This window comes from Kribbella sp. NPDC020701, assembly GCF_055562215.1.
Map to the genome: position 1 here is coordinate 163,058 of NZ_JBVHFT010000008.1, position 56,859 is coordinate 219,916.

Genomic DNA, 56,859 nt, shown 5'->3' on the forward strand with positions numbered 1-56,859 from the left:
CGAAGATCGGGCTGCACCAGTTCGAGAACTACGCGTGGCTCGGTGATGCGCGGACCGCCATGCCGGCGTCGATGTTCGTGATGATCTGGGGATTCGTCGGCTTCTACATGGTGCTGTTCATCGCCGCCATCCGGGGGATCGACCCCGAGGTGTTCGAGGCGGCCCGGATCGACGGCGCCGGCCGGTTCCGGACCGCGGTGTCCCTGACCGTGCCGCTGATCCGGGACAACGTGCAGACGGCGTACATCTATCTCGGCATCGCCGCCCTCGACGCCTTCGTCTACATGCAGGCGCTGAACCCCGGCGGCGGGCCGCAGAACTCGACCCTCGTCATGCCCCAGCAACTGTTCACCACGGCCTTCACCAAGGGGCAGTTCGGTTACTCGACGGCGATGGGCGTGGTCCTGGCCACAGTGACGCTGCTGTTCGCGTTCGTGGTCTTCCTGGTGAACGCCCTGACCGGCGGACGTGAGCGGAAGGTGAAGGTACGCCGATGACAACCACCGCCGACCGGGCCGAATTCGTCGCCGGGTCCCGCGCGCCCGACAAGCGGGCCCAAGAGGGCAAGCGCGTTGCCACGACCGCCCACATCGCGCTGATCCTGTGGTCGCTGTTGGTGATCCTGCCGCTGCTGTGGACGCTGCTGTCCTCGTTCAAGACGACGCAGGAGATCCTGGGCAACCCACTGTCGCTGCCGGGCAAACTGCAATTCAGCAACTACGCCAGCGCCTGGACGACGGCCGGCATCGGTCGCTACTTCGCGAACACGGTGGTCGTCGTGGGCTCCGCGCTGGTGCTGGTGATGATCCTGGGTGCCATGTGCGCGTACGTGCTGGCCAGGTTCTCGTTCCGCGGCAACCGGCTGATCTACTACTCCATGCTGGCCGGGCTGACGTTCCCGGTGTTCCTGGCGATCGTGCCGCTGTTCTTCGTGCTGAAGAACCTTTCGCTGCTGAACACCCTGCCTGGGTTGATCATCACCTACGTCGCGTTCGCGCTGCCGTTCACCGTCTTCTTCCTGCACAGCTTCTTCAAGGCGCTGCCGGGCGAGGTCTACGAGGCGGCGCAGATCGACGGGGCAGGTGAGTGGCGCTCGTTCTTCTCGGTGATGTTGCCGATGGCGCGGCCGGGGATGGCGTCGGTCGCCATCTTCAACTTCCTGGGGTTGTGGAACCAGTTCCTGCTCCCCGTCGCCCTGAATACCGACTCGAAGAACTACGTGCTCTCGCAGGGCATGGCCTCGTTCGCATCGCAAGCCGGTTATGCGGTGGACTTCGGCGCTCTGTTCGCGGCCGTGGTGATCACTGTGGCGCCGGTTCTGGTGGTCTACATCATCTTCCAGCGTCAGCTGCAGGTCTCCGTCACCGCCGGAGGCGTGAAGTAATAGCCTGCCGTGATGCTGACACGGCGGACGTTGTTGCAGAGCGCGCTGGCCGGAGCGGTCCTGAGCGGATGCTCGTCGGACCCGACGAGCACCCGCCCGACCGCGTCGCCCGGCAACCCGTTCATGGTCGACGGATCCGCGCCCGTCGACGTCGCGATCGGCGAGGAGTACGGCGGCTTCGCGGCGGCGGCGTACCGGAAGAAGTACTCGGGGGCCGCGCTCACGCCCAAGGTCACGGCCAAGCTGTCGGACGCGGTGCAGCCGCGGTTCGCGAGCAGCACGCCGCCGGATGTCCTGCTGAACAGCGGCAGTCAGCCGCTCGAACTGCGCCCGCTGGTACGCGACGACCAGTTGGCGGATCTGAAACCGTTGCTGGACGCGCCGTCCTGGGACGACCCGGGCATGACGGTCGAGGACGCGCTGCTGCCCGGGATGCTCGACTTCGGCCGGTACGACGGGACGCAGCGGACCCTCAACTACGTGGCGACCGTCTACGGGCTCTGGTACTCGGCGAGCCTGTTCCAGCGCAATGACTGGGACGTGCCCCGTACCTGGCCGCAACTGCTTGCCCTAGGCACCGAAATGAAGGCGGCCGGCCTCGGCCCGTTCATCTACGCCGGCGCGCATCCGTACTACGTCCTCGAACTGGTACTCACCCTCGCCGCCAAGACCGGCGGCCACGATGTGGTGAAGCGGATCGACAACCTCGACGACGGCGCTTGGAAGGACGAGAGCGTCACCCGGGCGATCACCGCGGTCGGCGAACTGGCCAAGCGCGGCCTGATCGCGCCCGGCGCCACCGACTACGACCACATCGGCTCGCAGCGGCGGTTCCTCGCCTCGAAGGCCGGCCTGCTGCCCTGCGGCAACTGGCTCGAGAACGAGATGAAGGCGCTCATCCCGCCGAACTTCGGGCTGACCATGATCGGCGTACCGCCGCTGGACGGCTCGTCGGCCCTGGCTCGGGGACTGCATGTCGCGGCGACCGCGCCGTACCTGGTGCCGGAGAAGGCGAAGAACAAGGCCGGCGGCCTGGAGTACCTGCGGGCCACCCTGTCGAAGGACGTCGCGGCCCAGGTCACCTCGGAGTCCAACCAGCTGACGATCGTCCGCGGCGCTGCCGACGGCCTGGAGATCGGTACGGCGCTCCGCTCGGCACGGGACCTGCTCTCGGTCGCCGGTGATCAGGTCGTCACGTGGTACTTCGACAGCTGGTACCCCACCTTCGCCACCGCCGCGGCCGAGGCGACCGGCCAGTTCCTGGCGGGCGGCCTGCAACTGCCGGAATGGACCGCCCGCATCCAGGCGGCCGCCGACAAGCTCAAACAGGACAGTGCGGTCACCAAGTACCACCGGGACTGACGGAAACCCGGAAATCGGCGCCTGACCAGGGAAAAGATCTCGCCGTCGGCGGCAAGCCGACATACCCTCGAAGCAGGTAGGTGAGGTCGATGGAGTGGGTAGCGGTGCTGCTCGTGTTCCTGGGGTTGTGCGTGCTGCTCAACTTCCTGCTGCCGCAGCCTCCGCCGGCCCGCTGGCGCCGGCGCGTGCAGCGGTCGGGTTCGCGGCTGACCGGCCGCCTACGCCGGCGCACCGTCCCCGAGCCCGACCCCTTCGACACCCTGCGCCTGCAGACCCGCTTGGGCCACCTGGCCGAGGAGATCCGCCGGGTCGAGTCCGCCCGGATCTATGCCAAAGCTCACCGCCTGATGGCCCTCGAAGCGGCGTACGACGACCTGCTCGACGAGGCCTGCCGCCTGGCCGGCGTCCGCGAAGAGCCCGACCTCGAACGCGGCGAAGAAAAACGCTGGCTGGAGGAGCAGGAGCTAGCTTCTCGCGGCTGGTCCTGGTGACCACACCACCTGGTCCAGAAAGTCCTCGACCGCCGTCGCGACCTGACCCAGTACGTCGGCCGACGCCGCGAGCCGTCCCGGCACATACATCCCGTGGTCGGCCTCCGGCACTTCGAGCACGTACGGCGTGAGCTCCCGGGCGAGAGCCGAGTCCCACAGGGCATCCGCCGTACCGCCGACCAGCAGGAACGGCGCGGTCGAGCGGCGCAGACCGTCGACCACCCAGGGGCTGGTCAGCACGGGGGTGAGCCAGATCGCCGGAAAACCGCGCTCAGCTGCCAGCGCGGAGCCATAACTGCCGAGTGACTTTCCGATCAGCAATACGTCGCCAGTGGCAGCGGCGACGGCCTTGGCGGCCTGTGAAACGACCCAGTGGCCGCGCTCGTCCTCGGTCAGGGTGAACGGGCGGTCGGGCTCGTCCCACCACACCGGATGGACGCGCGCGCCGCGCTGCTCGGCCGCGTCGGAGGCGAACATCGGTAACGGAGCAGTCGGCCCGTTCTGTCCACCAGGCAGAACGACCACTGTGCGCGAAGTCATAGGACGGAGTGTATGGGGAGCGGGACCCGCCCCGGTGTGGCGTGGACTGGGGGCGCTGGCAGAATCGGGGGCATGTCCCTAGCTGCGCCTGACCCCTCCGCAGCCGGTTCCCAGCGTCGCCCTCGGGTGCTGTCCGGGATCCAGCCGACGGCGGACTCCTTCCACTTCGGCAACTACCTCGGCGCGTTGCGGCAGTGGGTGGCCCTGCAGGACGACCACGATGCGTTCTACTGCGTCGTCGATCTGCACGCGATCACGGTGGAGTACGAGCCGAAGGCGCTGCGGGATCGGACCCGCCGGTCGGTGGCGCAGCTGCTCGCGGCAGGCATCGACCCGGAGCGGTCCACGCTGTTCGTCCAGTCGCACGTACCCGAGCACGCCCAGCTGGCCTGGGTGCTCGGCTGCCTGACCGGGTTCGGCGAGGCCAGCCGGATGACGCAGTTCAAGGACAAGTCCGCCAAGGGCGGCTCCGACCGCGCCACGGTCGGCCTGTTCACGTACCCGATCCTGCAGGCCGCGGACATCCTGATCTACCAGGCCGACCGGGTCCCGGTCGGCGAGGACCAGCGTCAGCACCTGGAGCTGACTCGCGACCTGGCCCAGCGGTTCAACCACCGCTTCGGCAAGACGTTCCGGCTGCCCGAGCCGTACATCGTCAAGGAGACCGCGAAGATCTCCGACCTGCAGGACCCGGCCGCGAAGATGAGCAAGTCCAGCTCGTCCCCGGCCGGCATCATCGACCTGCTCGACGACCCGAAGGCGAGCGCGAAGAAGATCCGCTCCGCCGTCACCGACTCCGGTCGCGACGTCGTCTTCGACCCGGAGAACAAGGCCGGCGTGGCCAACCTGCTCACGATCTACTCGGCCCTGACCGGCAAGAAGATCAGCGAGCTCGAGGACGAGTACGCCGGCCGCGGGTACGGCGACTTCAAGAAGGACCTGGCCGAGGTCGTGGTCGAGTTCGTCACCCCGTTCCGGGAGAAGACGCTGGGCTACCTCGACGACAAGGCGCAGCTGGACGCGATCCTGGCCGCCGGTGCCGAGCGCGCCCGCGCGGTGACCGAGCCGACGCTGCAACGGGTCTACGACCGGCTGGGCTTCGTGCCCGGTCCGGCAGTGGGCCGGTAGGGGCCCGGATGGCCATGATCGGTGTCGCGATCCCGATCGCGGAACCCTACGGCTCGGAGCTGCAGAAGTACCGGGCCGAGTTCGGCGATCCGATGGCCGCGTCGATCCCCACCCACGTGACCCTGCTGCCACCGACGGAGATCGACGACGCCGACCTGGCCCTGGTCGACGACCACCTGCTCGAGGTGGCGGCCCGGTTCCCGAGCTTCCGGATCCGCCTGCGCGGTACGGCGACCTTCCGGCCGATCTCGCCGGTCGTGTTCGTCCCGCTGGCCGAGGGCATCTCGTCCTGCGAGGTGCTGCAGTCCCAGGTCCGGTCCGGTCCGCTGCAGGTCGACCTGCGGTTCCCGTACCACCCGCATGTCACGGTCGCCCACGACCTGGACAAGGACGCCCTCGACCGCGCGTACGACGCCCTGGCCGAGTACGACTGTGCCTTCGACGTGGACGCCTTCAGCCGTTACGAACACGGCGCCGACGGCGTGTGGCGGCCGCAACGGTCGTTCCCGCTGGCAGGCTGAGTCTCCGCGCGAGGGGTACAGGAGACACATGGGCATCATCCAGCGGGGCAAGGCGATCTGGGCGCGGTTCAGCCGCACACAGGTCTGGCGGGCGTGGCAGCGGTTCGGCAACCGCCGGGGCAACCGGTTGGCCGGGGCAACGACCTTTTACGCGTTCCTGTCGCTGTTTCCGCTGATCGTGCTGGCCGCGGCGATCGTCGGGCCGCTGCTCGGCGACAAGGCGATCCAGGCCCTCAAGGACTCGCTCGACAAGAACCTTCCCGGCATCGGCAACCAGATCGACATCGACGCGCTGATCGCCCACGCCGGCACCATCGGACTGATTTCGGGCGTCGCGCTGCTGTGGACCGGACTCGCCTGGGTCGACTCGCTGCGCGCCTCGATCCGGTCGATGCACGAGCTGGACGACCAGCCCGGCAACTTCGTGCTGGTGAAGCTCTGGGACCTCGGCGCGCTCGTCGGTCTGGGCCTGATCGGCCTGATCGCAACCGGCGTCTCGTCCGTCCTGTCCGCGCTGGCGCAGCGCATCGTCGACCGGACGGATCTGGACGCGAGCCTGCTGTCCGTCACCAGCCTCGTGCTCGGGCTCGGGGCCGGCGCCATCCTGGTCCTCTACCTGCAGACAGCCCTGCCGCGGATCATCCTGCCGCGGAAGGTCGCGCTGATCGCCGCTCTGGCCGGAGGCATCCTGTACTACCTCGCGCAGAAGCTCGGCAACCTGTACGTGACCCATGTCATCGGGACGAACGCGGCGTACGGCACGCTGGCCTTGCCGCTGGCTTTGCTGGTGTGGATCTACCTGCTGACGCGCGCGATCATGCTCATCGCGGCGTGGACCAAGGAAGCCACGCTCGACGCGCAGAAACGGGAGTCCACCGCCGAGGGTCAACTGCGGATCGCGGAGGCGCCGCTGCCGCCCGAGCAGTCGGTGCACGAGCCGCTCCTGCCGGGTCCGCCTGGCAAGCGCTACAAGGTCGTACCGGTGCCGCAGCGCAAGGCGGATACCGTCGCGGTCGCCGCGGGTGCGCTGCTGGGCATCACAGCGTCCGTTCTGGCATCGCAGCTCGGCAAAGCCGCCCGCTCGCTCAGGCGTTAGTGGCGCCGCCGGCGCAGTGTGCGGGGTCGGCGGAGGAAGAGTCCCAGCAGCAAGACCGGTGGTCCGGCGTAGGCCCAGGCGGGGACGCGGAAGGCCAGTGACTGCACGGCCTGGCCGGGGCTCAGGACTGTCCGGCTGCGCGGCGGGTTCGGCGTACCGGACTCTGCTGACTTCTTCTTCTCGCCCTGTGTGGGGCCGGTGGCGGTCTTGGGCTCGGCCGCGGGCTTGACCAGCGTGCCGACCGGGGTGAGCTTGCTGTAGTTGTTGAACGTCCAGGTGAGCAGGTTGCCGGCGTCCTCGGTGATGCCATGCGGCGCGTTCATCATCGTCACCACCAGCGTGTGCCCGTTGCGGCGGGCCGCGCCGACGAATGTGTTGCGGGCCAGCGTGGTGTAACCGGTCTTGACGCCCAGCGCGCCCTCGTAGTTGAACAGCAGTTTGTTCTGGTTCGCGACCTGGTAGGTGCCCTTGTTCCCGGCATTCGGGAACGCCGTGTACTTCGTCGCCGCATACTTGGCGAAGTCCTGCCGGGCCAGACCGGCCTGCGCGAACAGGGCCAGGTCATAGGCGCTGGAGTATTGCCCGTCCGCGTCCAGACCGGTCGGGTCGGTGACGTGCGTGTCGAGCGCGCCGATCTCCGCGGCCTTCTGGTTCATCCGCTGGATGGTCGCCGGGACCCCGCCCTGGTCGTGCGCGCATAATGCATGGACGGCATCGTTCCCGGACGCCAGGAACATGCCCTGGAAGAGTAGATCGACGGTGTAGCGCAGTCCCGGGTACACGCCGACCTTGCTGCCGATGATGCCGGCGTCAGCGTCCGAACCGATCACCTGGTCGGTCTTCTTGAGCCGCGGCAGCAGGACCAGGGCAGTCAGGGTCTTGAGCGTGCTTGCCGGCCGCAGCTTGGCGTGCGGCGCCTTGGCGGCCAGCACCTCGCCGGTGTCGACATCGGCGACGACATAGGCAGACGCCTGGACAGCCGGCGGTGCCGCCCCGTCGGCGACGACCGTCGGCTTCGCGGTCAGCAGGCCGCCGCCGACCGGGCCTTGGGGGCCCTGGCCGGCGGCGGTCGCTGTCAGAGGTCCGGTGACCACCAGTGCGGCGGTCGCGCAGGCCGTCAGAAGCAAACGCATCGCCCGGAACTCTAGTTGCCACCCGGGGCAGATGTCACAGTCGGGTCTCATCCCCAGGTCAGGCCCACGTCACGCCCACGTCACGCCCATGTCACGCACGGTAGGCGGTCCACATGTTGCTGATCCGGGTGCGCTGGCCGGGAGTGAACTGGTTGTAGCAGGAGTCGTAGGGGTAATCCATGTAGTTGTGGATGGGGTCCACGCCCGGCAGCGTGCAGGAGTTCCGTCCGGTCGGGCAGCCGCTGCTGGCGCTGCTCTGGGCGGGCGTGTCGGACACCGAGTCGTTCGTGCTGTGCAGCCACCCTGGAAGGAGTGGTAGAGCCCGAACCAGTGGCCGGCCTCGTGGGACGCGGTCTTGCCGAGGTTGAAGTTGGTCGCCGAGCCGCCGGGCAGCGAGCTGTACTGCACCCGGATGCCGTCGATCGACGGCTTGCTCGCGTAGTCCCATGGGAACGTCGCGATGCCGCCGCTTGGGCGGTGCGGCCGAATCCGCAGAGTTTCCCCACGATCCCGGAGAGTGACAACCGGTTCACTGACAGCCCAGTGCCAAGGCACCACCGCGCCGCGGTTGTCAGGCGAAGGCTTCGGCCGCGGCGGCCAGGACCTCGTCGTGGGGGACGTCGCGCAGGTGTTGGTCGACATTCCAGCGGTGGCCGAAGGGGTCTTCGACCTGGCCGTGGCGGTCGCCCCAGAAGGTGTCCTGGACCGGTTGGCGGACTTCGGCGCCGGCGGCGATCGCCTGGGCGAAGACCGCGTCCGCGTCGGCGACTCGAAGCGCCAGCACCACGGCGGTCCCGCCGATCGTGGGCGGAGCGAGCACCCCCATCTCGGGGAACTCGTCGGCGAGGTGGACGAGGCTGTCGCCGATGCGCAGCTGGACCGACATGAGGCGGCCGTCCGGCGTCGGGATCCGTTCGAGCTCCTCGGCGCCGAATGCCTCCCGGTAGAAGGCCGCGGCGCGGTCGGCCCCCTGAACGACCAGGTGAACGACAAGGTGTGCGGTGATCGACATGCCCGCACCGTAGGACGGCCTGGCGGAACCGTCTTGAACGTTCTTGCACCGTCCTACGATGGTGACGTGGCGACCGAGCAGGTCCGGATGTGGCGCGCACCGCACGAGCAGCGGGTCCTGCTCATGGCCGGCCGGACCACGCGGTACGCCGTCGAGCCCCGTGGCGAGTATGTCTTCGGAGTCGTGGGCGACCAGCCGATGCGCTCACGGCGCGGCCGGGAACGCCGCCTCGTCCGGCCGGGTCAGCTCGTCGCCTGGGACCCGTCCGGCGCGCACGCCGGCAGCGCCGTCGACGACGAGCGCCCGTGGCGAGCCCGCCTGGTGGTGGTCGAGGTCGCGGATCTCGCGGAGCTCGCCGGTGATCCCGAGTCCGACCCGCTGGCCGACGTCGTGTTCCCCGATCCGGTGCTGTCCGACACCGTGCTCGCCGAACGCTTCCTGCGACTGCACGCCACCCTCGAGTCGCCCGCCACGCGACTCGAGCAGGATGATCGCCTGGCCGAGTGGCTGCGCCTCCTGATCGACCGCACGTCGGCCGTCCGCTCGCGCCTGCCGGCGATCACCGCACGAGACGAAGGAGCGCTCCGCCTCGCCTTCGACTACCTCGCGGACCAGCCCGGACGCAACGTCAGCCTCGACGAACTCGCCACCGCCGCGGGCATCGGGAAGTTCCGTCTCATCCGTCTCTTCCGCCGCCGCACCGGGCTCCCGCCGCACGCGCTGCAGATCGCTCATCGCCTGCGCGTCGCCCGCCTCATGCTGGAGTCCGGGGCGTCGATCGGCGAAGCCGCCACAGCCAGCGGTTTCGCCGACCAGAGTCACCTGCACCGTCACTTCCACCGCAGTCTCGGCCTGACCCCCGCCGAGTACCAGCACCGCTTCAACAGCTGACGGCCACGTTGACAGGCGCGGTTAGGCTTGAGTCAATGGACTGAACCTAGACCAATAGAATTCGCCGGAGAGTGAACCGTGAGCGCTGGCAAGTTGGGTGTGCAGGAGTTGCGGGACCTGGTGGCCTCGGGGCGGGTCGACACGGTGCTGGTGGCGATCACGGATATGCAGGGGCGGTTGCAGGGGAAGCGGTGTGGGGGGCGGTACTTCCTGGAGGAGGTGCTGAAGCACGGCACCGAGGGGTGCAACTACCTGCTGGCGGTCGACGTCGACATGAACACCGTCGGTGGGTACGCGATGTCGTCCTGGGAGCGTGGGTACGGCGACATGGTGATGGCGCCCGATCTCAACACGCTCCGGCTGGTCCCGTGGCTCGAGGCCACCGCGATGGTGCTGTGTGACGTGCAGTGGCTGGACGGATCGCCCGTGGTGGCCTCGCCGCGGCAGGTGCTGCGCGCCCAGCTGGACCGGCTGGCCGACCGTGGCCTGAAGGCGTACGTCGGGACCGAGCTGGAGTTCATCGTCTTCGACGACACGTTCGAGTCGGCCTGGGACAAGCGCTACCGCGACCTCACCCCGGCGAACCAGTACAACGTCGACTACTCGCTCCTCGGCACCGCGCGGATCGAGCCGCTGCTGCGCGACATCCGCAACGGGATGACCGGCGCCGGCCTGTACGTCGAGTCCGCGAAGGGCGAGTGCAACCTCGGCCAGCACGAGATCGCCTTCCGGTTCGACGAGGCCCTGGTCACCTGCGACAACCACTCGATCTACAAGACCGGCGCGAAGGAGATCGCCGCGAAGCACGGCAAGAGCCTGACCTTCATGGCGAAGTACGACGAACGCGAGGGCAACTCGTGTCACATCCACCTGAGCTTCCGCGCCGACGAGGGTGACGCCGTACTGGCCGGGCACCGGGAGCACGGGTTCTCCGAGCTGATGGAGCGGTTCATCGCCGGGCAGCTCGCCTGCCTGCCCGAGTTCACCTACCTGCTCGCGCCGAACATCAACTCCTACAAGCGGTTCGTCCGCGGCAGCTTCGCGCCCACCGCGGTCGCGTGGGGCCTGGACAACCGCACCTGCTCGCTGCGCGTGGTCGGCCACGGCGACTCGCTCCGGGTGGAGAACCGCCTCCCCGGCGGTGACGTGAACCCGTACCTCGCCGTCGCCGCGATCATCGCGTCCGGCCTGCACGGCATCGAGAACGAGCTGGAGCTCGAGCCACTCCTGGAGGGCAACGCGTACGACTCCGACAAGGAGCACGTGCCGTCCACCCTGCGGGAGGCGGCCGCGCTGTTCACCGGCTCGAAGATCGCCCGGACGGCGTTCGGCGACGAGATGGTCGACCACTACACCAACACGGCGCGGGTCGAGCTCGACGCGTACGACGCCGCCGTCACCGACTGGGAGCGGGTCCGTGGCTTCGAACGGCTCTGAGCGACCCCGGATCGGGATCACGACGTACCTCGAGCCGGCCACCTGGGGGATCTGGCAGCGGGAGTCCGCGATCCTCCCGCGGGTGTACCTGGATGCGGTGGCAGCGGCCGGAGGGGTGCCGCTGCTCCTGCCCCCGGTCGGCACCGATCCGACCGTCCTCGAGCTCCTGGACGGTCTGATCGTGGCCGGCGGCTGCGACGTGGACCCGTCCTCGTACGCCGCCGAGCCGCATCCGGAGACGGTCGATACCAGACCCGGACGGGACGAGCACGAACGCGTGCTGATCCAGGCCGCACTGGACCGGGATCTCCCGCTGCTCGCGATCTGCCGCGGCCTGCAGATGCTGAACGTCACGCTCGGCGGCACGCTCCATCAGCATCTGCCCGAGGTCGTCGCGAACGACGAGCACCGTCCGGCGGCGGCGGTCTTCGCGACCACCGAGGTCAAGGTCGAGCCCGACTCGCTGGCCGGTCGCATCCTCGGCGATCGCGCGACCGGGAGCTGCTACCACCACCAGGCGCTCGACGTCGTCGCGCCGGGCCTGCGGGTCACCGCCCGCGCGGGTGACGGGACGGTCGAGGCGGCCGAGGTGGACGGCCACGCCTTCGCCCTCGGCGTGCAGTGGCACCCGGAGGAGAACCCCGAAGACCTGCGGCTGTTCACCGCCTTGATCAGGAGTGCTTCATGACTGTATTGAATGCCGTGCTGCCGCACGGCGGGCCATGGGGCTTTAACTCCCGGCCTTCCCTCGTCACTCCAGTCGCTTCGCTCCCTCCGCTCCTCAGTCCAGGCCGGGAGGCCCCATGACGTACGACGTGATCAACCCGGCCACCGAGAAGGTTGTCCGCACGATCTCCCTGGCCACCGAGCAGGAGGCGGACGAGGCGATCGCCCGTGCCGCCAAGGCTTTCGAGACCTGGCGAAACGTCACCCCGGCGGACCGTGGCCGATTGCTCCGCCGGTTCGCCGATGCGGTCGATGCCGATCTGGAAAACCTTGCTGCGTTGGAGGTCGAGAACGCCGGCCACACGATCGGCAACGCGCGCTGGGAGGCGGGCAACGTCCGGGATGTGCTGAGGTACTACTCGGCCGCGCCGGAACGCCTGTTCGGCCAGCAGATCCCCGTTGCCGGTGGCATCGATATCACCATCCAGGAACCGCTCGGCGTGGTCGGCGTGATCGTGCCGTGGAACTTCCCGATGCCCATCGCCGGTTGGGGTTTCGCTCCGGCGCTTGCCGCCGGCAACACGGTTGTACTGAAGCCGGCCGAGCTCACCCCGTTGACCGCGATCCGGTTGGGCGAGCTCGCGCTGGAGGCCGGGTTGCCGCCAGGGGTGTTCGAGGTCGTGCCGGGCAAGGGGACGGTGGTCGGGCAGCGGTTCGTCACGCATCCCGCCGTACGCAAGGTGGTCTTCACCGGGTCGACCGTGGTCGGGAAGCAGATCATGGCCGGGTGTGCCGACCAGGTGAAGCGGGTGACGCTGGAGCTCGGTGGGAAGTCGGCCAACGTCGTGTTCGCCGATGCGGATCTGGAGAAGGCTGCGGCCCAGGCGCCGTACGGCGTGTTCGACAACGCCGGGCAGGACTGTTGCGCGCGATCGCGGATCCTGGTCGAGCGGACGGCGTACGAGCGGTTCATGGAGCTGCTCGAGCCGGCGGTGAAGAATTTCAAGGTCGGCGACCCGAGTGATCCGGCTACGGAGATGGGGCCCTTGATCTCGGCCGAGCAGCGCGAGCAGGTGGCGTCTTTCGTTGACAATCCTGCGATCCAAGGGACGGCGCCGACCGGGCCCGGGTTCTGGTTCCCGCCGACCGTGCTCGCGCCGGCAGGTGAGCGGGCGCTGCGCGAGGAGATCTTCGGGCCGGTGGTCGCGGTGATCCCGTTCGAGGACGAGGCGGACGCGCTGCGGATCGCGAACGACAGCGAGTACGGGCTGTCCGGCTCGATCTGGACCCGGGACGTCGGCCGGGCGCTGCGGGTCAGCCGTGGGGTCGAGGCCGGCAACCTGTCGGTGAACTCGAACTCGTCGGTCCGGTACTCGACACCGTTCGGCGGCTACAAGCAATCCGGGCTCGGCCGCGAACTCGGGCCGGACGCGCCGGCGGCGTTCACCGAGACCAAGAACATCTTCATCAGCACGGAGGACTGAATGGACGTCAAGGCTCATCGGCTCGAAGGCCGGGTCGCGGTGGTGACCGGCGGAGCCAGCGGGATCGGCCTGGCCACGGTACGGCGGCTGGCCGCGGAAGGCGCGCACGTGGTGATCGGTGACCTCGACCCGGCTGCGGGCAAAGCCGCCGCAGACGAGGTCGGCGGACTGTTCGTCGCCACCGACGTCACCGACCGAGCCGCGGTGGAGAACCTGTTCCAGCAGGCCTTCGACACCTTCGGCAGCGTGGACATCGCGTTCAACAACGCGGGGATCTCGCCGCCGGACGACGCGTCGATCCTGGACACCGGGCTGGAGGCGTGGCGCAAGGTGCAGGAGGTCAACCTGACCTCGGTGTACCTGTGCTGCAAGGCCGCGATCCCTTACATGCAACGGCAGGGCAAGGGCTCCATCATCAACACCGCGTCGTTCGTGGCCGTGATGGGTGCGGCCACGTCGCAGATCTCGTACTCCGCGTCCAAGGGCGGCGTACTGGCGATGAGCCGCGAGCTCGGGGTCGAGTTCGCCCGGCAGGGGATCCGGGTCAACGCGCTCTGCCCGGGACCGGTGAACACGCCGCTGCTGACCGAGCTGTTCGCGAAGGACCCGGAGCGGGCACAGCGGCGGCTGGTGCACGTCCCGATGGGCCGCTTCGGCGAACCCGAGGAGATCGCGGCCGCGGTCGCCTTCCTGGCCAGCGACGACTCCTCCTTCATCACCGCCAACATGTTCCTCGTCGACGGCGGAATCTCGGGCGCCTATGTAACTCCGATCTAGTCTGTTCTCATGGTTGGCCAGGCAGACGACGCGTTGTTCCGGCCGGTCCGGACCGGGAACCCGTTCGAGGAGACGGTCGAGCGGTTGCTACAGGCAATCAAGCTCGGCGTCGTCGTGCCGGGGGACCGGCTGCCGTCCGAACGTGACCTGGCCGCCCGCCTGAACGTCAGCCGGGTCACCCTCCGCGAGGCGATCCACGCGCTCGCCGAGGCCGGGTACGTCGAGTCCCGGCGCGGCCGGTACGGCGGCACCTTCGTCAACGAGCGGCTGCCGAAACCGCGCCGTACGCCGGCCAAGCGGCTCGCCCGCGAACTGGGGGACGGCCTGGAGGATGCGCTCGTACTGCGTTCCGCACTGGAGACCGGGGCTGCCGAAGCCGCCGCGTCCCGGGAGTTGAGCCCGGCCGAGCGGGACCATCTGCGCCGCAGTCTCGCGGAGACGTCCGCCGCGTCGTTGGCCGACTACCGCCGCCTCGACTCGCGGCTGCATCTGGCGATCGCGGAGGTGACCGGCTCGCCGTCGCTGACGTCCGCGACCGCCGACGTACGCATGCGCCTGAACGAGCTGCTGGACGCAATCCCTTTGCTGGAACGCAATATCGAGCACTCCAACGACCAGCACCAGGCGATCGTCGACGCGATCCTGGCGGGTGATCCCGAGACCGCGCGCAGCAGGATGCAGGAGCATCTCTCGGGGACAGCTGCTCTGCTGCGGGCCTTTCTTGCGTGATTCCTTGACAGCTGATATGACGCGTGCCTCAATTGCTCAAAGGTCTGGCAGAAGACCATTGAGGAGGTCCCCCGTGAGCAAGGACCAATCCGAAGCCGCCCCGCGGACCGACGACGAGAAACGCCTGCACCAGCTGGGGTACGCGCAGGAACTGTCCCGGACGATGTCCGGGTTCTCGAACTTCGCGGTCTCCTTCACGATCATCTCGATCCTGTCCGGCTGCCTGACGCTGTACGGGTTCGGGATGAACACCGGCGGCCCGGTGATGATCGTGTGGGGCTGGCCGATCGTCGGTGTCATGACGTTGTTCGTCGGCCTCGCGATGGCCGAGGTGTGCTCGAGCTTCCCGACCGCCGGCGGGCTGTACTACTGGAGCGCCAAACTCGCACCGTCCAACGGCGCGGCCTGGTCCTGGTTCACCGGCTGGTTCAACTTCCTCGGCCAGGTCGCGGTGACGGCCGGCATCGACTTCGGGGCGGCGTTCTTCCTGAACGCGTTCCTCGACCTGCAGTTCGGCTTCAGTACGACGCCCGGCCACACGATCCTGCTGTTCGGGATCATCCTGCTGGTGCACGGCCTGCTGAACTCGTTCGGCGTGAAGCTCGTTGCGCGACTCAACGACATCAGCGTGTGGTGGCACATCGTCGGCGTGATCTTCATCGTCGGCGCGCTCGTGTTCGTGCCGGACAAGCACCAGTCCGCCGGGTTCGTGTTCGGCCACTTCGTCAACAACACCGGGTGGAGCTCCACCTTCTACGTCGCACTGCTCGGCTTGCTGCTGGCGCAGTACACCTTCACCGGGTACGACGCCTCCGCGCACATGACCGAGGAGACGCACGACGCAGCCCGGTCGGGTCCGCGCGGGATCGTGATGTCGATCCTGGTGTCGCTGGCCGCCGGCTGGGTGCTGCTGATCGGACTCACGTTCGCGATCCAGAGCTACGACGGTGCCCTCGACAGCGACATCGGCGTACCGCCCGCACAGATCTTCATCGACGCGGTCGGCGCGGGGCTGGCCAAGATCCTGCTGCTCGTGGTGATCGGGGCGCAGTTGTTCTGCGGCATGTCCTCGGTGACGGCGAACTCGCGGATGATCTACGCGTTCTCCCGGGACGGCGCGCTGCCGGGGTCGGCGTTCTGGCACAAGATCAACCACCGGACCCGGACACCGACGAACGCGATCTGGCTGGCCGCCGGCGGAGCCTTCGTCCTCGGCCTGCCGTACCTGTGGAACGCGACCGCGTACGCCGCGGTCACGTCGATCGCGGTGATCGGCCTGTACATCGCCTACGTGCTGCCGACGCTGCTGCGGCTGATGCAGGGCGACCGCTTCGAGCCCGGCCCGTGGACCCTCGGCCGCTGGAGCCGTCCGATCCGCATCATCGCGATCGTCTGGGTCGCGTTCATCACGGTGCTGTTCATGCTTCCCCAGGTCAGCCCGGTCAGTGGTAGCACCTTCAACTACACCCCGGTCGCCGTGCTGGTCGTCCTCGGGTTCGCCGCCATCTACTGGTTCGCCTCGGCCCGCCGCTGGTTCAAGGGCCCGCAGGTCCAGGGCACCGAAGAGGAGCTCGCCGCCATCGAGCGCGACCTCGAGTCCATCTGATCCCAGCAACTTTCAACCGCTTGTCGTGCTCTTGCGCGGCAGGCGGTTGAACTTTGTCCACCGGGAGCTGCCCACCCGTGCCCCGGCACTTTCGTGCCGTCGCGACTGCTCTGATCTGGACAGCGACGGGTGACAGGATGGTGACGGGATGGTTTCCTCATATGACACTCGCCGTGTCGGATGGCCGTTGACTGTGATAATCGGCGAAGGTAAACCTTCGAGGAGTTTGTGTGATCGATGACTGACGACGAGCTGGTCGGGCGCGCCGGGCTGGTCGAGCGTGCGAACAAGCAGCTCGAGACCAGCGGCAGCGTGCTGCTCTACGGCCCGACCGGGATCGGCAAGTCGGCGCTCGGCCGCGCCCTCGTCGCGGACCGCACCCGGGCCGGCTGCCGGGTCCTCAGTGCTGCTCCGTCGCAGTCCGAAGCCGGTCTCCCGTACGTCACCCTCCTCGACCTCCTGTCCAACCAGCTCGAGCTGGCCTGGCAGGTGCTGCCCGACCACCTCCGCCAGCCGCTCGAGGTCGCCCTGCTCAAGGCCAGTGCGCCCGACACCGTGCGGGACGAGCTGGCGGTGCGCCTCGCCGTACTGCACGTGCTCCGCCGCCTGGCCGCGAGCGGACCGGTACTGCTCGTCGTGGACGACATCCAGTGGGTCGACCCGTCCAGCCTGGAGGTGCTCACCTTCTGCGCCCGCCGGCTGTCCGAGGGCGTGCACATGCTCGCCACCGAGCAGGTGGCCGACGGCGATCTTCCGGTGATGGCTGAGGCCTGCCCGGAGCCGGTGCTCCAGCTGGAGGTCCCGCCGCTCACGGAGCCCGACGTGCTCGGCCTGCTCCGGCAGCGCCTGTCCAGCCCGCTCCCGGTCCGCACGGCCCGGCGCATCTTCACCGCGAGCGCCGGCAATCCGTTCATGGCCCTTGAGCTCGGCCGCGCCGTACTGCGTCACCCGGAAGGCGTCTCGCCCAACGACCCGCTGCCGGTGTCGAGCCGGCTCAAGACCCTGCTCGGCGACCGCTTGTCCGACCTCACGACCGGCTCGCACGAGCTCCTGCTGCACGCAGCCTCGTCACCGCGCCCGACCACGACCCAGCTCACGCAGTCCCTCGCCCGGCCGATCGACACCGAGCTGGCCGAGGCGGAGGCGCTCGGACTGATCGACGTCTCCTCCGAGCGGCTGCGGTTCACGCACCCGCTGCTCCGCGAGTTCGTGTACGCCGAGGCGACCTCAGCCGCTCGTCGTCAGGCGCACGCCCAACTCGCGGCCGTGGTCGACGAGCCGGTGGAGAACGCGACCCATCGCGCCCTCGCCACCCAGGAGGCCGACCCCGAGCTCGCGGCCGCGATCGAGGAGGCTGCGACGGTCGCCGCCGGCCGGGGTGCGCCCGGCGCCGCCGCGACGCTGTGGCGCCTGGCCGCGGAGCGTACGCCGGGCACCCTGCCGGACGAGCGTGCCCGGCGACTGACCCGGGCCGCCGACGACGCGGCGGCCGCCGGGCATCTCGCGGAGTCGGCCGACATGGCGCGCCTCGCCGTACAGGCCGCGACCACGTCCGAGACCAAGGTGCCAGCGCTGTTGCTGCTGGCGGACGCGGCCTGGCCGGACCGGGATCGCCGGGTCGAGTTGCTGGACGAGGCGTTCGAGGCGTCGGTCGGCCACGAGCAGCTCGAGGCGCGGGTGCGGATCATGCGCAGCAACAGCGAGTACTTCGATCGCCGGCTCGACGAGGCGCAGGAGGATGCGCGCGTCGCCGAGCGGCTCGCCCGCGCATGCGGTGACACCGAGGCGCTGGTGGACGCGCTGAGTGCGGCGAGCTCGGTGCAGATCGCGCGTGACGCCGAGCAGACTGCGGATGCCTTGCTGCAACAGGCGGCCGAGCTGGCTCACGATCTGCCACTGACCAAGACCGTGGTGAACGCGCGGCAGATGGCCGCGATGCGTGAGCTGTTCCGCGGCCGGACCGACGAGGCGATCTGCGCGATCACCGCCTTGGTCGACGAGGTCCGTGACAACGGTGCGATGCGGTGGCTGGCGTCCGTACTGATCTCCGCGACCGCGATCTACGAGCGGAGCGGTCGTGGTGCGGACGCGCTCGCGGCCGGCCACGAGTGCTACCAGCTGATGCAGGACATCGGCGAAGAGGCCGAGGTCGGGATGATCATCGCCAGCCGCGCGGAGTGGGCCGGCGGCTCGGCGGCGATGGGACGGCAGCTGGCCGAGGCGGCGCTCGAGGGTGTCCGCCTGGTCGGGAACGACGAATGGACCGGCCCGGCGCTGGCCAGCCTCGGGCTGATCGGCGTACTGACCGGGGATCCGCAGCGTGCGGTGGAGTCGTTCGACGCGATCGCGGACTCGGGGGAGGCGGCGATGCCGTTCGACCCGGCGGTGATCCCGTGGCACGCGGACTACGCGGAGGCACTGGTCGCGGCCGGCCGGCTCGAGGACGCCGCCGCGTTGATCGCCGACATCCGGACCCGTGCGGAGACCCTGGACCGCGCGGTCGTGCGGGTCGGGCTGGCACGGTCCGAGGCCCTGATGATCGCCAAGCAGGGCGATCCAGCCGCGGCGCTGGACCTGCTGGAGGAAACCATCAGTACGGCGGGAGACCGCGTCTACCCGCTCGACCTGGCGCGCTGCGAGCTGACCCGGGGCCGGGTCGCGCGGCAGGCCCGCCGCCGGTCGGTCGCACGAACGGCCTTCCTGGATGCGATCGAGCAGTTCGAGGCGTACGGCGCTCCCGCCTGGCGCGAGGTCGCCGAGACCGAGCTCGCCCGCCTCGACGTACCGAGCCGCAGCCGCCAGCCGTCCGAGCTGACCGACAACGAGCAGCAGATCGTCGCCATGGTCCGGGACGGCTCCACCAACCGCGAGATCGCCGCAGCGCTCTACCTATCGGTGAAGGCGGTCGAGTCCCAGCTGACCCGGCTCTACCGCCGCTTCGGCGTGGCCAACCGCACCCAACTGCTCCGCATGGTGGATCGCCCCAACCCCTGAGTTTGCAGGGAAACCCTTGTTGTGACCCGTGAGTAGCTTGCCATGTCTTGCTGCTCGACGAGCCATGGACGAGGGTCGGTGGAGTGACACCACCCCTCAGCGGGGCGACCGGGTGAGGCGCGGCCGCCCCGCTTCACAGGTCCGGGGGGGACAATGGCCCGGTGAAACTCGAACGCAAACATGCGCTTGTCCTGCTGGGGATCGCCGTCTGGAACGTCGTCACGTACCTGCGCTTCATCAAGGCGCTCGTCGACACCGAGGGTCGCCCGACCGGGTACTACGTCGCGCACACCATCCTGATCATCGTGAACCTGCTGATCGCCGCCCTGCTCGGCACCTGGGGTGTCCGGGCCTACAAGGCGGCAAAGGTCAGCGCCGCACAAAACTCGACGGTGTGACCCCGAGCATCTTCCGGAAGTGCCGGTTCAGGTGCGACTGGTCGTAGAAGCCGGCCAGCGTCGCCACCTCGGCCGCCGGGCGCCCGTCAAGCAGGTACCGCCGAGCCAGGTCCACCCGCCGCCCGGTCAGATACCGATGCGGCGGCATGCCGTACTCCCGGCTGAACGCTCGCACCAGATACGCCGGATGCGCGTGCACGAGCTTCGCCGCGTCGTCCAGCGTGATCCCGGCGGGCACATTCGCATCCAGTACGTCGCGCAGCCGCGAAGCGACTCCTGGATCGCGCAGCTCGGCCGGATCGACGACCTGGCGACGGAGATGCTGCTTCAGCCGTTCTTCGATCAGCGTCAGCCGGCTCTGCGCCTCCAGATCCTCCCGGCCGTCGACCAGGATTCCGTGCAACTGGTGAATCCGGTGCCTCAGCAGCGGATCGACGTACTCGGGCTGGTCGACGGCCGCACCGATCAGGTTGTCGCCGAGCCGATCGGGCTCCAGGTACAGCACCCGCTTGCGGAATCCCTCCGGCCGGACCGACCGCCCGTCGTGCGGCACGTGCGGCGGTAGCAGCGAGACCTGCGCCTGGGCCAGGCCGTGCTCGCGGTGGTCCAGGTCGTAGCGGACGGCACCCTCGTCGACGATCAGCACGGTCCAGGCGTCGTGGGTGTGACTCGGGTACGCGTGCGACGGGAAGTGGGCATGCAGGACCTCGACGACCCCGCTCAACCCGGGCCGCCACGCCTTGACCTCGGCGCCACTGCTCACGGTCAAGAACATACGCTTCCTTCCGTGAAGGTCTACATCAGCGCGGACATGGAAGGCATCACCGGACTCGTCGACGCGGAGGACGTCCAGCCGCCGGGCCGGGACTACGAACGCGGCCGCGTGCTGATGACCGAGGACGTGAACGCCGCCGTCCGCGGTGCGTACGGCGCCGGCGCGACGTCGGTCCTCGTGAACGACGCCCACGGCCCGATGCGCAACCTCCTCCCGGAACTGCTCGACCCCCGCGCCACGCTGATCAAGGGCCGCCCGAAGCCGATGGGCATGATCGAGGGCCTGACCAGCGAGTACGACGCCGTGCTCTGCGTCGGCTTCCACGCCCGCGCCGGCGTTCTCGGCGTACTCAGCCACAGCTTCATGGGCCACGAGATCGAGGACATCTGGCTCGACGACGAGGCCACCGGCGAGATCGGCCTCCTCCACGCCGCGTCCTCGGCGTACGGCGTACCCGTTGCTCTCCTGACCGGTGACGACACGGCCTGCGCGGAGATGAAGGCCTGGGATCCCGCTGTCGCCACGGTCCCGGTCAAATACGCCAAGGACCGCTTCGCTGCCCAGCTGGTCCCCGTCGCCGAGGCTCGCGCCGCGATCGAAACCACCACCACCGAAGCCCTCCGTTCCCTCCCTGGCATCGCCGCCAACCCCGCCACCACCCGCCGCCTGACCGTCCGCTGGCAATCCGCCTCGGTCACCTCCCACCTCACCGCCATCCCCGGAGTCACCCGCCGCGACGACCGCACAGTGACCGTCGAAGGCGACACCCTCCACCTCTACCGCCTCTTCAACCTCTTCCTCCGCGTAGCCACGGCCGTCACCTCCAACCCGCCGTACTGCTAGAGGTTTGGAACGTACAAGCCAGGCAGGTGTGCGGCAGGGCAGTCTGCTGGGGTGACTGATGAAGCTGAGCCGATCCGGTTCGACACGAAGATCGCGGTCTTGCTGCGGGACGACCTTGCGGTCTGGCAGCGCTTGAACGTGACGGCTTTCATGGTGAGTGGGATCGCGGGAACGCATCCTGAGGTCGTCGGGGAGCCGTACGAGGATGCTGACGGGACCCGGTATCTGCCGATGTTCCGGCAGCCGGTGCTGGTGTTCGAGGGGTCCAAGGAGTTCATGGCGATCGCCCACGAGCGGGCGCTCCGGCGAGAGATCGAGCACTCCGTCTTCACCCAGGACTTGTTTGCTACTGGCAACGACCGGGACAATCGCGCCGCGGTCCGGGCGGTCCCGACGGCTGAGCTCGACTTGGTCGGGATCGCCATCTACGGCCCGAAGAACGCCGTCGACAAGATCCTCAAAGGCGCCACGATGCACCCGTGACTTGGTAGGTCAGCGGGGGATGAAGGTTTGCCAGGTTTTGCCTCGGTCGGTGCTGGTGGCTACCTGGATGGTTCGCTGGTTGGAGACTTTCGGGCCGTAGAGGAGTTGGGTGTCGCCGGTCAGGTGGGTGAAGGTGCCGGGGGCTCCGGGCTCCGGTTCGGCGCCGTCGGTGGTGATTCGGTAGAGCTGGGGTGTTGGGTGGCCGGATCGGGAGCCGAGCATGACCGCGGTGCCGTCGTCGAAGGCGACCGGCGCGGTCTTCAGGTTCTGGGGAACTTGCTGGACCGTCGTCCAGTGGGCGCCTCGATCGGTCGAGAGCCGCATCGATGCGACCGTCTCGCTCCGGCTGTCGATGGCGACCGCGGTCGCCACCAGGGTGCTGCCGTCCGGGCTGACCGTCAGTCGTCCGCGCTGGTTCGTCTCGTCGAGCGGCGCCGACTCCCAGGACGCTCCACCGTCGTCGGTCCAGATGATGTCCGTCCGGCCGATCCCCGACAGCATCCAGCAGCGGCCGGTGGTGTCGCAGACGGGTGACCTCGTGCCCTGCGTCTGCAGCATCCGGACGGTCCACTCCTCGGGGTTCACGACGACGATCCGTCCCGGCACGATCCGGTCGGTGAGGATTTCGCCGCGCTGGAAGGTCCGCGTCGGCAGGACGTACCGCAGCCGCGACGTCACCGGGCCGTCGTAGGTCAGGCGGAACAGCACGGTCGTGTCTCCGGTCAGCGTGCCCTCCCGCGGCGGCGCCACCGCGATCGCCTCGTCACCGGTGCGCAGTGTCACGTACGGCACCGACCACTCCGGAGCGATGGCCTTGGCGCCGTCCCGGTCGATCACCGCCGAGTAGCGGCACCTCGGGCCGGTGGAGCAGTCGGCCCAGCCGGCCGCCCAGCGGTTCGGCGTCACCATCGTGATCGACCGCACCTGGGCCGACGCCGCGTTCACGACGGTGGACCCGTCCTTCACGGCGGACGCGGGAAGGATGGCGGTCGGTGGGTCAATGCTCCCGGTCCGGCCGGTGATCCCGACGACGAGCGCGAGTACGACGGCTGTGGTGGCGGCCGCGATGCCGACGATCAGCAGCGGTGGCCAGCGCCGGGGTACGCCGAGACGCTCCAGCCGCTCGACCAGGTGAGCGTAGGAGCGGTCGACGATCGCGCGCACGCGCGGCACAGTCACCCCCGGGGTAGCCAGCAGCCTCCGCCCCCTTCGACGTCCCGGGGCAGAGGCTGGTTGCGGAGTGAAGCTTAGATCACCTCACACGCGGCGGAAAATGAGCGCTCGCTTCACTTCCTGGATGGCCTTGGTGACCTCGATGCCGCGGGGGCAGGCGTCGGTGCAGTTGAAGGTGGTCCGGCAGCGCCAGACGCCTTCCTTGTCGTTCAGGATCTCCAGCCGCTGCTCGGTGCCCTCGTCGCGGCTGTCGAAGATGAACCGGTGCGCGCCGACGATCGCCTGCGGGCCGAAGTACTGGCCGTCGGACCAGAACACCGGGCAGGACGTCGTACACGCGGCGCACAGGATGCACTTGGTGGTGTCGTCGAAGCGGTCCCGGTCGGCCTGGGACTGGATCCGCTCCCGGGTCGGCTCGTGGCCGCTGGTGACCAGGAACGGCATCACCGAGCGGTACGCGTCGAAGAACGGCTCCATGTCGACGACCAGGTCCTTGAGCACCGGCAGGCCCTTGATGGGCTCGACGGTGATCTCCTTGTCCGGGTTCAGGTCCTTGATCAGCGTCTTGCAGGCCAGCCGGTTCCGGCCGTTGATCCGCATCGCGTCCGAGCCGCAGACGCCGTGCGCGCAGGACCGCCGGAAGGTCAGCGTGCCGTCCTGCTCCCACTTGATCTTGTGCAGGGCGTCCAGGACCCGGTCGGTCGGCTGCAGGGTGACGGCGTACGTCTTCCACTCGGCCTCGTCGACGACCTCGGGGTTGTACCGCAGGATCTTGACCTTGACGTCCATCAGTACTTCCGCTCCATCGGCTTGTAGCGGGTCTGGATCACCGGTTTGTAGTCGAGCCGGATGTTGACTGTTTCGCTACCGTCCTCGGCAACCGAGATCTCGCGGTACGCCATCGTGTGCCGCATGAAGTTGACGTCGTCCCGGGTCGCGTAGTCCTCCCGGAAGTGCCCGCCGCGAGACTCCTTGCGGGCGAGTGCGCCCGCCACCAGCACCTCGGCCAGGTCGATCAGGAAGCCGAGCTCGACCGCCTCGAGCAGGTCGGTGTTGAACCGCTTGCCCTTGTCCTGGACCCCGACCCGGGCGAACCGCTGCTTCAGCGCCTCGATGTCGACCAGCGCCTGCTTCAGCGAACCCTCGGTCCGGTACACCTGCGCGTTCAGGTCCATCGTCGCCTGCAGATCGGACCGGATCGCCGCGATCCGCTCCTCGCCGGCCGAGTTCCGCAGTCCCTCGACCAGGTCGACGACGTACGCCTCGGGCTGGGCAGGCAGTTCCTCGAAGACCGCCGTCTCCGCGTACTCCGCGGCCGCGATCCCGGCACGCCGGCCGAACACGTTGATGTCGAGCAGCGAGTTCGTGCCGAGCCGGTTCGCGCCGTGCACGGACACGCAGGCGACCTCTCCGGCGGCGTACAGGCCCGGGATCACGTCGTCGTTGTTGGCCAGCGCCTCGCCCTTGATGTTGGTCGGGATGCCGCCCATCGCGTAGTGCGCGGTCGGGAAGACCGGGATCTGCTCGGTGTACGGCTCCACACCCAGGTAGGTCCGCGCGAACTCGGTGATGTCCGGCAGCTTCGCGTCGATGTGCGCGGGCTCCAGGTGGGTCAGGTCGAGCATCACGTACGCGCCGTCCGGACCGCAGCCGCGGCCCTCGCGGACCTCGTTCGCCATCGCGCGGGCGACCATGTCCCGGGGCGCCAGGTCCTTCACGGTCGGGGCGTAGCGCTCCATGAAGCGCTCGTTGTCCTTGTTCCGCAGGATGCCGCCCTCGCCACGTGCGGCCTCGGACAGCAGTACGCCGAGACCCGCCAGGCCGGTCGGGTGGAACTGGAAGAACTCCATGTCCTCCAGCGGCAGGCCCTTGCGCCAGACGATGCCCATCCCGTCGCCGGTCAGCGTGTGCGCGTTGGACGTCGTACGGAAGACCTTGCCGAAACCGCCGGACGCGAAGATCACGGACTTGGCCGAGAACACGTGCAGCTCGCCGGTGGCCAGCTCGTAGGCGACCACGCCGCTCGCCTTGCCGTCGGTCATCAGCAGGTCGAGGACGTAGAACTCGTTGAAGAACTCGACGTTCTGCTTGATGCACTGCTGGTAGAGCGTCTGCAGGATCATGTGACCGGTGCGGTCGGCGGCGAAGCAGGAACGCCGTACGACGGCCTCACCGTGGTTGCGGGTGTGGCCGCCGAAGAACCGCTGGTCGATCTTGCCCTCGGCGGTCCGGTTGAACGGCAAGCCCATCTTCTCCAGGTCGAGGACCGCGTCGACGGCCTCCCGGCACATCACCTCGGCCGCGTCCTGGTCGACCAGGAAGTCACCACCCTTGACCGTGTCGAAGGTGTGCCACTCCCAGTTGTCCTCCTCGACGTTGGCCAGCGCGGCGCACATGCCGCCCTGGGCCGCACCGGTGTGCGACCGGGTCGGGTAGAGCTTGGTGAGCACCGCGGTCCGGGTCCGCTTGCTGGACTCGAGGGCGGCGCGCATTCCCGCACCACCCGCGCCGACGATGATGACGTCGTACTGATGCTGCTGCATGACTTCCTTACTTACAGACCGACAGTGTGCTGTTCGGGTCGAGGCAGGGGTCGAACGTGAAGATCACCAGGGTGCCGAGGACGACGATCACGATCGCCGCCGTGATCAGCAAGGCCTTGAGCCAGAACCGGGTCTGGTCCTTCTCGGCGTAGTCGTTGACGATCGTGCGCAGCCCGTTGGTGCCGTGCAGCATCGCCAGCCACAGCATCAGCAGGTCCCAGACCTGCCAGAGCGGGTTGGCCCACTTGCCGGCCACGAAGCCGAAGTCCAGCGCGGTGATCCCGCCGCCGAGCATCAGGTTCACGAACAGGTGGCCGAGCACCAGGACGACGAGGGCCAGGCCGGACAGCCGCATGAACAGCCAGCCGTACAGCTCGAAGTTGGTCTGCCCGGACCGGTTCCGGCCGCCGCCCTTCAGCGAGCGGGAGCGCGAGCTGGACCGGGGTGCCGCGATCTCACTCATCTCAGCCTCCGAACACGTGGGTCAGATGGCGGATGACGAACGGGACGAACAGGACGACCCAGATCACTCCGACGCCGATCATCAGCTGCCGCTGGTAGCGCGGGCCCTTGGCCCAGAAGTCGATCAGGATCAGCCGGATGCCGTTGAACGCGTGGAACAGGATCGCGGCCACCAGGCCGACCTCGAGCAGGCCGACGATCGGGTTCTTGTAGGTGCCGATCACCTCGTTGTAGGCCTCCGGGGAGACCCGGACCAGCGCGGTGTCCAGCACGTGCACCAGCAGGAAGAAGAAGATCCCCACACCGGTGATCCGGTGCGCGACCCATGACCACATGCCCTCCCGGCCGCGGTAGAGCGTGCCGGCTGGTTTGCTGGGCACCAGATCCTCCTCGGACGAGTTCACCAAATCGCTTCGATGCTAGACCCGCTCGTCGAGGTGACATGTCCTGACAGATGTGACATCGGTCGCGATGCGTGTGAGATCGGTCGCGTAGTGGCCCACCGGGCGGAGCCCGCAGTGGCCCTCGACGGTGAGCCTTCGATGCTCTTGACTTCAACTGAGCTTGAACGCGTTGGCTTATGGCACATCACAGCTGAGGGGAGAAACTACGGTGAGTTTCTGGATCTGTGCGACCTGTGCGGTCGAGCACTCCGAGCAGGTGGAGGTCTGCGCGATCTGCGCCGACGAGCGCCAGTGGGTGCCGGCCGACGGCCAGCACTGGACCACGCTCGAGGAACTGGCCGCGGCCGGGACCCAGGTCACCATCGACGAGGTCGAGCCGGACCTGTACGGCGTCCGCTCGAAACCGCCGGTCGGGATCGGCCAGCAGTCGATGCTGCTCCGGACGGCCGAGGGCAACCTGCTCTGGGACCCGATCGGGTACGTCGACGACGACGCCGTACGCCGGGTTCGTGAGCTCGGCGACGTGGTCGGGATCATCGCGAGCCACCCGCACATGTACGGCGTCCAGGTCGAGTGGAGCCACCGGCTCGGCGACGTACCGGTCTACGTGTCCGAGCCGGACGCGGAGTGGGTGGCCCGGCAGGATCCGGTGATCCGGACCTGGGCGGGCAAACTCACCCCGCTACCGGGTGTGACCGTGATCCAGCCGGGCGGGCACTTCCCGGGCAGCGCGGTGGTGCACTGGGCGAACGGTGCCGAGGGCAAGGGGGTGATCCTGTCCGGCGACACGATCTTCGCCAACCCGGACCGCACCTCGGTCAGCTTCATGCGCAGCTACCCGAACCGGATCCCGCTGTCCGGCGCGGTCGTCGACCGGGTCGCCCGCGCCCTCGACCCGTTCGAGTACGACCGCCTCTACAACAACTTCGGCTCCACGATCCCGGTCGACGCCAAGGCCGTCGTACGCCGCTCCGCCGACCGCCACGCAGCCTGGACCCGCGGCGACTACGACCACCTGACCTGATTGGTGCGGAAGGACAGGACGTATACGCCCACTGGCCGGCAGATCACGCTCGGAGTGACCTGCCGGGGCAGCGGAATCGGCGCTACCTCCTGTCCTTCTGCTCAGGTGCGGCCGACCGCGAGGCCGTCGATCTGGACGAGTTTGCCGCTGGATGCAGAGACGAACTTCAGCGTGCCGCTGAAGAGCGTGCTCAGGACCGGAAGGCCGAGCAGGACTTGGCGGTGCGTGGTTGGGTAGGCCAGGTTCACCGTGGTCAGGCGGGTGTTCCCGGCGTACACCGCGACCGACCCGCAGGTTGGGCAGCGAGTGGCGACCAGGAAGAACCGCTTGCCCTGCACGGTCCGCGTCAGGGACTTGCCGTACGCCGTGGTCTGCGTCGTCGTCCCGTAGTAGAACGTCGATCCGGTCGCCCGGGTCCAGCCGGTCGAGGCCATTGTCAGCGATCGATCGTCGAGCGGCCGGGAGACGCACCGGTCGGCACTCCACCCACCGACGTTCCCGAACTTGTCCTTCGCCCGAACGGAGGCGCAGTACTCGTACCCGGCCGCGACCGCGAGGTTCATCGACGTAGCGGTCGTGTTCGTCCACGGCTGCACGTAGTCGCCGTACGGCCCGGCGGAGGTGGCCCGGCGGTAGCGCACGTCGTACGACGCGACCCCGCCGGCATCCGTGGCCGACACCGTCAGCGTCGCCGTCGCGGCGACCGACGACTGATACGCCGGCCCCGTCATCCGAGCCACCGGCCCGGTCGCGTCCGCGGTGAGGATGCGGAAAGCCCTGGTCACCCGGCCGTCGGGCTCCTTGGCGGCGATGATCAGCAGGTTGTCTCCCGACCGCAGGTTCGTCGCCGTGAAGGGCGAGGTGCACGGGCCCAAGTTCCGCAGCGGGAGGCCGCAGCTGAACGTCGTCCCCGGCATCAGCGCCGACGAGTCGAAGGCGACCGAGGTCTGCGGACCCACCACCGCCGGCGTCTGCCCGATCGTGATTCCGAGCTGCTGCCAGGCGATGTCGAGGCGCGAGCCCCCGACGTATTCGTTCTCCAGTTCGATCGGAGCGAATTGCAGGCTGTCGATGTTGAGCCGGTAGATCTGCCCACTACCGCTCAACGCCAGCAAAGTACCGCCATACGGGTTCCAGCTGATCGAACGGACCGGGGCGTCGAGCTGCAGACTCGACAGCACCTTGGTGGACCAGAGGTCGACGAACTTGACGGTGCGATCGGAGCCGAACGCGACCAGCTCCCCGTCGGGTGACACTCGCACCGGCATGCCGTCCGCGGCTGCCGTCGGCGCCGGCAGCGTCGCGACCCGCGCGCCGCCGGGTGCCGCCTGGATCCGGGCGAACCGGTCGTCGCCGTCGAACCGCCGGTCGGTGACGACGAGCGTCCGCCCGTCCGGCATCCAGCTCGGACTGGTCACGTCGCAGGCGACTTTCTCCGGCGTGCCGCCGGTGGCCGCGATCGTGTACACGCACGGCAGGTCGTTCTCGGGGGACTGGAAGGCGATCCGCGTTCCGTCCGGTGACCACGAGAGGTGGGTGATCGCCGCCGGCGTCGTCCACAACTTGACCGCCGTACCGAGTCCGCTAGGTTCGAAGCGCTGGGTCCACAGCGCCTTCTCGCCGTCCGTCGTCACGTAGGCCAGCGATCGGCCGTCCGGTGCGGCTGTCACGGACTCCTTCGGCGTGACCGAGTTGCTGTTCGCGACCGGGACGATGTAGCCCCCCAGGGTCGCCGCCATGAGGTTACTCGGCCGACCCGCGGTCAGAGCGATTTGGTCCGTCGCGCGTCCTGCTGCATGAGGCGGGCTCGCGGGGCCTTCACCCACCTCGTTGACGATCGAGAGCGCGTAGGTGGTGCCGGGCTTCGGGGCGAATTCGGTGAGGCGCATCCACTCCTTGGGGTGCAGGTCGGGTTCGATCCACTGCGTGGTCTCCACGCCGTTCAGGTAGCGGTGCAGGAAGTAGCCGCGGACAGGTGTACCGCCGGCGATCGTCCAGGTCTGCCAGCTCAGCGAGACCCCGGTGTAGGTGGGAGCGACGTTGATGCCGTCCGGCGCCTTGGGGAGCGAGATCGATGTACCGGTCATCAGGACGCTGTGCGCCCGGTTGGAGTCCGAATCGAAGATCGTCAGCCGGTCCGAGAACTCACCTCTGCCGTAGTCGCCGAAGGCCTCGAACTTCAAGGTCAGGGTGCACGACGCACCGGGTTCCAGGGGCGCCCAGCAGTCTCGGTCGGCGATCTTCCACACGTCGTTACCGCTGAGGTAGATCTGGCCGAAGTGGAACGGCTCGGTGCCGGTGTTCTTCAGTGTGAGCGGAATGCTCTTGGAGGTGCCGATCATCACCCGACCGGCGTCCAGCTTCTCCGGCGCGATGGACAGGAGGGTGTAACCGAGGGTGCTCTTGAAGCGGATCTCGAGAACCGCAGTGCTCTGGGCGCCTGGGCAGGAGGCACCCAGCGAGGATGCGAACGTCTCGAGTTGCAGGTCAGGTGTGTAGCTCAGCGCCGTGACCCGGAAAACGCCTGTGGTCGTGCAGGTGCGCTCGCCCTGGGTCAGCTCGATCGGCACCTCGTGGTACCCCGGACCGGCCAGAAAAGCCGGCATCTTCAGCTTCAGGGAACCTGCCGTCAAGGTCCGGGTGCCGTCGACGGGCGCGGAGGCGGTGACGGGACCAGCGGTCTCGTTCTGGAGCCAGGTGACGCCGTCGCTGCGGAAGGCGTCCAGGGCGAGTACGTCGGTGTCGCCGACCGCCGGTGCTTCGGCGACGCGAGTGGCCTTGACCTCGGGGCTGGTGATCGGGTCGGAGTCGGTGGTGGCTACGACGCGGTAGTCGGCGGTGGTGCCGGCGGCGATGGTCTCGTCGATCCAGGTGGTGGTCGAGGTCGTCAGGGGGCCGCTGATGTCTTGCCAGTCGGTGGTTTGTTTGCGTTCGACGCGGTACGCCGTGGCGTCGACGGTGTCCCAGGTGACGCCGATGCCGGTGCGGGTCGGGAAGACCTGGGCGGTCGGGGTGGTGACGGCCTCGTCACCGAAGGCGGCATGGGCGATGAAGGGGACCGTGATGGCCGCGAGAGCGGTGGCCAGGGAAGTACGGAACAGGGTGGGTTTGCGGGCGCGGCGCATTCAATCTCCAGGGCAGGGGACTCCGGCGCACCCCGAGATCGCACCGGCGAAGGCAAAGAACTATCGGGAAACGGACCAGACCGCAAGTCTGTTGCAGCTTTGTGCAATCAGGCCGCGAGGCGGCCCTCGGCGAGGCGGGTGTGGAGGGCGAGCATGTGGCGGATGCAGGAGTTCCAGTCGTAGAGCTCGGCCCGGCGGCGGGCCGCGGCTCTGCGGCCGGGGAGCTGGGCGAGGGCCAGTACGGCGTTCGCCAGGGCGCCTGGGTTGGCCGGTGCCCAGCGGCCGCAGGTTTCGTCGACGAGTTCGCGTGCACCACCGGTGTTCGCGGTGACGACCGGAGTGCCGGCGGCCAGGGCTTCCAAGACGGCCAGGCCGAAGGTTTCGCCCGGGCACACGGACAGGGCGATGTCGGCCTCGGCCAGGTGCGTGGCCAGCGTCCGGCGGCCGTCGACGTACCCGTGGAAGGTCACCGGCGCGGAGCCGGCGATCTCGAGGAGCTCGTCGAGATGCGGGCCCGTGCCGTAGACGTCCATCCGCAGATTGACGCCGCGGCGGTAGAGCTCGGCGGCCGTGGCGACCGCCAGGTGCGGGCTCTTCTCGCGGGACAGCCGGCCGGCGTGCACCAGCTTGAGTACGCCGTCGTCCACCGGCTCGGCGAGTGACGGGTGGAAGGTGTCCAGGTCGACGCCGAGCGGGATCCGGACCAGCGGCGTGGTCACCTCGTCGAACTCGGCCGCCGCGTAGCGAGACGTCACCACGACGGCGTCGTACGTCCGGCTGAGGAGTTTGTAGAGCGCTCCGACTCCGGCCGCGACGCCGAGTTGCCGGCCGGTGCGCAAGGACAGCATCGCGTCCAGGCGCTCGTGGCTGAACAGGACCGAGCCGATGTCGTTCCTGCGCGCCCACCGGGCCACGGGCAGCAACGTCGACTTGTCCGAGATCTCCACGGTCGTCGGCCGGAAGCGTTCGAGGGTCTCGATCACCTTCCAGGGATCGGTGATCAGCCGGTAGCCGCCGCCGACCTTCGGGGCCTTCATCCGGACCACCGTGCCGAACTCGGTCTCGATCACCACGTCCCGTTCGCCCGGCGTGATCACGATCCGCTCTGCGCCGGCTTCGACGTACCCCTGACCGACATGCTCGATCGCGGTCCGCATCCCTCCCGACGTAGGCCCGACGAAGTTGGCCAACTGAGCGATCCGCAATTGGGTCATGGGGCCTCCCGGCCTGGACTGAGGAGCGCAGCGACTGGAGCGACGAGGGAAGGCCGGGAGTTAAAGCCCCATGACCCCGCCGGCGCCGGAGGCCCGGCCAGAAGTACTGTCATGCGACCCGCCGTACGGCGGCTGCCTCGCGGAGGACCTCGGCGTAGTGGCGGTCGACCAGGTCGTCGACCACCGCCGGCCAGGTTCGCGACTGCACGCGTTCCAGGCCGGCGGCGGCCATCCGGCTCCGGGCCGTCGGGTGGTCGAGCAGGGTCTTGACCGCCTGCCGCAGCGATCCGGGCTGACCCGGCTCGAACAGCAGGCCGTTCTCGCCCGGGCGGATCAGGTCGAGCGGGCCGCCCGCAGCCGGGCCGACGGTCGCGACGCCGGACGCCTGCGCCTCCTGGATCGTCTGGCAGAACGTCTCGTGTTCCCCCGTGTGCACGAAGACGTCCAGGCCGGCGAAGATCGAGGCCAGATCGGCACCCCGGCGCATCCCGAGGAAGGTTGCGCCGGGCAACGTGTGCTCCAGCGACGCGCGGTCCGGGCCGTCGCCGACGATGACGATCCGGCAGCCCAGGCCGGTCAGCTCGGCGAGCCGGCGGACCTTCTTCTCCGCGGCCAGGCGGCCGACGTACCCGACGATCGGCCTGCCGTCCGGAGAGATCTCCCGGCGCCAGCTCTCGTTGCGGTGCCGGGGATCGAACAGATCCAGGTTCACGCCGCGCCCCCACAGGTGGACCCGGGGTACGCCGCCCTGGACGAGCGCCTCCACCGACGCGGTCGACGGTGCGAGTGTGCGATCGGCCCGCGAGTGCGTACGCCGTACCCAGCGCCAGATCCCGCGGTCCGCGGCGGCGAACCAGGGGTACTGGCGGGCGAACCCGGCGATGTCGGTCTGGAAGATCGCCACCGTCGGCAGCCCGAGCCGGCGCGCGGCCCGCAGCCCGTAGGCGCCGATGATGAACGGCGAGGCGAGATGGACCAGGTCCGGCTCGAAGTCGGCCATCGCCCGCTCGATCGACGGATCGGGCAGGCCGACCGGGAACTCCTTGTAGCCGGGCGTCCGGAAGCTGCGGGCGCGGATCACCGCGACGTCGCCGTAGCTGTCCGGGCCGGGGCCGGGGGCAATGATCAGCAGTTCGTGCCCGCGGGCACGCAGCCGATCGGCGACGTGGCGAGCCGTGTTCGCCACGCCATTGATCTGCGGCAGGAAGGTCTCAGCCACCATCACGATGCGCACACCTCGGAGGTTCCCCACCGCGCATGAACCCTCGGCGACACTCTCGTGACCCCGCGTGGATGCCCTGTCGACGGGTCCGGGGCCGGTGGATGGCCGTCAGGTGACCGGCATCCCGGCCCCGCCAAACTTCGTGTTCACTTCAGGTTCACCGGCAACCCCGATCCAGGTGGTGATCGGGGTTGCCGGTGGTCTGGTTACGGCGATCCGAACAGGTGCACCATCGAGCGACGGACCAGGTCGGTCCGCATCGCCTGTGTGGTCAGGCCTTCGGCTCCGAACCCGACGTACACCGTGTCTGTCGTGGTGACGCCGGCGCCCTCGGTGAAGGCGGTGGTCGTGCGGATCCAGTCGTTCGGGTTCGCCGCCGAGCCAGGCGGCGGACCGGCCACCGTCCAGCCACCGAAGTCGGTCTCGAACGAGGTCTGCTCGGTGGTGGCGCCGGTGACCGTGGTGTCGTCGACGAACGCACCAAGGCCCTGCGTGCCCCAGTCACTGACGTAGCTGATCGAGAGCTCGACCTGCTTGCCGGCGTACGGCGTCAGGTCGATGCTCCAGTCCTGCCAGCCCGCGCTGGATCCGGATGACGCGTTCCAGCTTCCGGTGGTGCCGGTCGGTGAGCAGTCCGTGCCCTGGTAGTGCGCCAGTTGCGGATGCAGATCCGCCACCCAGCCGGCCGGACAGCTCTGGCCGGTGTCTTGCGCCGTGTGGCCGTTCCTGTCCGGCAGCGTCGTCCAGTCGTCCTGTCCGACGGTGTGGGCCTCGACGAACACGAAGTCCCAGTCCGCCTCGGTGTCGTAGGAGAACTTGAACGACAGCGAACCGGACGTCGCTCCGGTGAGGTCCACGGTCCGGAGCAGCCGCTTGTAGCTGATGTCCGCGCGCTGGCTGTACACGTACTGCGAACCGGTGAACGGCTCGAACGGCGCACCTCCAGGCCGGTTCCACTTCAGTGGCGCCGAGCTCGCGAACTGCGGGAACTGGGCGCTCGGCAACACACTCGAGGTCAGTACGAACGCCGCTGTGTGGTTCTGGTTGTTCGCCGAGTCGCCGCCGTTGAGGGTCGCGGCGAACCCGTTGAAAGCACCGCTTTCCCCGCGGATCGGGACCGGGTCCCCGTTGACGTCGCTGCCGCTGTTGTCGACGTAGCTGTAGGCACCCAGCCAGTACTGCTCGAAGTCGTTCAGCAGTGGGAGGCAGGGGTATTGGTTAGGCGTCGTGCACTCGCCCTGCTGCTCCTCGAACGGGTTGTAGAAGTACGCGCCGTCCGCGCTGCTCGCGAACGCGGCGTACTTGCCCGTGTAGAGCAGCTTGCCGCCCTCGTTGAGGTAGTCACGGACGGACAGTTCGAGGTCGAGCGCCAGTTCGGCCGCTGTCCCTGGGACCTGGCCGGCCTCCCGCGTGATGATGTCGTCGCCGGTCTCCCACACGACGGCCTTGTAGTGGGACAGCACGCCCAGGTGGTGTGGCGCGGTCCGGTTGTTCGCGTCCACGTCGTACACGTCGGAAGAGATCCCGGCCGCGGTGAGTGTGGCGGCGTACTCGTCGGCGTACTTGGCGGTCGTGACGCCCTGGGCCGGGCTGATCCCGGTGACGTCCTCGGCGGCGAGGATCAGCACCTTCCCGCCGATGTCGGTGGAAACCTTGTAGGTGAAGTGATCGCTGGCGACCGGTCCGGTCCCCGGCTTGACGCCGCTGAACCACACCTCGACCGAGTCGCCGGGCTTGGTACCGCGTACTGTCCCGCGGAACTCGGCGTAGTAGTGGTCGTCGCTGTTGCCGTACCGCTCACCGCCGTTCCACTCCGACACCTTGTCGGTGACGGTGCGACCGCCGTTGACCTTGTAGTTGAGCTGCAGGTCCTTCAAGGCCCGCTTGGCCGTCACCGCGACCGGCTGGGTGGTGCCGTACGAGACCTCGAACGGGTCGGCGACCAGGTCGGCGGCCTTCTGGCCGACCGCGGAGACCGGATCGTCGGGATCGTGGGCGGACTTCGCGACCGACAAGGCGAACCGGACGTTCTTGGCGAACTCGGCCTGGATCAGGCCCTCGTCGTCGGGGAAGGTGAAGACGCTGACGCAGTCCTCGGGCAGCCACTGGTCTCCTGGATCGACGGCCGACGCGGTCTGGCAGGTCGACATCTCCGGCGTGAAGGCGAGCGTGCCGTACTTGTTCGTCGCGTGTCCGTCGGTCTCGCCATTGGTGGTGTAGAGCTCGGCGGAGATGTCCGGGTCGTAGCCGGGCACCGCGGGATTCGCGTCGTCGCCGGCCATCGCCGCGGAGATCACGTCGTCCGGCGAGGGAGTGCTCACCTGCCAGCCGACGCCGTACAGGATGAGCTCCGCGGCCGAGTGGTAGTTGATCATCTCGGTGAAGCGGATCTGCCGGAACAGGCCGTCGAGAGCCTTGGTCTCCGGCTCGGAGTTCGGGCCGGTGCCGCGGTAGGTGTCGCTGTTCGGATCGGGGGACGAACCCTCGTTGTCGTAGCCCCACTTGGTCGCGAGGTTGCGGTTCAGGTCGACACCGTCGCCGGGGGCGATGGCGCCGTCACCGTTGTTGTCGCGCAGGTTCTTGCGCCACAGCCGGTCCCCGGTGAACGTGTAGTCGTAGCCGTCGGGGTTGGCCACCGGCAGGAACCACAGCTCGGTGGTGTCGAGCAGATTGGTGATCTCGGCGTTGCTGCCGTAGTTGTCGATCACCTGGTGCATCAGCCGGCGCACCATCTCTGGGGTGATCCACTCACGCGCGTGCTGGGCGCCCATGTAGAGCACCGACGTACGCGTGCCGTCCTTGAGTTGGCGGGCGTTCTTGGTCACCTTGACGGCGAGCATCGGCTTGCCCTGGACCGTCGTACCGATCCGGACCAGCTTGACCAGATCCGGATGCGCGGCCGCGGTCGTGCCCAGCTCCTCCGCGAGGCCGCCGGCCCCGCTGTACGGGCGGAACACCGTCGGGCCGGCCAGCGCGAGCCGGGCGGCCTCGTCGGAGGCGTCGCGGCCCTTCACCTTCTTGACCTTCAGGTCGACGCCGTCGGAACGGAGTTTGTCGGCCTGCCGGTCGGTGATGACGACCTCGACCTTGGACTTGCCGCTGGCCGCCTTCTCGCCGGTGATCACCTCGTCGCGGTCCACGCCGATGTCCGCGAGCTTCTGCAGCTGTTGCGCGTCCAGTTCGCCGACGTAGACCTCCAGGCCGTCACCCCCTTGCCCTGGTGCGGCGGTCGCCGCCGGTCCCGCGGCCAGTGCCCCCGCCACGACGGCCAGTACAGCGATGAGAACAGGAGATCTACGCATGTCGCCCCTCCCCGGTCGACGGTGCATACTGTCGAAGCGTCCTGTGACCCAGGTCACAAGTCAACAGCTCGCGACCAGGTTGATGCGTGCCGAGTGTGGCCGGTCACACGGCGTGCTGGATCTCACCCGGCTGGTCATACCAGTGCGGGTGTGGTTCGGCCTACCGTTGGGGGATGAGTCATCGGAGTGAGTCGGGGTTCGAGTTCGCGCCGGTGTACGGGGCCGAGGCACTGGACGGGTTCGAGCCGGACGAGAAGCTGGGTGCGCCGGGGGAGTTCCCGTTCACCCGCGGCGTGTACCCGACGATGTACACCCAGCGGCCGTGGACCATGCGCCAGTACGCCGGATTCGGTACGGCGGCGGAGTCGAACCAGCGGTACCACCAGCTGATCGACCACGGCACCATGGGCCTGTCGGTCGCGTTCGACCTGCCCACCCAGATGGGGTACGACTCCGACGCGCCGATCGCGCACGGCGAGGTCGGCAAGGTCGGAGTGGCGATCGACTCGATCGACGACATGCGGGTGCTGTTCGACAAGATCCCGCTGGACCAGGTGTCCACCTCGATGACGATCAACGCGCCGGGCTCGGTGCTGTTGCTGCTGTACCAACTGGTGGCCGAGGAGCAGGGGGTCGCCGGTGACAAGCTCACCGGGACGATCCAGAACGACGTACTCAAGGAGTACATCGCCCGCGGCACCTACATCTATCCGCCGAAGGAGTCGCTGCGGCTGATCAGCGACATCTTCGCGTACTGCCAGGCGGAATTGCCGCGCTGGAACACGATCTCGATCTCCGGCTACCACATGGCCGAGGCCGGGGCGACGCCCGCGCAGGAGATCGCGTTCACGCTGGCGAACGGGATCGAGTACGTCCGGGCCGCGGTCGCGGCCGGGCTCGACGTGGACAAGTTCGCGCCGCGGCTGTCGTTCTTCTTCGTCGCTCGTACGACGCTGCTGGAAGAGGTGGCGAAGTTCCGGGCGGCGCGGCGGATCTGGGCGCGGGTGATGCGGGACTCCTTCGGTGCCAAGAATCCTAAGTCGCTGATGCTGCGGTTCCACACGCAGACGGCCGGCGTGCAGTTGACGGCGCAGCAGCCGGAGGTCAATCTCGTCCGCGTTGCGATCCAGGGGCTGGCCGCCGTGCTGGGTGGGACGCAGTCGCTGCACACGAACTCGTACGACGAGGCGATCGCGCTCCCCACCGAGAAGGCCGCCCGCCTGGCCCTCCGCACGCAACAGGTCCTCGCCTACGAGACCGACATCACCGCGACCGTCGACCCCTTCGCGGGTTCATATGTGGTCGAGTCCCTCACCGACGAGGTCGAAGCCGCCGCGGTCGAGCTGATGGACCAGGTCGAGGAGTACGGCGGTGCCGTCGCCGCGATCGAGAAGGGCTTCCAGAAACAAGAGATCGAGCGGTCCGCCTACCGCATCGCTCAGGAAATCGATGCGGCCGAGCGGGTCGTCGTCGGCATGAACAAGTTCAAGATCTCCGCCGAAGAACCCTACGAGCCCCTCCGCGTAGACCCCGCCATCGAAGCCCAGCAAGTAGACCGCCTCACGACTCTCCGAGCCGCCCGAGACCAGGCCGCCGTAAACGAAGCCCTAGCCGCCCTGAAGAAGGCCGCGGAGGGCACCGACAACTGCCTCTACTCCATGAAACAAGCCCTAAAAGCCCGAGCCACCGTAGGCGAAGTCTCCAACACCCTCCGCGAAGTCTGGGGCAACTACATCCCCGCCGACACCTTTTGAAAAGGACACCGCTGCGCGGCGGCTGCCCCGTTGCCGCCTTCGGCCCGTTGCGCGGAGCCGTCGTCGGTCCGAGGTGGGCGGCGCCAGGTGCTGTGGTGCGCAAGTGAAGCCAAGCCTCGCGCGGCGGCTGTCTGGGGCATCTACATGCCCGCCGACACCTGATCAGACAACAGCAAGATCCAGGTGGATGTCTGCCTCGGCTGCGAGTGCGGTGAGGTCGGCGGGGTCGGAGGTGAGGACGAGATCGCCGTCGCGCGCCAGCAGGATCACTGCTGCGTCGATCACATCTCGCCCGCCGGTGAGCTTCAGCAGTACGCCGGCCTTCCGGCCGAGGTTGGCGTCCAGCGGCTCGACCTCGACGCCGTCGAGCAGTTGAGCTATCGGTGCCTGACGACCGGAACCTCCGCGCCAGACCTGACCGACGACACCGCCGTGGGTCACCGGCGTACGGCCGGCCAACAGTTCGGCTTTGAGGAGAGCCATGAGTGTCCGGTCGCGACGCTCACCTGCGACGAACGCGCCCGCGTCGAGGATCAGCGTCATGCGGCGCCGTGCGAACGCTTGCCCCGGACAACGATCGCCGCCGCTCGGGTCGAGCGCACGGCCTCCGCCATTTCCTCTTCGCCGATCGCCCCGTGCTCGGATTCGTAGGCAGCCAGGAAGCGGTCGAGTCCTTGGAGCCTCCGCTCGTGATCCATCTGCCGGTGCAAAGCCTCGTTCACCCAGGCGCTCACACTGCCGACCCGCCCCGAAGAGACCGCAACCCGCGCGGCCTCCACGACCTCATGGTCGACCGTCACCGAGAGCTTGTCTTTCTCTGTCACACCATCATCCTACTCTGATCCCACCAGCATCCGCAGCAGCTGTTCGTGGCGTCAGCCTGCCTGAGCAGGTGGTCCCGGGCAACCACACGTGCGACCTCCTGTGGACAAGTTCGGAACGGTCCGATGCGGGTCCTCCTCGGGCTGAGCCCTACGGCAGCCTTGCCGGCTTGTCGGTGGCCGCTGGTAGAGCTGGTGTCCGCCGTCCAGCGAACCGGAGGAGGCTGTGATGCAGAAGCGACCGCGTGTGGTGGTCAGCGTGGGGGCCAGTGTCGACGGGAAGGTCGCGCTCGCCCGAGATGCGCTCTTGATGCATCAGCCAAGTTCGGATCTGTGGGCTCAGATGACACCGCGCGCCGCCGATTCGGTCGCGATCGACGTCATCGAGGTGGTCAGGCAGCAGTACGGCTGCAACGCCATCCTGGAGGGCAGCGGCAGCCTCGTGTCCGAGGACGAGATTCCGGAGGAACTGCCCGCCGTCAACGGTGACACGGCCGGGCTCTACCAACACTTCCTTCCACCTGACATCACCGGACTACCATCGCCACCGCGCATGTGGTTCACCGTCGTCGACAGCCGCGGAAGAGTGCGCTGGACCGAGAACCATGAGGACTGGGACGCGCTGGTCCTGGTGGCGCGGTCGACCCCGGCGGACTATCTCGGCTATCTCCGCCGGGAACGCATCTGCTATCTCGTCGTCGGCGACGAGCGGGTCGACCTGGCGCAGGGGCTGGCCGCGATGGGCACCGAGCTCGGCATCAGCTGCGTCCTGTCGGCCGCCGGTGGCGGCCTCAACGGTGCGTTGCTGCGGGCAGGTCTGATCGACGAGCTGCACCTCACGCTGGCGCCAGCTCTGATCGGCGGCCTCGGAACGCCGTCGGTCATGGACGGGCCACCTCTTGCCGTAGGCGAGTCCCCGACCCGACTGCAGTTGCTCTCGGCGCACACAGACACCGGCGGCACCGTTCGCCTCCACTACGCCGTAACGCACAGCTGACCTCTTCTCCGACAGCGTTTTGAGTCTTTGACTCTCTGGCTGGCTGCTGGATCTGCGCACCCCGCCGAAGGCGGCAACAAGGCGGTCGCCGCGGAGTGGTGTCCTTTCGCCGGGCGGTGTGTTTCAGTCCAGGAGGGCGGTTGAGGTGAGGATTGTGGTGCCTAGGGGGATGGATTCCTCGGAGGGGTCGAAGCCGGGGGTGTGGAGGTCTGCGGCGGTGTCCTGGCTGGGTGGGCGGACTCCTAGGCGGGCCATGGCGCCGGGGACGTGTTCCAGGTACCAGGCGAAGTCTTCGCCGCCGAGGGACTGGTCGGTGGGGGCGATGGCGCCGGCGCCGAGGGTCTGGTGGACGGCGTTGTGGAGTACGTCGATCGCGGCGGCGTCGTTCATCACCGGGGGGACGCCGTGGGTGACCTCGGTGTCGACCTCGAGGCCGTACGGCGCGACGAGCTGAGACGCCAGCGTGGGGATGAGTTCCGCGGCCAGGCGCCACGCGCTGACGTCGAGGCAGCGCAGTGTGCCTTCCGCCTCGCCGCGGGCGGGGATCGCGTTGGCGGCGGAGCCTGACGTGATGCGGCCCCAGACCAGCGACATGCCAGCCCGCGGGTCGACCCGCCGGGACAGGGCGGCGGGGAGCTCGGCGACGAGATTGGCGAGCGCGTAGACGAGGTCGCCGGTCAGGTGCGGGCGGGACGTGTGACCGCCCGGCCCGGTCAGCCGGACCAGGATCCGGTCGGCGGCCGCGGTCAGCGCGCCGGTGCGCAGGCCGACCTGGCCGACCTGCAGCCGCGGGTCACAGTGCAGCCCATAAATACGGCGGACCCCGTCGAGTCCGCCGGCCGCGATGACGCCAAGGGCTCCGCCCGGCATCACCTCCTCCGCCGGCTGGAAGATCAGCCGCACCCGCCGGTCCAGCTGCCCGTCGCGCGCCATCCCCGCCAGCACGAGCCCCGCGCCGAGCAGAGCCGAGGTGTGCACGTCGTGACCGCAAGCGTGCGCGACTCCGTCGATGGTCGACCGCCATGGCGCCTCGACCGCGTCCGGTACGGGCAGTGCGTCGATGTCGGCCCGCAGCGCGACACACGTGTCGCCGGAGCCGATGTCACAGATGAGTCCGGTCCCGGTCGGCAACACCCGCGGTGACAGCCCGGCCTCGACCAGTCTCCGCTCGAGGGCTTCCGTCGTACGGACCTCGTGCCAGCCGAGCTCCGGATGGGCGTGCAGGTCGCGTCGTACCTCGACCGTCTCCTCGCGTACCGCCTCGACCCGCGCCAGGACGTCCGCGACCAGCAACTGATGACTCATCCGGCGATTGTTTCATCCCGCAACCACCTCCGAGCACGGTGCACCCCGCCGGTCACCCAGTGTGATGATCACAGACTGTAAATGAAACCACGGAGCGTGCTGACAGTGACCCCCGTGGTGCGGGGCGTGACCACACAGGAGGAGTTGTCGAAATGTGACGAAAGTGCCGGTCACTTTCCGGTATCGAGGCCCTCTTGACGTTCAAAGAAGGACGGACCGCGCCCTATAGTCTGCGGATGCGGCACGTGGGGGCAGGCGTGCCGGGCAGACAATGTGGTCGACGAAGGAGACGTCCGGTGAAGAAGTACGTGCGGGGAACTGCGATCGTGGGCGTACTGACGCTCGCCGTCGCTGCTTGTGGCAGTAAGCCGACCGAGGAGAACGCAGGCGGCAGCGCCAACAAGGACTTCAAGGCCTGCATGGTCTCCGACTCCGGAGGCTTCGACGACAAGTCGTTCAACCAGACCTCGTACAAGGGTCTGCAGGACGCCGTCAAGGAGAAGGGCCTGACCGAGGTCAAGGCGGAGTCGAAATCCGACAACGACTACCCGACGAACATGACCGCGATGGTCAACGCCAAGTGCAACGTCATCGTCGCCGTCGGCTTCAAGCTCGAGGACGCCACCGAGGCGGCCGCCAAGGCGAACCCGGACATCAAGTTCGCGATCGTCGACTCGGCCCCGGCCCCGGGCAAGGAGCTCCCGAACCTGAAGCCGCTGCTGTTCAACACCGCGCAGTCCAGCTTCCAGGCCGGTTACCTGGCCGCGGCGATGAGCCAGTCCGGCAAGGTCGGTACGTTCGGCGGCATCAAGATCCCGACCGTGACGATCTTCATGGACGGCTTCGCCGAGGGCGTGAAGTACTACAACACGCAGAAGGGCAAGAACGTCCAGGTGCTCGGCTGGGATGACGCCAAGCAGACTGGTCTGTTCACGAACGACTTCGAGGACAAGGCCAAGGGCCAGACGAACGCGCAGAACCTGATCACCCAGGGCGCCGACGTCCTCTTCCCGGTGGCCGGCCCGGCCGGTCTGGGCGGTCTGCAGGCGGCCAAGGCCAGCAACGGCAAGGTCAACGCGATCTGGGTCGACACCGACGGCTGCGTGAGCGCGGCGGAGTACTGCCCGGTGCTGATGTCGAGTGTGCAGAAGGGGATGGACGTCGCCGTCAAGGACGCGATCGTCTCCGTCGTCGACAACAAGTTCGACAACACCCAGTTCACCGGCACGCTGGACAACGGCGGTACGTCGCTGGCCCCGTTCCACGACTTCGACAGCAAGGTCTCGGCCGACACGAAGAAGGAGCTGGATCAGATCAAGGCCGACATCATCAGCGGCAAGATCAAGGTCCAGTCGAAGGCACAGCCGACGGCGTCCTGAGTCACGGCGACATCGCGTAGTACGGTGCGAGCCAGGAAGGCAGACCTACAGGTCGCGCCTTCCTGGCTCTCCGTCTGAGAGGGAAGGCTGCCCGCATGCATCTCGAGCTGTCCGGCCTGACCAAGAGCTTCGGCTCGCTGGTCGCCAACGACCACATCGACCTGGTGATCGAGCCGGGTGAGATCCATTGCCTGCTCGGTGAGAACGGGGCCGGCAAGAGCACGCTGATGAACATGCTCTACGGGCTGCTGCAGCCCGACTCCGGTGAGATCGTGATCGACGGCGAGAAGGTGCGGATCACCTCGCCGAGCGACGCGATCAAGCACGGCATCGGCATGGTCCATCAGCACTTCATGCTGGTCCCGGTGTTCACCGTGGCCGAGAACATCATGCTCGGCCGGGAGAACACCCACCCCGGCGGCGTGCTGGACCGCAAGAAGGCGCACGCCCTGGTCACCGAGATGTCCGACCGGTACGGCTTCGAGGTCGACCCCGAGGCGCTGGTGGAGAACATCCCGGTCGGTGTGCAGCAGCGGGTGGAGATCATCAAGGCGCTCACCAACGACGCCAGCGTGCTGATCCTGGACGAGCCGACCGCGGTGCTCACCCCGGCCGAGATCGACGAGCTGATCGGCGTGATGCGTCAGCTCAAGGAGAGCGGCACGTCGATCGTCTTCATCACCCACAAGCTCAAAGAGGTCAAGGCGATCGCGGACAAGATCACCGTGATCCGGCGCGGCAAGGTGGTCGGCGACGCCGCGCCCACGGCCAGCGAGGAAGAGCTCGCCGAGCTGATGGTCGGCCGCGCGGTCGACCTGGTCGTCGACAAGGAACCGGCCCAGCCGAAGGACGTCGTCCTGCGGGTCGAGGGCCTGACGGTGATCGACGAGCGTGGTTTCACCGCCGTCGACAACGTGGACCTGGAGGTCCGGGCCGGCGAGATCCTCGCGGTGGCCGGTGTCCAGGGCAACGGTCAGACCGAGCTCGCCGAGGCACTGCTCGGGCTGACGCCGATCGCGGCCGGCAAGATCTCGCTCGACGGCAACGACCTGACCGGTACGTCGACGCGGCACCGGCTGGACGCCGGCATCGGGTACGTCCCGGAGGACCGCGCCCACGACGGCTTCGTCAGCTCGTTCACGGTCGCCGAGAACCTGATCCTGGACCTGTTCCGGCGGGCGCCGTTCGGCAACCGGCTGGCGCTGCGGACCGACGAGATCGAGAAGAACGCGACCGCCCGGGTGGAGGAGTTCGACATCCGCACCCAGAGCATCGACCTGCCGGTGTCGTCGCTGTCCGGCGGCAACCAGCAGAAGGTGGTGCTGGCCCGTGAGCTGTCCCGGCCGCTGAAGCTGCTGGTCGCCTCGCAGCCGACCCGCGGTGTCGACGTCGGCTCGATCGAGTTCCTGCACAGCCGCATCGTCAAGGAGCGCGACAACGGCACCGCGGTGCTGATCGTGTCCACCGAACTGGACGAGATCGCGGCCCTGACCGACCGGGTCGCGGTGATGTACCGCGGCAAGGTGGTCGGCGTCGTACCGGCCGACACCCCGCGCGACGAACTGGGCCTGATGATGGCCGGCGCCTCCAAGTCCGAGGCGCACGACGTCGCGATCGAGAACCCGACCACGTTGGGAACCATCTAGATGAGCACAGAAACTCCGGTCGAGCCGGCGCCGGCGGCGCCCGCTCCGGCCAAGGAACCGCGGGGGGCCGGCCTGCCGTCGTGGGTGGTCCAGGGCCTGGTCACGCTGAGCGCGATCGTGCTGGCCCTGGTGGTCGGCGCGATCCTGATCATCATCAGCGACGAGCAGGTGAAGACCGCCATGGGGTACTTCGGCGCCGCGCCGATGGACACCATCTCGGCCGCCGCGAGTGCCGTCGGTGAGGCCTACAAGGCGCTCGCCCTCGGCGCGTTCGGCTCGGTCACCGCGATCACCGAATCGTTGACCCAGGCAACTCCACTGATCTGCGGCGGCCTCGCGGTCTCGCTCGCCTTCCGCACCGGGCTGTTCAACATCGGTGCCCAGGGCCAGCTGATCATGGGCGCCATCCTCGCCGCGTACGTCGGGTTCGCCTGGCCCATGCCGCCGGTGATCCACCTCCTGGTCGCGATCCTCGCCGGCCTGATCGGTGGTGCGATCTGGGGCGGCGTCGTCGGCCTGCTGAAGGCCCGGACCGGCGCGCACGAGGTGATCGTCACGATCATGCTCAACTACGTCGCCATCTACCTGCTGGCGTGGTTGCTCACGACCACGACCTTCCGGCGGCCCGGGCGGACCGACCCGATCTCGCCGGTCGTCGACTCGAACGCGCAGTACCCGCAGTTCGGCGACACCCGGCTGCACGGGGGCTTCATCCTCTCCTTGCTCGCCGCGGTCTTCGTCTGGTGGCTGCTGAACCGGTCCACGATCGGCTTCGAGCTGCGCGCCGTCGGTGCGAACGCCGATGCCTCGCGGACCGCGGGGATGTCGGTCGGCCGCGCGTACATCATCGCGATGGTCGTGGCCGGTGCGCTCGCCGGTCTGGCCGGCACCCAGCAGGTGCTCGGCACCGACCTGCCACTGACCGACGGCGTCGCCGCCTCGGTCGGGTTCGACGCGATCACGGTCGCGCTGCTCGGCCGCGGTACGCCGCTCGGCACGGTGCTGGCCGGATTGCTGTTCGGCGCGCTGAACGCGGGCGGTCTGCAGATGCAGCTGATCACCCAGACGCCGTTGACCCTGACGACCGTCCTGCAGGCCGTGATCGTGCTGTTCGTCGCGGCTCCGGCGCTGGTGCGCTCGATCTTCCGGTTCCTGCCGAAGGAACGTGGAACAGGCCCGGTCCTCGCGAAAGGCTGGAACGGATGAGCGAGACGACTGCGGACACCGTTCGGGTGCCGGCGCCGGCGGCGATCGAGGCTCCGGCCGACCGGTCCCGGCGGTTGCGGGTCGGCGGTGTGATGCTGGTGTTCGCCCTGATCGGCCTCGGCCTGGCGATCTTCACCAAGGGTGGCAAGGCGACGTTCCAGCTGGTCTCGGGCGACCTGCAGAACAACCTGCTCGGCGTCCCCGCGCAGTTCACCGCGCTGGTTCTCGGGATCTTCGGTGTGATCGCCGCGGGGGCGTACCTGCTGCGCCGCGTCCCGCAGTCGTACTCCGGCTACCTGGCCGCCCTGCTCGGGATCTGCTTCATCGGCTCCTTCCTGTGCTGGGCGGCCGCGGGCAAGACCTTCCCGCTGGCCAACCAGTTCCAGGGCACGCTGAACTTCGCCACCCCGCTGATCCTCGGCGCGCTCTCCGGCGTGCTGTGCGAGCGCTCCGGTGTCATCAACATCGCGATCGAGGGCCAGTTCCTGGTCGGCGCGTTCACCGCGGCAGTAGTCGCCAGTACGACGGGGAGCGCGACAGCAGCCCTGATCGCGGCCGCGGTCACCGGGGTCCTGATGGCGGCGCTGCTCGCGGTGTTCTCGATCAAGTACCTGGTCAACCAGGTCGTCCTCGGTGTCGTCCTGGTGGTCTTCGCGACCGGTATCACCGGCTTCCTGTTCGACCAGTTCCTGCAAAGTGACGCGGAGAGGCTGAACACTCCGACCGTGCTGTCGGCGGTGAAGATCCCGCTGCTGGGCGACATTCCGTTCATCGGACCGATCCTGTTCAACCAGACGATCCTGGTCTACCTGACCTACGTCGCGGTCGCGGTCGTCACCTTCGTGCTGTTCCAGACCCGGTGGGGCCTGCGGGTCCGCGCCGTCGGCGAGCACCCGAAGGCGGCCGACACGGTCGGCATCAGGGTCAAGCGGGTGCGGTACTCCGCGGTCCTGTGGGGCGGCGTGCTGGCCGGCCTCGGCGGCGCCTTCTTCACGGTCGGGTACGCCGGTTCGTTCAGCAAGGAGATGACCGCCGGCAACGGGTTCATCGCGCTGGCCGCGCTGATCATGGGCCGCTGGCACCCGATCGGCGCGATGGTCGCCGCGCTGTTCTTCGGTTTCGCCACCCAGTTGCAGTCGCAGCTGCAGATCATCCAGACCCCGATCCCGGGCGAGTTGCTGCTGATGGCGCCGTACCTCGCGACGATCATCGCGGTCGCCGGCCTGGTCGGCCGGGTCAGAGCCCCGAAGGCCGATGGTGAGCCCTACGTCACCGAATGAGATCGACTGGAAGGCGTTGCGCGCCGTCGCCCTCGAGGTGATGGGCCGCGCCTACGCGCCGTACTCCGGGTTCGCGGTCGGGGCCGCGGCGGTGGTCGACGACGGCCGGATCGTTGCCGGGTGCAACGTGGAGAACGCGTCGTACGGGTTGACGCTGTGTGCGGAATGCGGATTGGTGTCCGAGCTGCACCGATCCGGCGGTGGGCGGCTGGTCGCGTTCAGCTGTGTGGATCGGCACGGTGATCTGCTGACGCCGTGCGGGCGCTGCCGGCAGTTGCTGCACGAGAACGGCGGGCCCGGCCTGCTGCTCGAGACGCCGACCGGACCCCGGCCGCTGCGTGAGTTGTTGCCCGACGCGTTCGGGCCGGACGATCTGGAGAACTGATGAGCTTCGACGCCGTCGACGTGATCCGCACCAAGCGGGACCAGGGTGAGCTGAGCGACGGCCAGATCGACTGGGTCATCGACGCCTACACCAAGGGCGACGTCGCGGACGAGCAGATGTCGGCACTGGCGATGGCGATCCTGCTGAACGGGATGAACCGCCGCGAGATCGCCCGCTGGACCGCGGCGATGATCGCGTCCGGCGAGCGGATGGACTTCGGCAAGCTGTCCCGGCCGACCGCGGACAAGCACTCGACCGGCGGTGTCGGCGACAAGATCACGTTGCCGTTGGCCCCTTTGGTGGCCGCCTGCGGGGTCGCCGTACCGCAGCTGTCCGGTCGCGGTCTCGGTCACACCGGCGGCACGCTGGACAAGCTGGAGTCGATCCCGGGCTGGCGGGCGGCGCTCTCGAACGACGAGCTGATGCGCCAGCTGGACGAGGTCGGGGCGGTGATCTGCGCGGCCGGTGACGGGCTCGCGCCGGCCGACAAGAAGCTCTACGCGCTCCGGGACGTGACCGGCACGGTCGAGGCGATCCCGCTGATCGCCAGCTCGATCATGAGCAAGAAGATCGCCGAGGGAACCGGCGCGCTGGTGCTGGACGTGAAGGTCGGCTCCGGCGCGTTCATGAAGGACCTGGCCGACGCCCGCGAGCTCGCCGAGACCATGGTTGCGCTGGGCACCGACGGCGGCGTGAAGACGGTTGCCCTGCTCACCGATATGTCCGTCCCGCTCGGCCTGACCGCCGGGAACGCGCTGGAGGTTCGCGAGTCCGTCGAGGTGCTGGCCGGCGGCGGTCCCGCCGACGTGGTCGAGCTGACCGTTGCCCTGGCCACCGAGATGCTCGCCGCGGCGGGTGTCACCGATGTGGATCCGGCCGAGAAACTCCGCGACGGTACGGCGATGGACGTCTGGCGCACGATGATCGCAGCCCAGGGCGGAGACCCGGCCGCCGAACTCCCGGTCGCTCCCGAGCAACACGTCGTCCCCGCGCCCGCGTCCGGGGTGCTGTCGAAACTGGACGCACTCGCCGTCGGTGTGGCCGCGTGGCGCCTCGGTGCCGGCCGGGCTCGCAAGGAGGACCCGGTGTCTGCCGTCGCCGGTGTGGAGCTGCACGCGAAGCCGGGCGACCAGGTTTCCGAGGGGCAGCCGCTTCTCACTCTGCACACCGATGACCCTGCCCGCATCGAGCGAGCTCTGGAGTCACTGACGGACGCGGTGGGCGTCTCGACGTCGTACCAGCCAGGACCGTTGGTGATCGACCGCGTCGGCTGAGGTCAGCTGGAGGTGGCGGTGAGGCGGGCTCGTTGCTGCTTGGCCAGGTTGGTGAGCAGGTGGGTGTCGGGCTCGAGGTTGGTGCCGAGGGCGCCGGTCTCGCGGACGCTGAGCTCGGCGACCAGGGCGCCGACGACGAAGCTGACCTCGGCGACGGCCACGTTCTGGCCCGCGCCGCCGTCGTACTGGACCTGGGCGTCGCTGAGCGCGCCCGGTACGCCGAAGGACCGCTCATGGGTGTCCTGGCCCCAGAAGCCTTGCTGCAGGTTCCTGGCCTTGGCCACGGAGCCGGTCTTGAACAGCTGGAGCGTGAAGCGCTTCTTCTTGTCCGGGCTGAGCCGGGTCACGCGGTAGCCCTCGACGAAGCTCGCGTTCAGCAGCAGCGCCCGGTCGATCGCGGGCTCGGCGGACCAGCTGTTCAGGAAGGCGGTGGCGGTGAACGGTCCCGTGGTGTTCTGTGTGTCGTCGACGTAGCCGCGAGGGAGCACGGCCAGGCCGGCCAGTGTGCCCTTCGGCGACACCTTGTCCGCCGAACCCGCCAGCGCCGACTTCTTCGCGGCGGGCGTCTGCAGGGTGCCGGCCGAGGTGCCGGTGTGGTTCCCGCAGGAGGTCACGCCGAGCAACAGCAGGCTCACTACAGCGGCAACGCCTGGCGCAGTCCGCGTCACGGTTCTTCTCCGTCCGGCCACTCGCCCCCGAGAGCGCAGATGGCTCCGGACCAGATGTCATCAGAGAAAAGTTAACACCAAGCTAACTATCCCGAGCGTGCCTGCGTGAGAAGGGTCTCGATGCGGCGGCGAGCGGCCTTGGGGTGCAGGGGTTCGCAGCCGGCTTCGACGCAGCGGCGGACCACCTGGGGATCGTCACGGAGCAGCAGCAAGCCGCGGCGGAGCAGCGTCAGCGGGGGTTTGCGACGCTCACGCAGGTCACGCTGGAAACGCCGGACGAACGTGACGAGGCGGTGGTGCCGGACGCAGATCGCGGCAGCGAGCAGGCCGCGATCACGAAGCGCACCGGTGATCTGGTCGGCGAAGATGCCCTCGGCAACGATCAGGGGAGAGTGCCCGGTGGTGACCGGCCGGTGACCGACGGTGCCGTCGGCGGCGATGTCGTAGACGGGCAGCTCCGCGGCACCCGTCGTACACAGCTGCTCCAGTGCCGCGACCGCCCGGTCGCCGTCCCACGAGCGGGGATCGTCCCAGTCCACGATCCCGAGCGGCGACCGCGGCATCGCCTCGTCGTCGCCGTCGCGGTAGAAGTCGTCCAACCGGACCACGGGCAGGGCCACCAGCTCGGCCAGCCGGGACTTCCCCGCACCCGACGGCCCGGCCAGCAACACCACCCGTGAACTCACCGGAGCATTCTGACACTCGCCCCGGCTACTGGTGGTACGGCGCCGACAGCAGGGGCCGGGTGTTGGTCAGGACCTGCTCGTACAGCGCCCGGACCTGGGCTGCCTGCGCGTCCGTCATGACCGAGGGCTCGGGCTTGCCGACCGGGACCTGCCAGGTCGGCGGGGTGTCCGCGCCGGAGAGTGCCCAGGCGGCCTGGCGGGCGGCCCCGAGCGCGACGTACTCGGCCGGCTCGGGGAGCGTGACCTCGGCGCCCAGCAGGGCCGGAGCGAGCGCCTGGACGGCGCGTGAGCGGGCTGCGCCGCCGAGCAGGAGGACCCGCTGGACGGGCAGGCCTTGCGCGCGGAGCGCGTCGACCGCGTCGGCGAGACCGCAGAGCAAACCTTCGACGGCAGCGCGGGCCATCGTCGCGGGCTGCATCGTGGCACGGGTGAGGCCGTAGATCAGGCCGGTCGAATGGGGCAGGTCGGGTGTGCGCTCACCGTCGAGGTAGGGCAGCAGGACCAGCCCGTTGCTCCCGGTGGAGGCCAGGGCGGCGTCGTTGAACGCATCGAGGTCGAGGCCGAGAAGCTCCGCGGTGGCGGACAGCACCCGGGCGGCGTTCAGGGTGCAGACCAGCGGCAGGTACTCGCCGGTGGCGTCGGCGAAGCCGGCCACCAGGCCGCTCGGGTCGGCGGTCGGGTGCGCCGACCGGGCGAACGCCGTACCACTCGTACCGAGGGAGACGGCCACGTCACCCGGCTGCAGATCAAGGCCGAGCGCGGCCGCCGCGTTGTCTCCGGTGCCCGCCGCGATGGCCGCGCCGAACGCGGTCTGCCCGACGACCTCGGCCGGTCCGGCGACGCGCGGCAGGGCGAGCTGCCGGCCGAAGGCGAGCTCGACCAGGTCCGGCCGGTAGCTGTTCGTGGCCGGCGACCACCAGCCGGTCCCGGACGCGTCGCCGCGGTCGGTGGTGATGCCCTCGATGCCGTGCCGATCGGCCGCCAGCCGCTGCGTCATCCAGTCGTGCGGCAGTACGACGGCCGCCGCGCGGGCAGCCGCCTCCTTGTCACGCACCCACCGCAACTTGGTCACGGTGAACGACGGCACCGGTACCGAACCGACCGCCTCGGCCCACGCGCCCGGGCCACCGAGCTCGTCGACGAGCTCGACCGTCGCGTCCGCCGAGCTGGTGTCGTTCCACAACACCGCCGGATGGACGACCTCGCCGGCCTCGTCCAGCAGGACCATGCCGTGCTGCTGGCCGCCGACCGAGATCGCCTCGACCCCGTCGAGCAGTCCGTCGGACGCGATCTCCCACGCCTTCCACCACTCGGCGGGGTCCACCTGGGTCCCGTCCGGGTGCGGCGCCCGGCCCTCCCGCAGTACGGCTCCGGTCTCGGCGTCGCACACAACGACCTTGGTCGCCTGGGTGGAGCAGTCCACACCGGCGACCAACCTCTGCTGAGTCATGGCTCCCAGACTAGAGGGCTTCGAGAGTGGCTCGGGCGCCGATCTCGTGGAGCGACTGGAGGGCGGCCTTGTACTGCGTGACGAACTGGTCGTCGGAGGCGAGGTCACCGAAGAGATCCGGGTCGGAGATGAAGACCAGCGGATCCTCCCGGTTGTGCTGGGCCCGCTCGACCAGCTTGTCGCGGAGACGGTCGACCACCTCGATCGGCTCACCCTGCTCGTCGACGGCTTCGGCGTACCGGGCCCAGGACGCGACGACCAGGACCGAGCGCTTGATCTCGCGTCCGGCCGCCAGTTGCTGGCGGACCACCGGCAGCAGCCACTTCGGGATCCGGTCCGAGCTCTCGGCGCACAGCCGCGCGAGGGTGTCGCGGACCTCCGGGTTCGCGAACCTCTCGATCAGCTGGTGCTTGTACCGGTCCAGGTCGACCCCGGGCACAGGCGGCAGCGTCGGCGCCCCTTCGTCGTCCATATAGCCGAGCAGGAAGTCGACGAACAGCTTGTCCTGGCACACCTCGTGCGCGTACCGGTAGCCGGCCAGGTACCCGAGGTAGCAGAGCGCCTGGTGGCTCGCGTTCAGCAGCCGCAGCTTCATCAGCTCGTACGGCTCGACGTCGCCGACGATCTGTACGCCGACATCCTCGTACGGCGGCCGATCGCCGCCGAAGTCGTCCTCCAGCACCCACTGCGTGAACGGCTCGCACACCACCGGCCAGCCGTCCTCGACGCCGAACCTCTCGGCCAGCGCGGACCGGTCGGTGTCCGTGGTCACCGGCGTGATCCGGTCGACCATGCAGTTCGGGAACCGCACCGCTTCGGCGATCCAGGAAGCCAGCGACGGATCCTTCAACCGGGCGAACGACGTCAGCATCTTCCGCGCGACGTGACCGTTGCCTGGGATGTTGTCGCAGGACATCACCGTGAACGGCGGAATCCCGGCCGCTCTCCGGCGGGCCAGCGCCTCGACGATGAACCCGAAGACACTGACCGGCACAGCGCCCGGTACGAGATCGGCGGTGAGCCCGGGATCGGAGGTGTCGAGCTCACCGGTCACCTGGTTCACGTTGTAGCCGCCCTCGGTGATCGTCAGCGACACGATCCGCGTGGCCGGGTCGACGAGCCGGTCCAGGACCGCGGACGGGTCGTCCGGCGCGAACAGGTAGCCGACGATCGACCCGATCACCCGCGGCTCGAGTGTCCCGTCCGGGTGCTTGATCACCAGTGTGTACAGGTGATCCTGCGCGTTCAGGACGTCGTACATCCGTTTGTCCTGCGGGAGCACACCGACGCCGACGATGCCCCAGTCCAGCGCCTTGCCGTCGGTCATCAGCCGGTCGAGGTACATCGCCTGGTGGGCCCGGTGGAAGCCGCCGACCCCGAAGTGCACGATGCCGGGTCGGACCGTCGTACGGTCGTAGGACGGGACATCCACCTCGTTGCTCAGGGCATCTAATGTGGTCAGGGAGAGCATTTGGGTCACTTTACCGCTCCGAGCGACAGTCCGCGGACGAGTTTGTCCTGGGCCGCGAAGCCTGCGATGAGGACCGGGAGTGATACGAGGGTTGCGGCCGCGCAGAGTTTGGCGAGGAAGAGGCCTTGGCTGGAGATGAATCCGACGAGGAAGATCGGGGAGGTTGCGGCGCGTACCGCGGTGAGGTTCACGGCGAACATGAACTCGTTCCAGCTGAAGATGAAGCAGATCAGGCTGGTGGCCGCGATGCCGGGCATGGTGATGGGGGCGATGATCGAGACCAGGGTGCGGGTGAAGCCGGCGCCGTCGACCTGGGCGGCCTCGAGGATCTCGAAGGGCACTTCGGCGAGGAAGGAGCGCATCATCCAGACCGCGATGGGCAGGTTCATCGAGGTGTAGAGGATGACGAGGGTGTAGATGTTGTCGAGCATCCCGAGGTATTTGACGATCAGGTAGATCGGCAGCAGCGCGGCGATGAGGGGCAGGAATTTGGTGGACAGGAAGAAGAACAGTACGTCGGTCCACTTCTCGATCGGCCTGATGGACAACGCGTAGGCCGCGGGCACGGCCAGGACCAGCACCAGCAGGGTGGAGACGATGCTGGCGGTGGCGGAGTTGATCAGGTACGGAGCGATGTCACGGTTGAAGAGGTCGGCGTAGTTGGAGAAGGTGATCGGGGCGAGCACGGACGGCGGGTTGGTGGCCGCGTCGGCCTCGTGGTGGAACGAGGTGAGCACCATCCAGGCCACGGGCAGGAAGAAGATCAACGTGACGATCCAGGTGCCCAGCGCCCACCAGGGAAACCCCGATCTGTTCGGTTCGGCCCGGCGGCGGTTGCGCCGGCTGGTCCTGGGGGTGCTGGTCTGGGGCTTGTCCACGACGGTGGTCATCGGGAGATCTCCTCCTTGAACAGCGACGAGATGGTGCGCAGGGCGAAGGTGGCCACGATGATCGTGGCGATGACCGTCACGACGCCGGCGGCGGCGGACTCGCCGTACTCGTACTTGCGGAACGTGGTCAGGTAGATCTCGTACGGCAGGTTGGTCGTGGCGGAACCGGGCCCACCCTGGGTGATGGTGTAGATGGCGTCGAACGTCTGCAGGACGTAGATCGAGCCGAGCAGGGCGGACAGCTCGATGTATTGCCGAAGGTGCGGCAGCGTGATGAAACGGAACGTCTGGAAGCTGCCGGCACGGTCGATCTTGGCGGCCTCGAGCACGTCGCCGGGTTGTGACTGGAGCCCGGCCAGCAGGATCAGCATCATGAACGGCGTCCACTGCCACACCAGCGCCGCGATCACCGAGGGCATCGGCCAGCGCGACACGTAGTCGATCGTCGGCCCCTGCTCGGCGCCGAAGAGTTGCCAGATCCAGTTGAGGACGCCGTTGAACAGGCCATAGTCGGGGTTGTACAACGCGTGCTTCCACAGCAGCGCCGCCGCCACCGGCATCACCAGGAACGGTGCGATCAGCAGGGTCCTGGCCAGCCCGCGTCCCGGGAACCGCTTGTCCAGCAGGATCGCGAGCCCGAGCCCGATCAGCACACTGATGACCACCACCGACGCGGTCAGGACGACGGTGTTGACGACCGCGTTCCGCAGCCTGGCATCGCTGAAGACGGTGGCATAGTTCTGCAGACCGGCGAACGATTGGTAGTTGCCCAGCCCCAGGAAGTTCTTCTCGCCGGGTTGCAGGATGTTCCAGTGCAGCGTCGAGATGGCGATCGTCAGCAGGAACGGGATCTGGGTGATGATGATGGTGAAGACCAGCGCGGGAAGCAGCGGACCCCTACGACGCCACTTGTCGCGCGCGGTGGGAGGCTGGGTCGTGGGCGGGGCGGTAGCCGCCGGTGATGCCAGAGCAGTCATGGTTCCTCCAGGTGCGAGACCCCACCGATGACGCAGGGTCCCGGGCTAGGGGCGGACCGGGTGGCGCGGTCCGCCCCGGGGCGGGTCTACTTCTGTTTGCCTGCCACGTCCTCGGCGAGCTTCTGACCCTTCGAGAGGGCTTGCTCGACCGTGCCTCGTCCGGCGATAGCCGCGGCGACGTCTTGGGTCACCTTGGTGCCGAGGTCCTGGAACTCCGGGATGTCGACGAACTGGATGCCGATCGTGGGCCGGGGCTGCACGCCGGGGTTGGTCGGATCGACCTCCTCGATCGACTTCAGCGTCATCTGTCCGAACGCGGCCGAGGCCTTCATGTACTCCGGGATCTCATACGTACTCGCCCGCTTCCCGGCCGGAACACGCGACCAGCCGAGCTTCTCGCCCGCGAGCTTCTCGTAACCCTTGCCTGAGGCCCACAGCATGAACTTCGCGGCGTCGTCAGCCTTCTTCGTGGTCTTCGGCATCACCCACGCCCAGGTCCACAGCCACCCCGACACCTTGGTCTTGTTCACGGGGGCGTAGACGTAGCCGACCTTGCCGGCGACCTTGCTCACGTTGGGGTCCTCGAGCGACCCGGCGGCCGACGTCGCGTCGTACCACATCGCGACCTTGCTCTGGCTCATCGCGTTCAGGCACTCGGTGAAGCCCGCCTGCGAGGCACCCGCCTCGCCATGGGCCTTGAGCAGGTTGACGTAGAAGTTGGTCGCCTCGGTGAACTCCGGGGAGTTCACCTGTGCCTGCCAGTCCTTGGTGAACCAGGTGCCACCGAAGGTGTTGACCACCGTGGTCAGCGCGGCGCCCAGCTCGCCCCACCCCGGCAGACCGCGCAGACAGATGCCCTTCATGCCCGGCGCCGCGCCGTCGACCTTCGCGGCCATGTCGGCGACCTGCTGCCAGGTCGGACGCTCGGGCATCGTGATGCCCTTGCTCGCGAAGATGTCCTTGCGGTACATCAGGAACGACGACTCTCCGTAGAACGGCAGACCGTAGAGCTTGCCGTCCTGACCGGACAGCGACTGCACCATCGGCTTGAGCAGATCCGCCTTGTCGAAACTGCTGTCGCCGTCGGCGTAGGAGCCGAGCTCGTGCAGCCAGTTGTTCTTCGCCCAGATCGGCACCTCGTAGGCGCCCACAGTGGCGATGTCGTACTGGCCGGCCCCCGTCGCAACATCCTGCGTCACCTTGTCACGCAGTTCGTTCTCGGGCAGCACGGTGTAGTTGACCTTGATGCCGGTGTCCTTGGTGAAACTGTCCGCGGTCAGCTTCTGGATGTCCACCATCTGCGGGTTGCCGACCATGAGGACGTTGATGGACTTGTCACCGCCACCGCCGCCACCGCTGCTATCGCCACCGCCACCGGCACCTGCGCAGCCGGCCAGCGCCAGCGCGGCAGCCACCGGCAGGGCCAGCGCGATCGTCCTCGACTTCGTGAACCTGCTGCGCATAGCTACCTCCACCTGATGTTGATCTCTCACGAAGGCCTCGCGCGTCTTCTCGGGCATGGTGCTCCGTCGCTCGTCCTCGCTCAGATGAGCATCACGCTGCTCATCCATGAGTCAACTGTCACCCGAGCGCGTTGTCAAGAGTCTGTGCAACACTAGGGCGGGGGCGTGCTCATATGAGCGGCCTGGACATCGTGGAGGCACCATGGAGCCCTTTGCGGGCGGACCGGCACAGCTCGTGCTGACGGCGTCGATCGCGCGGCGGTACTACGTCGACGGCCGGTCGAAGGTGGAGATCGCCGACGAGTTCCGGCTGAGCCGCTTCAAGGTGGCGCGATTGCTCGACCAGGCCCGCAGCAGCGGGCTGGTGCGGATCGAGATCAGCCATCCGGGCGCCATCGACCTCGACCTCTCCGCGCGCCTGCAGGAGTCCCTCGGTCTGCGGCGGGCGATCGTGGTGGACACTCCCGAAGAGGACGAGGCCGCGCTGCGCACCCAGCTCGGCAAGGCGGCCGCGGATCTGCTCTCCGAGATCGTCACGGCCGAGGACGTCCTCGGGCTCGCGTGGGCCCGGGCGGTCACGGCGATGACCGAGCAGTTGACCGCGCTGGCTCCCGTTCCCGTTGTGCAGTTGACGGGCGCGCTGACCCGGCCGGATGTCGAGGCGAACTCGGTCGAGCTCGTTCGGCACACGGCTCGCTTGTCCGGCGGACCGGCGTACCTGTTCTATGCGCCGTTGGTCGTGCCGGACGCGGCCACTGCGCGTGCCTTGCGTCAGCAGCCGGAGGTGGCCGAGGCGATCAGCCACTTCGACTCGGTGACGAAGGCCGTGGTCGGCCTCGGGTCGTGGGCGGCCGGTCAGTCCACGCTGTACGACGCGATGGACGAGAAGGCCTGTGATCAGCTGCTCAAGCGCGGAGTGGTCGCGGACATCTCCGGGGTGTTCGTGGACACGGCCGGCGAAGCGGTGCAGAGCCGGGTCACCGACCGG

At 68.5% G+C, this 56,859-nt stretch carries 52 protein-coding genes (2 of these 52 only partly in view); 28 read left to right on the forward strand and 24 right to left on the reverse strand.

All coding sequences use genetic code 11. The annotated features are described in order from the left end of the window. The 4 genes from ACZ3HV_RS20755 to ACZ3HV_RS20770 all read left to right on the forward strand — a co-directional run. Nucleotides 1-497: the final stretch of a carbohydrate ABC transporter permease gene (locus tag ACZ3HV_RS20755; protein WP_465686612.1), read on the forward strand. The gene continues 499 nt to the left of window position 1, outside the view; only the last 497 of its 996 coding nucleotides appear in the window; the start codon falls outside the window, past its left edge; its stop codon occupies nt 495-497. After that, nucleotides 494-1,384, forward strand: coding sequence for a carbohydrate ABC transporter permease (locus ACZ3HV_RS20760; RefSeq protein WP_465686613.1), 891 nt, complete (start codon nt 494-496; stop codon nt 1,382-1,384). Before ACZ3HV_RS20755 ends, ACZ3HV_RS20760 begins: the two co-directional genes overlap by 4 nt. A 12-nt stretch (nt 1,385-1,396) precedes the next feature. After that, nucleotides 1,397-2,746: an N-acetylglucosamine/diacetylchitobiose ABC transporter substrate-binding protein gene (gene ngcE, locus ACZ3HV_RS20765; RefSeq protein ID WP_465686614.1), complete on the forward strand. Its 1,350-nt coding sequence runs from the start codon at nt 1,397-1,399 to the stop codon at nt 2,744-2,746. A gap of 89 nt (nt 2,747-2,835) precedes the next feature. Further along, a complete protein-coding gene (locus ACZ3HV_RS20770; RefSeq protein ID WP_465686615.1) occupies nt 2,836-3,237 on the forward strand; it encodes a hypothetical protein in 402 nt (133 codons plus the stop codon). On the opposite strand, the gene ACZ3HV_RS20775 is transcribed toward ACZ3HV_RS20770, so the two are convergent. Continuing rightward, a complete protein-coding gene (locus ACZ3HV_RS20775) occupies nt 3,211-3,777 on the reverse strand; it encodes an alpha/beta hydrolase (protein WP_360363150.1) in 567 nt (188 codons plus the stop codon). The two genes, ACZ3HV_RS20770 and ACZ3HV_RS20775, sit on opposite strands and share 27 nt — an antisense overlap. Before the next feature lie 72 nt (nt 3,778-3,849). Here ACZ3HV_RS20775 and trpS point away from each other — a divergent pair, with 72 nt between their 5' ends. Genes trpS through ACZ3HV_RS20790 form a run of 3 tightly spaced genes read left to right on the forward strand, consistent with a single transcriptional unit; the run spans nt 3,850 to nt 6,522 of the window. Next, nucleotides 3,850-4,905: a tryptophan--tRNA ligase gene (gene trpS / locus ACZ3HV_RS20780; protein ID WP_465686616.1), complete on the forward strand. Its 1,056-nt coding sequence runs from the start codon at nt 3,850-3,852 to the stop codon at nt 4,903-4,905. An 8-nt stretch (nt 4,906-4,913) separates the two neighbouring features. Next, nucleotides 4,914-5,426: a 2'-5' RNA ligase family protein gene (locus ACZ3HV_RS20785; protein WP_465686617.1), complete on the forward strand. Its 513-nt coding sequence runs from the start codon at nt 4,914-4,916 to the stop codon at nt 5,424-5,426. Between the two features lie 28 nt (nt 5,427-5,454). After that, nucleotides 5,455-6,522 carry a YihY/virulence factor BrkB family protein gene (locus ACZ3HV_RS20790; RefSeq protein ID WP_465686618.1) on the forward strand — a complete coding sequence of 356 codons (1,068 nt, stop codon included), beginning with the start codon at nt 5,455-5,457 and terminating at the stop codon, nt 6,520-6,522. On the opposite strand, the gene ACZ3HV_RS20795 is transcribed toward ACZ3HV_RS20790, so the two are convergent. The 3 genes from ACZ3HV_RS20795 to ACZ3HV_RS20805 all read right to left on the reverse strand — a co-directional run bounded on the left by ACZ3HV_RS20795 (nt 6,519) and on the right by ACZ3HV_RS20805 (nt 8,667). After that, nucleotides 6,519-7,655: a D-alanyl-D-alanine carboxypeptidase family protein gene (locus ACZ3HV_RS20795; protein ID WP_465686619.1), complete on the reverse strand. Its 1,137-nt coding sequence runs from the start codon at nt 7,653-7,655 to the stop codon at nt 6,519-6,521. The genes ACZ3HV_RS20790 and ACZ3HV_RS20795 overlap by 4 nt on opposite strands. Before the next feature lie 91 nt (nt 7,656-7,746). After that, entirely contained in the window at nt 7,747-7,932 is a 186-nt protein-coding gene (locus ACZ3HV_RS20800; protein WP_465686620.1) for a hypothetical protein, read from the reverse strand. 294 nt (nt 7,933-8,226) lie between these two features. Then, a complete protein-coding gene (locus ACZ3HV_RS20805; RefSeq protein WP_465686621.1) occupies nt 8,227-8,667 on the reverse strand; it encodes a VOC family protein in 441 nt (146 codons plus the stop codon). Between the two features lie 66 nt (nt 8,668-8,733). On the opposite strand from ACZ3HV_RS20805, the gene ACZ3HV_RS20810 reads away from it, so the two are divergent. The 9 genes from ACZ3HV_RS20810 to ACZ3HV_RS20850 all read left to right on the forward strand — a co-directional run bounded on the left by ACZ3HV_RS20810 (nt 8,734) and on the right by ACZ3HV_RS20850 (nt 19,649). Continuing rightward, nucleotides 8,734-9,558, forward strand: a complete 825-nt coding sequence (locus ACZ3HV_RS20810) for a helix-turn-helix domain-containing protein (RefSeq protein ID WP_465686622.1) — start codon at nt 8,734-8,736, stop codon at nt 9,556-9,558. Between the two features lie 78 nt (nt 9,559-9,636). Continuing rightward, nucleotides 9,637-10,995, forward strand: coding sequence for a glutamine synthetase family protein (locus ACZ3HV_RS20815; protein ID WP_465686623.1), 1,359 nt, complete (start codon nt 9,637-9,639; stop codon nt 10,993-10,995). Continuing rightward, nucleotides 10,976-11,683, forward strand: coding sequence for a gamma-glutamyl-gamma-aminobutyrate hydrolase family protein (locus tag ACZ3HV_RS20820; RefSeq protein WP_465686624.1), 708 nt, complete (start codon nt 10,976-10,978; stop codon nt 11,681-11,683). Before ACZ3HV_RS20815 ends, ACZ3HV_RS20820 begins: the two co-directional genes overlap by 20 nt. A 115-nt stretch (nt 11,684-11,798) precedes the next feature. Continuing rightward, on the forward strand, nt 11,799-13,145 hold the full coding sequence (locus tag ACZ3HV_RS20825; RefSeq protein WP_465686625.1) for an aldehyde dehydrogenase family protein: 1,347 nt from the start codon (nt 11,799-11,801) through the stop codon (nt 13,143-13,145). Then, nucleotides 13,146-13,922 carry a 3-oxoacyl-ACP reductase gene (locus ACZ3HV_RS20830; protein WP_465686626.1) on the forward strand — a complete coding sequence of 259 codons (777 nt, stop codon included), beginning with the start codon at nt 13,146-13,148 and terminating at the stop codon, nt 13,920-13,922. Between the two features lie 9 nt (nt 13,923-13,931). After that, complete coding sequence (locus ACZ3HV_RS20835; protein WP_465686627.1) at nt 13,932-14,651, forward strand: FadR/GntR family transcriptional regulator; 720 nt, start codon at nt 13,932-13,934, stop codon at nt 14,649-14,651. A 73-nt stretch (nt 14,652-14,724) separates the two neighbouring features. After that, nucleotides 14,725-16,257: an amino acid permease gene (locus ACZ3HV_RS20840; protein ID WP_465686628.1), complete on the forward strand. Its 1,533-nt coding sequence runs from the start codon at nt 14,725-14,727 to the stop codon at nt 16,255-16,257. A 237-nt stretch (nt 16,258-16,494) separates the two neighbouring features. Next, on the forward strand, nt 16,495-19,251 hold the full coding sequence (locus ACZ3HV_RS20845; protein WP_465686629.1) for an AAA family ATPase: 2,757 nt from the start codon (nt 16,495-16,497) through the stop codon (nt 19,249-19,251). A 161-nt stretch (nt 19,252-19,412) separates the two neighbouring features. After that, on the forward strand, nt 19,413-19,649 hold the full coding sequence (locus ACZ3HV_RS20850) for an SCO4848 family membrane protein (RefSeq protein ID WP_360363180.1): 237 nt from the start codon (nt 19,413-19,415) through the stop codon (nt 19,647-19,649). On the opposite strand, the gene ACZ3HV_RS20855 is transcribed toward ACZ3HV_RS20850, so the two are convergent. Further along, entirely contained in the window at nt 19,621-20,424 is an 804-nt protein-coding gene (locus ACZ3HV_RS20855; RefSeq protein ID WP_465686630.1) for a helix-turn-helix transcriptional regulator, read from the reverse strand. The genes ACZ3HV_RS20850 and ACZ3HV_RS20855 overlap by 29 nt on opposite strands. Before the next feature lie 12 nt (nt 20,425-20,436). On the opposite strand from ACZ3HV_RS20855, the gene ACZ3HV_RS20860 reads away from it, so the two are divergent. Together ACZ3HV_RS20860 and ACZ3HV_RS20865 are read left to right on the forward strand one after the other, a co-directional pair. Next, on the forward strand, nt 20,437-21,267 hold the full coding sequence (locus tag ACZ3HV_RS20860; protein WP_465686631.1) for a M55 family metallopeptidase: 831 nt from the start codon (nt 20,437-20,439) through the stop codon (nt 21,265-21,267). A gap of 51 nt (nt 21,268-21,318) precedes the next feature. Then, nucleotides 21,319-21,750 carry a DUF2000 family protein gene (locus ACZ3HV_RS20865; protein WP_465686632.1) on the forward strand — a complete coding sequence of 144 codons (432 nt, stop codon included), beginning with the start codon at nt 21,319-21,321 and terminating at the stop codon, nt 21,748-21,750. Between the two features lie 9 nt (nt 21,751-21,759). Here ACZ3HV_RS20865 and ACZ3HV_RS20870 read toward each other — a convergent pair whose 3' ends face one another. From ACZ3HV_RS20870 to sdhC, 5 genes are all read right to left on the reverse strand, one after another. Continuing rightward, nucleotides 21,760-22,914: a WD40/YVTN/BNR-like repeat-containing protein gene (locus tag ACZ3HV_RS20870; RefSeq protein ID WP_465686633.1), complete on the reverse strand. Its 1,155-nt coding sequence runs from the start codon at nt 22,912-22,914 to the stop codon at nt 21,760-21,762. A 93-nt stretch (nt 22,915-23,007) separates the two neighbouring features. Continuing rightward, nucleotides 23,008-23,712 carry a succinate dehydrogenase iron-sulfur subunit gene (locus tag ACZ3HV_RS20875; RefSeq protein WP_360363200.1) on the reverse strand — a complete coding sequence of 235 codons (705 nt, stop codon included), beginning with the start codon at nt 23,710-23,712 and terminating at the stop codon, nt 23,008-23,010. Then, nucleotides 23,712-25,466, reverse strand: coding sequence for a succinate dehydrogenase flavoprotein subunit (gene sdhA, locus ACZ3HV_RS20880; protein ID WP_465686634.1), 1,755 nt, complete (start codon nt 25,464-25,466; stop codon nt 23,712-23,714). The genes ACZ3HV_RS20875 and sdhA overlap by 1 nt, the downstream gene beginning before the upstream one ends. A gap of 7 nt (nt 25,467-25,473) precedes the next feature. Continuing rightward, the gene (locus ACZ3HV_RS20885; protein ID WP_465686635.1) at nt 25,474-25,929 is read right to left on the reverse strand and encodes a succinate dehydrogenase hydrophobic membrane anchor subunit; all 456 of its coding nucleotides are present in this window, start codon (nt 25,927-25,929) and stop codon (nt 25,474-25,476) included. A gap of 1 nt (nt 25,930) precedes the next feature. Further along, on the reverse strand, nt 25,931-26,308 hold the full coding sequence (gene sdhC / locus ACZ3HV_RS20890) for a succinate dehydrogenase, cytochrome b556 subunit (RefSeq protein ID WP_465686636.1): 378 nt from the start codon (nt 26,306-26,308) through the stop codon (nt 25,931-25,933). 232 nt (nt 26,309-26,540) lie between these two features. On the opposite strand from sdhC, the gene ACZ3HV_RS20895 reads away from it, so the two are divergent. Further along, a complete protein-coding gene (locus tag ACZ3HV_RS20895) occupies nt 26,541-27,356 on the forward strand; it encodes an MBL fold metallo-hydrolase (RefSeq protein WP_465686637.1) in 816 nt (271 codons plus the stop codon). Between the two features lie 101 nt (nt 27,357-27,457). On the opposite strand, the gene ACZ3HV_RS20900 is transcribed toward ACZ3HV_RS20895, so the two are convergent. The 4 genes from ACZ3HV_RS20900 to ACZ3HV_RS20915 all read right to left on the reverse strand — a co-directional run bounded on the left by ACZ3HV_RS20900 (nt 27,458) and on the right by ACZ3HV_RS20915 (nt 36,219). Then, the gene (locus ACZ3HV_RS20900; protein WP_465686638.1) at nt 27,458-30,481 is read right to left on the reverse strand and encodes a TolB family protein; all 3,024 of its coding nucleotides are present in this window, start codon (nt 30,479-30,481) and stop codon (nt 27,458-27,460) included. A 107-nt stretch (nt 30,482-30,588) separates the two neighbouring features. Beyond that, entirely contained in the window at nt 30,589-31,695 is a 1,107-nt protein-coding gene (locus ACZ3HV_RS20905; protein WP_465686639.1) for a glycosyltransferase, read from the reverse strand. 109 nt (nt 31,696-31,804) lie between these two features. After that, complete coding sequence (locus ACZ3HV_RS20910) at nt 31,805-32,929, reverse strand: glycosyltransferase family 4 protein (protein ID WP_465686640.1); 1,125 nt, start codon at nt 32,927-32,929, stop codon at nt 31,805-31,807. Nucleotides 32,930-33,123: 194 nt separating this feature from the next. Further along, on the reverse strand, nt 33,124-36,219 hold the full coding sequence (locus ACZ3HV_RS20915; protein WP_465686641.1) for a M14 family metallopeptidase: 3,096 nt from the start codon (nt 36,217-36,219) through the stop codon (nt 33,124-33,126). A 173-nt stretch (nt 36,220-36,392) separates the two neighbouring features. Between ACZ3HV_RS20915 and ACZ3HV_RS20920 the strand changes: the two genes are divergently transcribed. Next, entirely contained in the window at nt 36,393-37,973 is a 1,581-nt protein-coding gene (locus ACZ3HV_RS20920; RefSeq protein WP_465686642.1) for an acyl-CoA mutase large subunit family protein, read from the forward strand. A gap of 162 nt (nt 37,974-38,135) precedes the next feature. Here ACZ3HV_RS20920 and ACZ3HV_RS20925 read toward each other — a convergent pair whose 3' ends face one another. Continuing rightward, nucleotides 38,136-38,516: a hypothetical protein gene (locus tag ACZ3HV_RS20925; RefSeq protein WP_465686643.1), complete on the reverse strand. Its 381-nt coding sequence runs from the start codon at nt 38,514-38,516 to the stop codon at nt 38,136-38,138. Next, nucleotides 38,513-38,797 carry a hypothetical protein gene (locus tag ACZ3HV_RS20930; RefSeq protein ID WP_360363221.1) on the reverse strand — a complete coding sequence of 95 codons (285 nt, stop codon included), beginning with the start codon at nt 38,795-38,797 and terminating at the stop codon, nt 38,513-38,515. Before ACZ3HV_RS20930 ends, ACZ3HV_RS20925 begins: the two co-directional genes overlap by 4 nt. Before the next feature lie 226 nt (nt 38,798-39,023). Between ACZ3HV_RS20930 and ACZ3HV_RS20935 the strand changes: the two genes are divergently transcribed. Then, on the forward strand, nt 39,024-39,791 hold the full coding sequence (locus tag ACZ3HV_RS20935; protein ID WP_465686644.1) for a RibD family protein: 768 nt from the start codon (nt 39,024-39,026) through the stop codon (nt 39,789-39,791). 123 nt (nt 39,792-39,914) lie between these two features. Here ACZ3HV_RS20935 and ACZ3HV_RS20940 read toward each other — a convergent pair whose 3' ends face one another. Beyond that, nucleotides 39,915-41,096, reverse strand: a complete 1,182-nt coding sequence (locus ACZ3HV_RS20940) for an amidohydrolase (protein WP_465686645.1) — start codon at nt 41,094-41,096, stop codon at nt 39,915-39,917. Between the two features lie 296 nt (nt 41,097-41,392). Here ACZ3HV_RS20940 and ACZ3HV_RS20945 point away from each other — a divergent pair, with 296 nt between their 5' ends. From ACZ3HV_RS20945 to ACZ3HV_RS20970, 6 genes are all read left to right on the forward strand, one after another. Further along, nucleotides 41,393-42,475 carry a BMP family lipoprotein gene (locus ACZ3HV_RS20945; RefSeq protein WP_465686646.1) on the forward strand — a complete coding sequence of 361 codons (1,083 nt, stop codon included), beginning with the start codon at nt 41,393-41,395 and terminating at the stop codon, nt 42,473-42,475. A 95-nt stretch (nt 42,476-42,570) separates the two neighbouring features. After that, on the forward strand, nt 42,571-44,121 hold the full coding sequence (locus ACZ3HV_RS20950; RefSeq protein ID WP_465686647.1) for an ABC transporter ATP-binding protein: 1,551 nt from the start codon (nt 42,571-42,573) through the stop codon (nt 44,119-44,121). Next, a complete protein-coding gene (locus tag ACZ3HV_RS20955; RefSeq protein WP_465686648.1) occupies nt 44,122-45,327 on the forward strand; it encodes an ABC transporter permease in 1,206 nt (401 codons plus the stop codon). Further along, entirely contained in the window at nt 45,324-46,607 is a 1,284-nt protein-coding gene (locus ACZ3HV_RS20960; protein ID WP_465686649.1) for an ABC transporter permease, read from the forward strand. The genes ACZ3HV_RS20955 and ACZ3HV_RS20960 overlap by 4 nt, the downstream gene beginning before the upstream one ends. Continuing rightward, nucleotides 46,582-46,992: a cytidine deaminase gene (locus ACZ3HV_RS20965; RefSeq protein ID WP_465686650.1), complete on the forward strand. Its 411-nt coding sequence runs from the start codon at nt 46,582-46,584 to the stop codon at nt 46,990-46,992. The genes ACZ3HV_RS20960 and ACZ3HV_RS20965 overlap by 26 nt, the downstream gene beginning before the upstream one ends. Then, nucleotides 46,992-48,266 (forward strand): thymidine phosphorylase, encoded by a 1,275-nt coding sequence (locus ACZ3HV_RS20970; RefSeq protein ID WP_465686651.1) that lies wholly within the window; start codon nt 46,992-46,994, stop codon nt 48,264-48,266. The genes ACZ3HV_RS20965 and ACZ3HV_RS20970 overlap by 1 nt, the downstream gene beginning before the upstream one ends. Nucleotides 48,267-48,268: 2 nt before the next feature. Here the strand turns inward: ACZ3HV_RS20970 and ACZ3HV_RS20975 are convergent, their stop codons facing one another. From ACZ3HV_RS20975 to ACZ3HV_RS21005, 7 genes are all read right to left on the reverse strand, one after another. Further along, nucleotides 48,269-48,934, reverse strand: coding sequence for a hypothetical protein (locus ACZ3HV_RS20975; protein ID WP_465686652.1), 666 nt, complete (start codon nt 48,932-48,934; stop codon nt 48,269-48,271). Between the two features lie 86 nt (nt 48,935-49,020). After that, nucleotides 49,021-49,620: a uridine kinase family protein gene (locus ACZ3HV_RS20980; protein ID WP_465686653.1), complete on the reverse strand. Its 600-nt coding sequence runs from the start codon at nt 49,618-49,620 to the stop codon at nt 49,021-49,023. A 25-nt stretch (nt 49,621-49,645) separates the two neighbouring features. After that, entirely contained in the window at nt 49,646-51,070 is a 1,425-nt protein-coding gene (gene xylB / locus ACZ3HV_RS20985) for a xylulokinase (RefSeq protein WP_465686654.1), read from the reverse strand. A 10-nt stretch (nt 51,071-51,080) separates the two neighbouring features. After that, complete coding sequence (locus ACZ3HV_RS20990; protein WP_465686655.1) at nt 51,081-52,541, reverse strand: mannitol dehydrogenase family protein; 1,461 nt, start codon at nt 52,539-52,541, stop codon at nt 51,081-51,083. Nucleotides 52,542-52,546: 5 nt separating this feature from the next. Next, nucleotides 52,547-53,431, reverse strand: coding sequence for a carbohydrate ABC transporter permease (locus ACZ3HV_RS20995; RefSeq protein ID WP_465686656.1), 885 nt, complete (start codon nt 53,429-53,431; stop codon nt 52,547-52,549). Beyond that, nucleotides 53,428-54,408 (reverse strand): carbohydrate ABC transporter permease, encoded by a 981-nt coding sequence (locus ACZ3HV_RS21000; protein WP_465686657.1) that lies wholly within the window; start codon nt 54,406-54,408, stop codon nt 53,428-53,430. Before ACZ3HV_RS21000 ends, ACZ3HV_RS20995 begins: the two co-directional genes overlap by 4 nt. 86 nt (nt 54,409-54,494) lie before the next feature. Further along, nucleotides 54,495-55,979, reverse strand: a complete 1,485-nt coding sequence (locus ACZ3HV_RS21005; protein WP_465686658.1) for an ABC transporter substrate-binding protein — start codon at nt 55,977-55,979, stop codon at nt 54,495-54,497. Between the two features lie 94 nt (nt 55,980-56,073). Here ACZ3HV_RS21005 and ACZ3HV_RS21010 point away from each other — a divergent pair, with 94 nt between their 5' ends. Beyond that, nucleotides 56,074-56,859, forward strand: the 5' portion of a protein-coding gene (locus ACZ3HV_RS21010) for a sugar-binding transcriptional regulator (RefSeq protein WP_465686659.1). The gene runs 168 nt beyond the window's last position; 786 of the gene's 954 nt are visible here — the first part of the coding sequence; its start codon is at nt 56,074-56,076; the stop codon falls past the right edge of the window.

Bases quoted from the DNA above. Each gene is read 5' to 3' on its own strand.
- ACZ3HV_RS20760 (WP_465686613.1), top strand. From the start codon at position 494: ATGACAACCACCGCCGACCGGGCCGAATTCGTCGCCGGGTCCCGCGCG.
- ngcE (WP_465686614.1), top strand. From the start codon at position 1,397: ATGCTGACACGGCGGACGTTGTTGCAGAGCGCGCTGGCCGGAGCGGTC.
- ACZ3HV_RS20770 (WP_465686615.1), top strand. From the start codon at position 2,836: ATGGAGTGGGTAGCGGTGCTGCTCGTGTTCCTGGGGTTGTGCGTGCTG.
- ACZ3HV_RS20775 (WP_360363150.1), bottom strand. From the start codon at position 3,777: ATGACTTCGCGCACAGTGGTCGTTCTGCCTGGTGGACAGAACGGGCCG.
- trpS (WP_465686616.1), top strand. From the start codon at position 3,850: ATGTCCCTAGCTGCGCCTGACCCCTCCGCAGCCGGTTCCCAGCGTCGC.
- ACZ3HV_RS20785 (WP_465686617.1), top strand. From the start codon at position 4,914: ATGGCCATGATCGGTGTCGCGATCCCGATCGCGGAACCCTACGGCTCG.
- ACZ3HV_RS20790 (WP_465686618.1), top strand. From the start codon at position 5,455: ATGGGCATCATCCAGCGGGGCAAGGCGATCTGGGCGCGGTTCAGCCGC.
- ACZ3HV_RS20795 (WP_465686619.1), bottom strand. From the start codon at position 7,655: ATGCGTTTGCTTCTGACGGCCTGCGCGACCGCCGCACTGGTGGTCACC.
- ACZ3HV_RS20805 (WP_465686621.1), bottom strand. From the start codon at position 8,667: ATGTCGATCACCGCACACCTTGTCGTTCACCTGGTCGTTCAGGGGGCC.
- ACZ3HV_RS20825 (WP_465686625.1), top strand. From the start codon at position 11,799: ATGACGTACGACGTGATCAACCCGGCCACCGAGAAGGTTGTCCGCACG.
- ACZ3HV_RS20830 (WP_465686626.1), top strand. From the start codon at position 13,146: ATGGACGTCAAGGCTCATCGGCTCGAAGGCCGGGTCGCGGTGGTGACC.
- ACZ3HV_RS20835 (WP_465686627.1), top strand. From the start codon at position 13,932: ATGGTTGGCCAGGCAGACGACGCGTTGTTCCGGCCGGTCCGGACCGGG.
- ACZ3HV_RS20845 (WP_465686629.1), top strand. From the start codon at position 16,495: ATGACTGACGACGAGCTGGTCGGGCGCGCCGGGCTGGTCGAGCGTGCG.
- ACZ3HV_RS20855 (WP_465686630.1), bottom strand. From the start codon at position 20,424: ATGTTCTTGACCGTGAGCAGTGGCGCCGAGGTCAAGGCGTGGCGGCCC.
- ACZ3HV_RS20875 (WP_360363200.1), bottom strand. From the start codon at position 23,712: ATGGACGTCAAGGTCAAGATCCTGCGGTACAACCCCGAGGTCGTCGAC.
- sdhA (WP_465686634.1), bottom strand. From the start codon at position 25,466: ATGCAGCAGCATCAGTACGACGTCATCATCGTCGGCGCGGGTGGTGCG.
- ACZ3HV_RS20885 (WP_465686635.1), bottom strand. From the start codon at position 25,929: ATGAGTGAGATCGCGGCACCCCGGTCCAGCTCGCGCTCCCGCTCGCTG.
- ACZ3HV_RS20900 (WP_465686638.1), bottom strand. From the start codon at position 30,481: ATGCGCCGCGCCCGCAAACCCACCCTGTTCCGTACTTCCCTGGCCACC.
- ACZ3HV_RS20905 (WP_465686639.1), bottom strand. From the start codon at position 31,695: ATGACCCAATTGCGGATCGCTCAGTTGGCCAACTTCGTCGGGCCTACG.
- ACZ3HV_RS20915 (WP_465686641.1), bottom strand. From the start codon at position 36,219: ATGCGTAGATCTCCTGTTCTCATCGCTGTACTGGCCGTCGTGGCGGGG.
- ACZ3HV_RS20920 (WP_465686642.1), top strand. From the start codon at position 36,393: ATGAGTCATCGGAGTGAGTCGGGGTTCGAGTTCGCGCCGGTGTACGGG.
- ACZ3HV_RS20925 (WP_465686643.1), bottom strand. From the start codon at position 38,516: ATGACGCTGATCCTCGACGCGGGCGCGTTCGTCGCAGGTGAGCGTCGC.
- ACZ3HV_RS20935 (WP_465686644.1), top strand. From the start codon at position 39,024: ATGCAGAAGCGACCGCGTGTGGTGGTCAGCGTGGGGGCCAGTGTCGAC.
- ACZ3HV_RS20940 (WP_465686645.1), bottom strand. From the start codon at position 41,096: ATGAGTCATCAGTTGCTGGTCGCGGACGTCCTGGCGCGGGTCGAGGCG.
- ACZ3HV_RS20950 (WP_465686647.1), top strand. From the start codon at position 42,571: ATGCATCTCGAGCTGTCCGGCCTGACCAAGAGCTTCGGCTCGCTGGTC.
- ACZ3HV_RS20955 (WP_465686648.1), top strand. From the start codon at position 44,122: ATGAGCACAGAAACTCCGGTCGAGCCGGCGCCGGCGGCGCCCGCTCCG.
- ACZ3HV_RS20960 (WP_465686649.1), top strand. From the start codon at position 45,324: ATGAGCGAGACGACTGCGGACACCGTTCGGGTGCCGGCGCCGGCGGCG.
- ACZ3HV_RS20965 (WP_465686650.1), top strand. From the start codon at position 46,582: ATGGTGAGCCCTACGTCACCGAATGAGATCGACTGGAAGGCGTTGCGC.
- ACZ3HV_RS20970 (WP_465686651.1), top strand. From the start codon at position 46,992: ATGAGCTTCGACGCCGTCGACGTGATCCGCACCAAGCGGGACCAGGGT.
- xylB (WP_465686654.1), bottom strand. From the start codon at position 51,070: ATGACTCAGCAGAGGTTGGTCGCCGGTGTGGACTGCTCCACCCAGGCG.
- ACZ3HV_RS20990 (WP_465686655.1), bottom strand. From the start codon at position 52,541: ATGCTCTCCCTGACCACATTAGATGCCCTGAGCAACGAGGTGGATGTC.
- ACZ3HV_RS20995 (WP_465686656.1), bottom strand. From the start codon at position 53,431: ATGACCACCGTCGTGGACAAGCCCCAGACCAGCACCCCCAGGACCAGC.
- ACZ3HV_RS21000 (WP_465686657.1), bottom strand. From the start codon at position 54,408: ATGACTGCTCTGGCATCACCGGCGGCTACCGCCCCGCCCACGACCCAG.
- ACZ3HV_RS21005 (WP_465686658.1), bottom strand. From the start codon at position 55,979: ATGGATGAGCAGCGTGATGCTCATCTGAGCGAGGACGAGCGACGGAGC.